52 protein-coding genes and 1 pseudogene (2 of these 53 cut by a window edge) are annotated in these 55,223 nt (G+C 61.3%); 30 read left to right on the forward strand and 23 right to left on the reverse strand.

The window, feature by feature from the left end:
- The 3 genes from ACIOMR_RS12860 to ACIOMR_RS12870 form a co-directional block, all read right to left on the reverse strand.
- Window positions 1–398 carry the start of a class I adenylate cyclase gene (locus ACIOMR_RS12860; RefSeq protein ID WP_008439344.1) on the reverse strand. 2,440 nt of this gene lie to the left of the window's left edge, so 398 of the gene's 2,838 nt are visible here — the first part of the coding sequence; its start codon is at window positions 396–398; its stop codon lies beyond the left edge, outside the window.
- 168 nt (window positions 399–566) lie between these two features.
- On the reverse strand, window positions 567–815 hold the full coding sequence (locus ACIOMR_RS12865) for a TIGR02647 family protein (protein ID WP_003208812.1): 249 nt from the start codon (window positions 813–815) through the stop codon (window positions 567–569).
- 148 nt (window positions 816–963) lie between these two features.
- On the reverse strand, window positions 964–1,248 hold the full coding sequence (locus ACIOMR_RS12870) for a hypothetical protein (protein ID WP_003208814.1): 285 nt from the start codon (window positions 1,246–1,248) through the stop codon (window positions 964–966).
- A gap of 125 nt (window positions 1,249–1,373) precedes the next feature.
- Here ACIOMR_RS12870 and ACIOMR_RS12875 point away from each other — a divergent pair, with 125 nt between their 5' ends.
- Window positions 1,374–2,033 (forward strand): glutathione S-transferase family protein, encoded by a 660-nt coding sequence (locus tag ACIOMR_RS12875; protein WP_003208816.1) that lies wholly within the window; start codon window positions 1,374–1,376, stop codon window positions 2,031–2,033.
- A gap of 110 nt (window positions 2,034–2,143) precedes the next feature.
- Here ACIOMR_RS12875 and argH read toward each other — a convergent pair whose 3' ends face one another.
- Window positions 2,144–3,538 (reverse strand): argininosuccinate lyase, encoded by a 1,395-nt coding sequence (argH, locus tag ACIOMR_RS12880; RefSeq protein ID WP_177123155.1) that lies wholly within the window; start codon window positions 3,536–3,538, stop codon window positions 2,144–2,146.
- A 562-nt stretch (window positions 3,539–4,100) separates the two neighbouring features.
- Here argH and ACIOMR_RS12885 point away from each other — a divergent pair.
- The 7 genes from ACIOMR_RS12885 (at window position 4,101) to ACIOMR_RS12915 (ending at window position 10,499) form a co-directional block, all read left to right on the forward strand.
- Entirely contained in the window at window positions 4,101–4,847 is a 747-nt protein-coding gene (locus ACIOMR_RS12885) for a LytTR family DNA-binding domain-containing protein (RefSeq protein ID WP_003208820.1), read from the forward strand.
- 138 nt (window positions 4,848–4,985) lie between these two features.
- Window positions 4,986–5,927, forward strand: a complete 942-nt coding sequence (gene hemC, locus ACIOMR_RS12890; RefSeq protein ID WP_008439333.1) for a hydroxymethylbilane synthase — start codon at window positions 4,986–4,988, stop codon at window positions 5,925–5,927.
- On the forward strand, window positions 5,924–6,691 hold the full coding sequence (locus tag ACIOMR_RS12895; protein WP_177031314.1) for a uroporphyrinogen-III synthase: 768 nt from the start codon (window positions 5,924–5,926) through the stop codon (window positions 6,689–6,691). Before hemC ends, ACIOMR_RS12895 begins: the two co-directional genes overlap by 4 nt.
- A gap of 18 nt (window positions 6,692–6,709) precedes the next feature.
- A complete protein-coding gene (locus ACIOMR_RS12900; RefSeq protein ID WP_003208826.1) occupies window positions 6,710–7,828 on the forward strand; it encodes a uroporphyrinogen-III C-methyltransferase in 1,119 nt (372 codons plus the stop codon).
- A 5-nt stretch (window positions 7,829–7,833) separates the two neighbouring features.
- Complete coding sequence (locus ACIOMR_RS12905; protein ID WP_401194466.1) at window positions 7,834–9,075, forward strand: heme biosynthesis protein HemY; 1,242 nt, start codon at window positions 7,834–7,836, stop codon at window positions 9,073–9,075.
- Between the two features lie 237 nt (window positions 9,076–9,312).
- Complete coding sequence (locus ACIOMR_RS12910) at window positions 9,313–9,834, forward strand: disulfide bond formation protein B (protein WP_003208831.1); 522 nt, start codon at window positions 9,313–9,315, stop codon at window positions 9,832–9,834.
- A 206-nt stretch (window positions 9,835–10,040) separates the two neighbouring features.
- Window positions 10,041–10,499 carry an Rsd/AlgQ family anti-sigma factor gene (locus tag ACIOMR_RS12915; RefSeq protein WP_003208832.1) on the forward strand — a complete coding sequence of 153 codons (459 nt, stop codon included), beginning with the start codon at window positions 10,041–10,043 and terminating at the stop codon, window positions 10,497–10,499.
- Between the two features lie 53 nt (window positions 10,500–10,552).
- On the opposite strand, the gene ACIOMR_RS12920 is transcribed toward ACIOMR_RS12915, so the two are convergent.
- Window positions 10,553–11,218 (reverse strand): FKBP-type peptidyl-prolyl cis-trans isomerase, encoded by a 666-nt coding sequence (locus ACIOMR_RS12920; protein ID WP_008439319.1) that lies wholly within the window; start codon window positions 11,216–11,218, stop codon window positions 10,553–10,555.
- A gap of 192 nt (window positions 11,219–11,410) precedes the next feature.
- On the opposite strand from ACIOMR_RS12920, the gene ACIOMR_RS12925 reads away from it, so the two are divergent.
- Window positions 11,411–12,664: an AlgP family protein gene (locus ACIOMR_RS12925; RefSeq protein ID WP_401194471.1), complete on the forward strand. Its 1,254-nt coding sequence runs from the start codon at window positions 11,411–11,413 to the stop codon at window positions 12,662–12,664.
- On the opposite strand, the gene ACIOMR_RS12930 is transcribed toward ACIOMR_RS12925, so the two are convergent.
- The gene (locus ACIOMR_RS12930; protein WP_177035331.1) at window positions 12,661–13,122 is read right to left on the reverse strand and encodes a TIGR02444 family protein; all 462 of its coding nucleotides are present in this window, start codon (window positions 13,120–13,122) and stop codon (window positions 12,661–12,663) included. The genes ACIOMR_RS12925 and ACIOMR_RS12930 overlap by 4 nt on opposite strands.
- A gap of 50 nt (window positions 13,123–13,172) precedes the next feature.
- Between ACIOMR_RS12930 and ACIOMR_RS12935 the strand changes: the two genes are divergently transcribed.
- The 3 genes from ACIOMR_RS12935 to ACIOMR_RS12945 all read left to right on the forward strand — a co-directional run bounded on the left by ACIOMR_RS12935 (window position 13,173) and on the right by ACIOMR_RS12945 (window position 16,482).
- On the forward strand, window positions 13,173–15,083 hold the full coding sequence (locus ACIOMR_RS12935) for an ATP-binding cassette domain-containing protein (RefSeq protein ID WP_003208841.1): 1,911 nt from the start codon (window positions 13,173–13,175) through the stop codon (window positions 15,081–15,083).
- Window positions 15,083–15,646: a mechanosensitive ion channel family protein gene (locus tag ACIOMR_RS12940; RefSeq protein ID WP_008439307.1), complete on the forward strand. Its 564-nt coding sequence runs from the start codon at window positions 15,083–15,085 to the stop codon at window positions 15,644–15,646. The genes ACIOMR_RS12935 and ACIOMR_RS12940 overlap by 1 nt, the downstream gene beginning before the upstream one ends.
- A gap of 203 nt (window positions 15,647–15,849) precedes the next feature.
- The gene (locus ACIOMR_RS12945) at window positions 15,850–16,482 is read left to right on the forward strand and encodes a LysE family transporter (RefSeq protein WP_003208844.1); all 633 of its coding nucleotides are present in this window, start codon (window positions 15,850–15,852) and stop codon (window positions 16,480–16,482) included.
- A 142-nt stretch (window positions 16,483–16,624) separates the two neighbouring features.
- Here ACIOMR_RS12945 and ACIOMR_RS12950 read toward each other — a convergent pair whose 3' ends face one another.
- From ACIOMR_RS12950 to ACIOMR_RS12965, 4 genes are read right to left on the reverse strand one after another with little or no spacing between them, the layout of a single operon-like run.
- Window positions 16,625–17,368 carry a penicillin-binding protein activator LpoB gene (locus ACIOMR_RS12950; RefSeq protein ID WP_401194477.1) on the reverse strand — a complete coding sequence of 248 codons (744 nt, stop codon included), beginning with the start codon at window positions 17,366–17,368 and terminating at the stop codon, window positions 16,625–16,627.
- Window positions 17,369–17,371: 3 nt separating this feature from the next.
- On the reverse strand, window positions 17,372–17,959 hold the full coding sequence (lpoB, locus tag ACIOMR_RS12955) for a penicillin-binding protein activator LpoB (protein WP_003214026.1): 588 nt from the start codon (window positions 17,957–17,959) through the stop codon (window positions 17,372–17,374).
- A gap of 35 nt (window positions 17,960–17,994) precedes the next feature.
- Window positions 17,995–18,366, reverse strand: a complete 372-nt coding sequence (locus tag ACIOMR_RS12960; RefSeq protein ID WP_008439304.1) for a YcfL family protein — start codon at window positions 18,364–18,366, stop codon at window positions 17,995–17,997.
- Window positions 18,367–18,376: 10 nt separating this feature from the next.
- Window positions 18,377–19,774, reverse strand: a complete 1,398-nt coding sequence (locus ACIOMR_RS12965) for a COG3014 family protein (RefSeq protein ID WP_401194481.1) — start codon at window positions 19,772–19,774, stop codon at window positions 18,377–18,379.
- A gap of 307 nt (window positions 19,775–20,081) precedes the next feature.
- On the opposite strand from ACIOMR_RS12965, the gene ACIOMR_RS12970 reads away from it, so the two are divergent.
- Together ACIOMR_RS12970 and ACIOMR_RS12975 are read left to right on the forward strand one after the other, a co-directional pair.
- The gene (locus ACIOMR_RS12970) at window positions 20,082–21,977 is read left to right on the forward strand and encodes an FTR1 family protein (protein WP_401194484.1); all 1,896 of its coding nucleotides are present in this window, start codon (window positions 20,082–20,084) and stop codon (window positions 21,975–21,977) included.
- A 2-nt stretch (window positions 21,978–21,979) separates the two neighbouring features.
- Window positions 21,980–22,432, forward strand: coding sequence for a YaiI/YqxD family protein (locus ACIOMR_RS12975; RefSeq protein WP_003214020.1), 453 nt, complete (start codon window positions 21,980–21,982; stop codon window positions 22,430–22,432).
- On the opposite strand, the gene elbB is transcribed toward ACIOMR_RS12975, so the two are convergent.
- Complete coding sequence (gene elbB / locus ACIOMR_RS12980; protein WP_003214018.1) at window positions 22,429–23,094, reverse strand: isoprenoid biosynthesis glyoxalase ElbB; 666 nt, start codon at window positions 23,092–23,094, stop codon at window positions 22,429–22,431. The genes ACIOMR_RS12975 and elbB overlap by 4 nt on opposite strands.
- 115 nt (window positions 23,095–23,209) lie before the next feature.
- Here elbB and ACIOMR_RS12985 point away from each other — a divergent pair, with 115 nt between their 5' ends.
- A complete protein-coding gene (locus ACIOMR_RS12985; RefSeq protein ID WP_003214017.1) occupies window positions 23,210–24,445 on the forward strand; it encodes a sterol desaturase family protein in 1,236 nt (411 codons plus the stop codon).
- Here the strand turns inward: ACIOMR_RS12985 and ACIOMR_RS12990 are convergent.
- Complete coding sequence (locus ACIOMR_RS12990) at window positions 24,426–25,064, reverse strand: DedA family protein (RefSeq protein WP_003214015.1); 639 nt, start codon at window positions 25,062–25,064, stop codon at window positions 24,426–24,428. The genes ACIOMR_RS12985 and ACIOMR_RS12990 overlap by 20 nt on opposite strands.
- 229 nt (window positions 25,065–25,293) lie before the next feature.
- On the opposite strand from ACIOMR_RS12990, the gene hemB reads away from it, so the two are divergent.
- On the forward strand, window positions 25,294–26,307 hold the full coding sequence (gene hemB / locus ACIOMR_RS12995; RefSeq protein ID WP_003214011.1) for a porphobilinogen synthase: 1,014 nt from the start codon (window positions 25,294–25,296) through the stop codon (window positions 26,305–26,307).
- A gap of 18 nt (window positions 26,308–26,325) precedes the next feature.
- Window positions 26,326–28,554 (forward strand): polyphosphate kinase 1, encoded by a 2,229-nt coding sequence (ppk1, locus tag ACIOMR_RS13000; RefSeq protein ID WP_003214009.1) that lies wholly within the window; start codon window positions 26,326–26,328, stop codon window positions 28,552–28,554.
- A gap of 186 nt (window positions 28,555–28,740) precedes the next feature.
- Here the strand turns inward: ppk1 and ppx are convergent, their stop codons facing one another.
- Window positions 28,741–30,243, reverse strand: coding sequence for an exopolyphosphatase (ppx, locus tag ACIOMR_RS13005; protein WP_003214007.1), 1,503 nt, complete (start codon window positions 30,241–30,243; stop codon window positions 28,741–28,743).
- A gap of 472 nt (window positions 30,244–30,715) precedes the next feature.
- Here ppx and ACIOMR_RS13010 point away from each other — a divergent pair, with 472 nt between their 5' ends.
- The 4 genes from ACIOMR_RS13010 (at window position 30,716) to ACIOMR_RS13025 (ending at window position 35,281) form a co-directional block, all read left to right on the forward strand.
- Window positions 30,716–31,375 (forward strand): DUF1120 domain-containing protein, encoded by a 660-nt coding sequence (locus ACIOMR_RS13010; protein ID WP_008438866.1) that lies wholly within the window; start codon window positions 30,716–30,718, stop codon window positions 31,373–31,375.
- A gap of 121 nt (window positions 31,376–31,496) precedes the next feature.
- Window positions 31,497–32,213, forward strand: coding sequence for a fimbria/pilus chaperone family protein (locus tag ACIOMR_RS13015; protein ID WP_401194492.1), 717 nt, complete (start codon window positions 31,497–31,499; stop codon window positions 32,211–32,213).
- A gap of 7 nt (window positions 32,214–32,220) precedes the next feature.
- Window positions 32,221–34,725 (forward strand): fimbria/pilus outer membrane usher protein, encoded by a 2,505-nt coding sequence (locus tag ACIOMR_RS13020; protein WP_401194495.1) that lies wholly within the window; start codon window positions 32,221–32,223, stop codon window positions 34,723–34,725.
- On the forward strand, window positions 34,691–35,281 hold the full coding sequence (locus tag ACIOMR_RS13025; protein ID WP_401194498.1) for a hypothetical protein: 591 nt from the start codon (window positions 34,691–34,693) through the stop codon (window positions 35,279–35,281). Before ACIOMR_RS13020 ends, ACIOMR_RS13025 begins: the two co-directional genes overlap by 35 nt.
- A 4-nt stretch (window positions 35,282–35,285) precedes the next feature.
- Here the strand turns inward: ACIOMR_RS13025 and ACIOMR_RS13030 are convergent, their stop codons facing one another.
- Genes ACIOMR_RS13030 through ACIOMR_RS13045 form a run of 4 tightly spaced genes read right to left on the reverse strand, consistent with a single transcriptional unit; the run spans window position 35,286 to window position 38,133 of the window.
- Window positions 35,286–36,023: an amino acid ABC transporter ATP-binding protein gene (locus ACIOMR_RS13030; protein ID WP_003213999.1), complete on the reverse strand. Its 738-nt coding sequence runs from the start codon at window positions 36,021–36,023 to the stop codon at window positions 35,286–35,288.
- The gene (locus ACIOMR_RS13035) at window positions 36,010–36,660 is read right to left on the reverse strand and encodes an amino acid ABC transporter permease (RefSeq protein ID WP_003213996.1); all 651 of its coding nucleotides are present in this window, start codon (window positions 36,658–36,660) and stop codon (window positions 36,010–36,012) included. Before ACIOMR_RS13035 ends, ACIOMR_RS13030 begins: the two co-directional genes overlap by 14 nt.
- The gene (locus tag ACIOMR_RS13040; RefSeq protein ID WP_003213995.1) at window positions 36,657–37,325 is read right to left on the reverse strand and encodes an amino acid ABC transporter permease; all 669 of its coding nucleotides are present in this window, start codon (window positions 37,323–37,325) and stop codon (window positions 36,657–36,659) included. The genes ACIOMR_RS13035 and ACIOMR_RS13040 overlap by 4 nt, the downstream gene beginning before the upstream one ends.
- 22 nt (window positions 37,326–37,347) lie before the next feature.
- On the reverse strand, window positions 37,348–38,133 hold the full coding sequence (locus tag ACIOMR_RS13045) for a transporter substrate-binding domain-containing protein (protein ID WP_003213993.1): 786 nt from the start codon (window positions 38,131–38,133) through the stop codon (window positions 37,348–37,350).
- Window positions 38,134–38,388: 255 nt separating this feature from the next.
- Between ACIOMR_RS13045 and ACIOMR_RS13050 the strand changes: the two genes are divergently transcribed.
- The 6 genes and pseudogenes from ACIOMR_RS13050 to ACIOMR_RS13075 all read left to right on the forward strand — a co-directional run bounded on the left by ACIOMR_RS13050 (window position 38,389) and on the right by ACIOMR_RS13075 (window position 45,694).
- Window positions 38,389–39,084, forward strand: coding sequence for a FadR/GntR family transcriptional regulator (locus tag ACIOMR_RS13050; protein ID WP_003213991.1), 696 nt, complete (start codon window positions 38,389–38,391; stop codon window positions 39,082–39,084).
- A gap of 121 nt (window positions 39,085–39,205) precedes the next feature.
- Window positions 39,206–39,535 carry a thioredoxin TrxA gene (trxA, locus tag ACIOMR_RS13055; protein ID WP_003213989.1) on the forward strand — a complete coding sequence of 110 codons (330 nt, stop codon included), beginning with the start codon at window positions 39,206–39,208 and terminating at the stop codon, window positions 39,533–39,535.
- A gap of 234 nt (window positions 39,536–39,769) precedes the next feature.
- A pseudogene (gene rho / locus ACIOMR_RS13060) lies at window positions 39,770–41,028 on the forward strand (transcription termination factor Rho).
- Window positions 41,029–41,184: 156 nt separating this feature from the next.
- A complete protein-coding gene (locus ACIOMR_RS13065; RefSeq protein ID WP_401194505.1) occupies window positions 41,185–43,170 on the forward strand; it encodes an acyltransferase family protein in 1,986 nt (661 codons plus the stop codon).
- Window positions 43,171–43,259: 89 nt separating this feature from the next.
- Window positions 43,260–44,726 carry a 4-hydroxy-3-polyprenylbenzoate decarboxylase gene (gene ubiD, locus ACIOMR_RS13070; RefSeq protein WP_003213983.1) on the forward strand — a complete coding sequence of 489 codons (1,467 nt, stop codon included), beginning with the start codon at window positions 43,260–43,262 and terminating at the stop codon, window positions 44,724–44,726.
- Complete coding sequence (locus ACIOMR_RS13075) at window positions 44,726–45,694, forward strand: CDP-6-deoxy-delta-3,4-glucoseen reductase (RefSeq protein WP_003213981.1); 969 nt, start codon at window positions 44,726–44,728, stop codon at window positions 45,692–45,694. The genes ubiD and ACIOMR_RS13075 overlap by 1 nt, the downstream gene beginning before the upstream one ends.
- Before the next feature lie 151 nt (window positions 45,695–45,845).
- Here the strand turns inward: ACIOMR_RS13075 and ACIOMR_RS13080 are convergent, their stop codons facing one another.
- On the reverse strand, window positions 45,846–46,322 hold the full coding sequence (locus ACIOMR_RS13080; RefSeq protein WP_177009072.1) for a sn-glycerol-3-phosphate transporter: 477 nt from the start codon (window positions 46,320–46,322) through the stop codon (window positions 45,846–45,848).
- Window positions 46,323–46,651: 329 nt separating this feature from the next.
- On the opposite strand from ACIOMR_RS13080, the gene ACIOMR_RS13085 reads away from it, so the two are divergent.
- Window positions 46,652–49,045 (forward strand): TonB-dependent receptor plug domain-containing protein, encoded by a 2,394-nt coding sequence (locus tag ACIOMR_RS13085; RefSeq protein ID WP_401194508.1) that lies wholly within the window; start codon window positions 46,652–46,654, stop codon window positions 49,043–49,045.
- Window positions 49,046–49,085: 40 nt separating this feature from the next.
- Window positions 49,086–49,739, forward strand: coding sequence for a gamma-glutamylcyclotransferase (locus ACIOMR_RS13090; protein ID WP_003213974.1), 654 nt, complete (start codon window positions 49,086–49,088; stop codon window positions 49,737–49,739).
- Here the strand turns inward: ACIOMR_RS13090 and glpT are convergent.
- The 3 genes from glpT to ACIOMR_RS13105 all read right to left on the reverse strand — a co-directional run bounded on the left by glpT (window position 49,736) and on the right by ACIOMR_RS13105 (window position 52,965).
- Window positions 49,736–51,073: a glycerol-3-phosphate transporter gene (glpT, locus tag ACIOMR_RS13095; RefSeq protein ID WP_093203852.1), complete on the reverse strand. Its 1,338-nt coding sequence runs from the start codon at window positions 51,071–51,073 to the stop codon at window positions 49,736–49,738. The two genes, ACIOMR_RS13090 and glpT, sit on opposite strands and share 4 nt — an antisense overlap.
- Before the next feature lie 220 nt (window positions 51,074–51,293).
- Window positions 51,294–51,911 carry a flagellar basal body-associated protein FliL gene (locus ACIOMR_RS13100; protein ID WP_401194512.1) on the reverse strand — a complete coding sequence of 206 codons (618 nt, stop codon included), beginning with the start codon at window positions 51,909–51,911 and terminating at the stop codon, window positions 51,294–51,296.
- Between the two features lie 76 nt (window positions 51,912–51,987).
- Entirely contained in the window at window positions 51,988–52,965 is a 978-nt protein-coding gene (locus tag ACIOMR_RS13105) for an NADPH:quinone oxidoreductase family protein (protein ID WP_177054897.1), read from the reverse strand.
- Between the two features lie 149 nt (window positions 52,966–53,114).
- On the opposite strand from ACIOMR_RS13105, the gene ACIOMR_RS13110 reads away from it, so the two are divergent.
- Window positions 53,115–53,522, forward strand: coding sequence for a flagellar basal body-associated protein FliL (locus ACIOMR_RS13110; protein WP_003213967.1), 408 nt, complete (start codon window positions 53,115–53,117; stop codon window positions 53,520–53,522).
- Between the two features lie 118 nt (window positions 53,523–53,640).
- Here the strand turns inward: ACIOMR_RS13110 and ACIOMR_RS13115 are convergent, their stop codons facing one another.
- Window positions 53,641–54,759, reverse strand: a complete 1,119-nt coding sequence (locus ACIOMR_RS13115; RefSeq protein WP_401194516.1) for an ABC transporter permease — start codon at window positions 54,757–54,759, stop codon at window positions 53,641–53,643.
- A gap of 1 nt (window position 54,760) precedes the next feature.
- A protein-coding gene (rbbA, locus tag ACIOMR_RS13120; protein WP_401194519.1) for a ribosome-associated ATPase/putative transporter RbbA crosses the window boundary here: on the reverse strand, window positions 54,761–55,223 show its end. Its footprint extends 2,258 nt past the window's final position; 463 of the gene's 2,721 nt are visible here — the last part of the coding sequence; its start codon lies beyond the right edge, outside the window; it ends in the stop codon at window positions 54,761–54,763.

The following is a 55,223-nucleotide window of genomic DNA, read 5'->3' on the forward strand; positions in this document are numbered from 1 at the left end:
ACCCACACGTCCATATCACTTTGATCGGCCTGGGCCAGGGTGCCCAGGCTGCCCATCAGGAACAGGCCATGAATCGGCCGCGGTGGGTTGCCGTGGCGGGGCTTGTAGGAAAACGTGCGGGTCAGGCGCTGGGCCTCGGCCAAGGCTTGCGCGTCGGGTTCAAAATTCGACAGGCCGGCCGGCGTGCTGCCCGACACATAGCCCGGCAACAGCGGGTGATTTACGTGGAAAAACAGCGGCAGCAGGGTCAATACGCTTTGCTGGCGTGGTGTCAGTCCTTCGACGGCCCGGGCCATGCGGCCTTCGTTCAGGGCCAGAAACCGCGCGCGTAACTGGGCCAGCACCTTGCGGTCGATGCCTTCGTCCAGGTCGGGGCGGATTTCGTGGGTGCGGGTCATGTCGAACTCGGTGGCTCGCAGGGCCCGACGTGGGCGGCCGTGTGGGAGTTTACAGCCAGTAGCGTAGGAGGTTTAGAGGGAATTTGTTTTTGACGCCGGAATTTTATCCCGGGCGCGGGAATGCCCGCGGAATCCGTGAAGAGAGGATCCCGTGGGCGATACGAGGTGTCAGGCGGCTTCTTTGGCGGTCGTCAGAATAGTCAGCAGGCTTTGTGCGTGTTCGGCAGCGTCCCGGCCGAGGCTGGTGAGGTAACCACCGTCTGGCTGGTCGATCAGGTCTTTATCAAACAGGCGCCGGGCGGCGGCAATGGCAGTGGGAGCGGCAGTCTGATGAACTTTCAGACCTTCCTGGGAGCTGCCCAGGTTGAAGAGTGCAAGGATTTCCAGTTCGGCAACCAACTCAGGGGTATACGACATAAGGACTCCAGACTTTCTAGGAATTTTTAGACGTTAGCAGCCATAAGGTGAACGCACTTGGGCGAGCTGTCCAGTCGGAACTCATGCGGTGTTGATGTGGGGCAGGATTGTGGCCAGCAAGAGTTTGCTGGCCAGCGCGGTGTGAGGCTTATTGCTTCTCGGGCGGCAGCTCCGGCAGCGCACGCAACGCAGTTTCATACCATTCGGTATTGAAGGCGCGATCTTCTTCGAGCAGCGCGTCAATTTCGATGGCGAGGACGTGGGCCATCATTTGCAGGATGTCTTCGCGCTCGTAGCCCACCAGGGTCAGCTTGTTGAACGTGGCCTTGGCGGCGGGCGGGTTGTCGCTTTCGATCTGGTTTTCGATCGCTTCAATCAAGGTGGTCTCGGCGAACTCTTCTTCGTCGTTGTCGATATCGGTTGGCTCGCTCATGGCAGGCTCCTGGAGGAAAGGGCGCCAGTCTACCCCCATTCACTCGGCTGATGCTGCTGGCCAGGCGCGGCCTCCCGATCTATAACCACTGCTGCCAACCCCGTACACGGCCTGGAGGCTTTGTGATGCTCAAGCTTTATGGATTTTCGGTCAGCAACTACTACAACATGGTCAAACTGGCGCTGCTGGAGAAAGGGCTGCCCTTCGAAGAGGTGCCGTTCTACGCAGGCCAGACCCCTGAAGCCTTAGCCGTGAGCCCCCGGGGCAAGGTGCCGGTGCTGGGTGTCGAGCAAGGGTTTATCAACGAAACCAGCGTGATCCTCGAATACCTCGAACAGACCCAGGGCGGACGATCGCTGCTGCCGAGCGAGCCGTTCCAGCGCGCCCAGGTGCTGGCGTTGTGCAGGGAAATCGAGCTGTACATCGAGTTGCCGGCCCGGGCGTGTTTTGCCGAGGCGTTTTTCGGAATGCCGGTGCCGGAGGCGATCAAGGAAAAGTCCAGGGCGGAGTTATTGCTGGGGATCGCATCGCTGGGGCGGCACGGGAAGTTTGCGCCGTATGTGGCAGGAGACAGCTTCACGATTGCGGATTTGTATTTTGTGTACAGCGTGGACCTGGCCTGTGCCGTGGCCGGGAAGCTGTTCGGGCTGGATCTGTTGGCTGAGTTGCCGAAGGCCAAGGCGTTGCTGGAGCGCTTGCAGGCGCTGCCGAATGCCCAGCGGGTGGCGGCGGACAAGGAAGCGGCGATGCCGGCGTTTATGGCGATGATTGCTGCCAAGAAATAGATCTTGGGTGTTTGTGATGAGGCTTTCGCGAGCAAGCCCGCTCCCACATTTGACCGAGTTCCACCTTTGGAATGCAGTCGAATGTGGGAGCGGGCTTGCTCGCGAAGCTTTTAGCGGCTGGCGAGCAATGCCTGGCCGCGAACCACGGCAGCCTTCACCTGCGCCGGCGCAGTCCCGCCGATATGGTTACGGGCATTCACCGAGCCTTCCAGGGTCAGCACCGCAAACACGTCCTGCTCGATCTGGTCGCTGAACTGGCGCAGTTCTTCCAGGCTCATTTCCGCCAGGTCCTTGCCGGTGTCCACGCCGTACTTCACGGCATGCCCGACGATCTCGTGGCAGTCGCGGAACGGCAGGCCACGGCGTACCAGGTAGTCCGCCAGGTCGGTGGCGGTGGAGAAACCGCGCAGGGCCGCTTCACGCATGATGGCGTGCTTGGGCTTGATCGCCGGGATCATGTCGGCAAAGGCACGCAACGAGTCGCGCAGGGTATCGGCGGCGTCGAACAGCGGTTCCTTGTCTTCCTGGTTGTCCTTGTTGTAGGCCAGCGGCTGGCCTTTCATCAGGGTCAACAGGCCCATCAGCGCACCGAATACACGGCCGCTCTTGCCGCGTACCAGCTCGGGCACGTCGGGGTTTTTCTTTTGCGGCATGATCGAGCTGCCGGTGCAGAAGCGGTCCGGCAGGTCAATGAACTGGAATTGCGCGCTGGTCCACAGCACCAGCTCTTCGGAGAAGCGCGACAAGTGCATCATCGCAATGCTGGCCGCGGCGCAGAATTCGATGGCGAAGTCACGGTCCGACACGCCGTCCAGGGAGTTGCCGCCCACGGCGTCGAAACCCAGCAGATGCGCGGTGTATTCGCGGTCGATCGGGTAGGTGGTGCCAGCCAGTGCAGCGCTGCCCAGAGGCATGCGGTTGGCGCGCTTGCGGCAGTCCACCAGGCGCTCGTAGTCGCGGCTGAGCATTTCGAACCAGGCCAGCAGGTGGTGGCCGAACGTCACAGGCTGTGCGGTCTGCAGGTGGGTGAAGCCGGGCATGATGGTGCCGGACTCACGCTCTGCCTGCTCCAGCAGGCCTTTTTGCAGGCGGGTGATTTCTGCCAGGATCAGGTCGATCTCGTCCCGCAGCCACAGGCGGATATCGGTAGCCACCTGGTCGTTACGGCTGCGACCGGTGTGCAGTTTCTTGCCGGTCACACCGATGCGGTCGGTGAGGCGGGCCTCGATGTTCATGTGCACGTCTTCCAGGTCGACGCGCCAGTCGAAGGTACCGGCTTCGATCTCGCCACGGATGGTGGTCAGGCCGTCGATGATGCTGTCGCGCTCGGCGTCGGTCAGCACGCCGACCTTGGCCAGCATCGTGGCGTGGGCGATCGAGCCCATGATGTCGTGGCGGTAGAGGCGCTGGTCGAAAGTGACGGAGGCGGTGAAGCGCGCGACGAAGGCGTCGACGGGTTCACTGAAGCGGCCGCCCCAGGACTGGTTGGTCTTGTCGGTGCTCATGGATTCGCTCGTGATCTGCTGGAAAGAGGGCATGAAAGTGTGGCGCCGATAATAACAGGGTTGCCCCCGGAGGCGACGATGCCGGGGCGGGGCATTTTTATTTGTTTCCAAGATGGCTAAGTGCCTTGCCCCCGGACTCGCGCAGGACGAGACTGGAGCCAGGACCGATCGGGGGGGAAACTTGCGGTCCTTGGTCAAACAAAGCGTGTTTATTGAAACGATATTTGACGATTGAGCAATATCGTCTTCGCCAGCGTCTACAGTTGCACTGATAGAGCTTCGCGCTGACGGAAGGTGCACTGCACCAATGCCGGGCGATGAGGTCGAACTCCAGGCTATCCATTAGAGAGGGGGTGTTCGTATTGTGTATCAGCAAACCCTACGACGATGCCCGAAGGCAGCAGGCTTTGGGCGCGATTGAACAGGTCCGGGTAAATATTGGTGCCACTCTCGGGGCACTTTTTGCCGCTCGCGCTAGTCTTAGCGTGGATCGCCGTGACGGAAGTCACCGCACCTGTCTACGCTATCCTTGTGCGAGACTCACGCAGGAATCCAGCGCAATATGAATGTCCTGATCGTTGATGACGAACCCCAAGCCCGCGAGCGACTGAGCCGTTTGGTCAGTGAACTTGAGGGTTACAATGTCCTTGAGCCGAGCGCCACCAGTGGCGAGGAAGCCTTGGCCCTTATTGACAGCCTCAAGCCGGACGTCGTGTTGCTCGACATCCGCATGCCGGGCCTTGATGGCTTGCAGGTGGCTGCCCGCCTGAGCGAGCGAGAATCGCCGCCTTCGGTGGTGCTGTGCGCCTCCCAGGATGAGTTCTCTTCCGAGGCCCTGGATGCCAGCGGCGCCAGTTTCCTGGTCAAGCCGATCAATGCCGATGCGTTGCTTCGCGCCTTGAAAAAGGCCGAGCGGCCCAATCGTGTCCAACTGGCAGCCTTGACCCAGCCCGCAGCCCAGGGCGGCAATGGGCCACGCAGCCATATCAGCGCCCGTACCCGCAAGGGCATCGAGTTGATTCCCCTGGACCAGGTGGTCTACTTCATCGCCGATCACAAGTACGTGACCTTGCGTCACGAGGCTGGTGAAGTGCTGCTCGATGAGCCACTCAAGGCGCTGGAAGACGAATTTGGCGACCGTTTTGTGCGCATCCACCGCAACGCGCTGGTGGCACGGGAGCGCATCGAGCGTCTGCAGCGCACGCCGCTTGGGCATTTTCAGCTGTTCCTGAAGGGCCTCAACGGTGACGCGTTGATCGTCAGCCGGCGCCATGTCGCCGGCGTGCGCAAGATGATGCAGCAGCTTTAGCCCGAGGGCTGACGCGAGCTTCACCGCCCATATCCCGGTGCGACGCGGCCAGGGAGGCCCCGCACTTGCTGATTCAAATCAAAGCGCATTTGCCTGAGCTGTTATTATCTGCCGTATCTATTCAGTACGGATTGATCCATGTCCTCTCGCGAAATCCGCATCGCCACCCGTAAAAGCGCCCTGGCCTTATGGCAGGCCGAATACGTCAAAGCACGCCTTGAGCAGGCCCATCCCGGCCTCAAGGTGTCCCTGGTGCCCATGGTCAGTCGCGGCGACAAGCTGCTTGATTCTCCACTGTCGAAAATCGGCGGCAAGGGCCTGTTCGTCAAGGAGCTGGAAACTGCGCTGCTGGAGAACGAAGCCGACATCGCCGTGCATTCTATGAAAGATGTGCCCATGGACTTCCCCGAAGGCCTGGGCCTTTTTTGCATCTGCGAGCGCGAAGACCCCCGCGATGCCTTCGTTTCCAATACCTACGCCTCCCTGGATGAGCTGCCGCTGGGCAGCGTCGTCGGCACCTCCAGCCTGCGTCGCCAGGCGCAGTTGCTGACCCGCCGCCCGGACCTGCAAATCCGCTTCCTGCGGGGCAACGTCAATACTCGCCTGGCCAAGCTCGACGCCGGTGAATATGACGCGATCATTCTCGCGGCAGCCGGCTTGATCCGCTTGGGCTTTGAAGACCGCATCACCTCGGCCATCAGCGTCGAAGACAGCTTGCCGGCCGGCGGGCAGGGCGCTGTGGGCATTGAATGCCGCACCGCCGACAGCGAAATTCATGCGCTGCTCAAGCCGCTGGATCACCAGGACACCGAAATTCGCGTCACCGCCGAACGTGCCCTGAACAAGCACCTCAATGGTGGCTGCCAGGTACCGATCGCCTGTTACGCCGTGCTTGAGGGCGAGAACCTCTGGCTGCGTGGCCTGGTGGGCGACCCGAGTGGTGGGTTGTTGCTCACCGCAGAGATTCGCGGGCCGCAAAGCGAGGCCACCAGCCTGGGTATCAAGGTCGCCGAGGAACTGCTGGAAAAAGGCGCCGGTGCCATTCTGCAAGCGGTGTACGGCGAGGCCGGGCCGCAGTGATGCAATGGCGTGTGCTGCTGACGCGGCCTGCCGAGGAGTCGGCGGCCCTGGCGGCGACGTTATCCGAAGAAGGTGTTTTCAGCAGCAGCCTGCCGTTGCTGGAGGTTGAAGCGCTGCCTGTCACGCCTGAACAACAGACTGTTTTTCGCGAGCTGGACCGCTATTGCGCGGTGATCGTGGTGAGCAAGCCGGCCGCGCGCCTGGGCTTGCAGTTGTTGGCTCAACACTGGCCGCAACCGCCGGCGTTACCGTGGTTCAGTGTCGGCGCTGCTACGGCGCAGGTGTTGGCCGAGCATGGCCTTGATGTCAGTTATCCCCACGACGGCGACGACAGTGAAGCCTTGCTTGAACTGGTCGCCTTGCGCGAGGCTATCTCGAAGCCCTGCGCCCGGGTGCTGATCCTGCGGGGCGAGGGCGGGCGAGAGCTGCTGGCTGAGCGTTTACGCGAGCAAGGTGCTAGTGTCGACTATCTGGAGTTGTATCGCCGTTTCCTGCCGGACTACGACCGTGCGACGCTGACCCAGCGCATAAACGTGGAACGCTTGAACGGCGTGGTGGTCAGCAGTGGGCAGGGTTTTTTACACCTGCAAGCGCTGGCCGGTACAGATTGGCCCCAGGTGGCACAGCTGCCGTTGTTCGTGCCCAGCCCGCGAGTCGCCGAGATGGCGCGTGCCGCTGGCGCGAAAGAAGTTGTGGATTGTCGTGGCGCCAGTGCCGCGGCTTTGTTAGTGGCGTTACGGAGTGTTTCCGTTCCCACTCTCTAATACGCAAAGGATGGATACGTGAGCGAAACAGCCTTGCCTAAAGATGAAGCTCAGCCCGCGCTTGATGCGCCTGTTGAGACACCGGTCACCACCGCCCCGCGCCGTGGCAACGGCCTGGCCATCGTGGCCTTGTTGCTCGGCGCCGCCGGCGTTGCCGCCGGTGGCTGGGGGATCTGGCAGGTCCGCGCACTGCAGGCGAGCAGCCAGCAACAGCTGGGCCAAGTGCAAACCCTGGACGACCAATCCCAGAGCCTCAAGCAGAGCCAGCAGCAGCTGTCGGCCCGTCTGGGGCAACTGCCCGGCGCCGATGAGCTGGAAGAGCGTCGCCGGCTGGTGGCGCAATTGCAGGGTGATCAACAACGCCTGAGCCAGCGCCTGGAAACCGTGCTGGGGGCCAGCCGCCAGGACTGGCGCCTGGCCGAGGCCGAGCACTTGATCCGCCTGGCCAGCCTGCGTCTTTCCGCCTTGCAGGACATCAACAGTGCCCAGGCACTGGTCCAGGGCGCTGACGAAATCCTCCGCGAACAAAGTGACCCTGGCTCCTACGCCGCCCGTGAGCAGTTGGCCAAGAGCCTCGCCGCGTTGCGCAATATCGAACAGCCCGACCGTACCGGGCTGTACCTGCAACTGGCGGCATTGCGCGATCAGGTCGTGCAGTTGGCGGCCATCGCGCCGGAATACCAACTCCCTGAAGCGGCCAATGATGGGCGTCCGACCACCGACACGGACAGCCGTTGGAGTCAGTGGTGGGCGCAGATCTCGCGGTATTTCCGCATCGACTTCAATCCTGATGACAACATTCGCCCGCTCCTGGCAGGGCAAGGCCTGAACCAGGTGCGCCTGGCCCTGAGCCTTGCACTTGAGCAGGCGCAATGGGCGGCGCTCAACGGCGAGCCGGCGGTGTACAGCCGATCCCTGGGCGAGGCTCGCAGCGTGTTGCAGGACAACTTCAATCAAGACAACCCGCAAAGCAAAGCCATGCTGGCCCGTATTGCCGAGCTTGAGCCCAAGGCCGTCTCGGTGGTCACGCCGGACCTGGCCGCGAGCCTGGCTGCCGTGCAGGCTTACCTTGACCGTCGCCACCTGTCTGCCGAGGAAGCCAAGGCTTCCGCTGGCAAGCCGGCGACCCAGGAGTAAAGCCGATGAAGCGCTTCTATGTGATCCTGGTGCTGGCGATTGCGATCGCCCTGGCACTGGCCGTGGGCATTTCGAAACATACTGGCTACGTGCTGATTACCTATCCCCATGTGCTGCATTACGAGTCCGGGCTGTGGTCGACGCTGGTGGCGTTGTTTGCCATCGGCCTGGTGATCTATTTGGCCAGGGTGCTGCTGGGCCTGGTGCTGACCTCGGGTGGCGTGGTCAATCCGTGGTCGCGGCGCAACCGCAGCCGTCGGGTCCAGGTTGCCATCGAGCAGGGCCAGATGGACCTCGCCGAAGGGCGCTGGGCCAGTGCCGAGCGCCACTTGCACCGTGCGGCCGAAGCCGAACGCCAGCCATTGCTCTACTACCTCGGCGCGGCCCGTGCGGCCAACGAACAGGGCCGTTATGAGGTAGCGGATGGCCTGCTGGAACGCGCGCTTGAGCGCCAGCCCCAGGCCGAACTGGCGGTAGCCTTGAGTCATGCGCAGTTGCAGATGGACCGCGGTGACACCGATGGCGCCCTGGTCACCCTGCAGGCCATGCATGAGCGTCATCCGCATAACGTCCAGGTATTGCGCCAACTGCAGCGGCTGTATCAACAGCGTGGCGATTGGTCTTCGGTAATCCGGCTGTTGCCGGAGTTGCGCAAGGACAAGGTGTTGCCGCCTGCCGAGTTGGCCGACCTGGAGCGACGCGCCTGGGGCGAGAACCTGACCCTGGCTGCCCAGCGCGAAGAGCAGGGCGAGGCCGGGCAGCAATCCCTGGAGCTGGCCTGGCAACAACTGACTTCGGCCCAGCGCCAGGAGCCGCAACTGGTGCTGGCGTACGCCGAACAACTGCGCCAGTTGGGCGCGGACGCCAAGGCCGAAGAAGTGCTGCGCGGTGCCCTCAAGCGCGAGTACGACAGTCATCTGATCCGGCTCTACGGGCTGCTGCGTGGCAGCGATCCGGCGAAGCAGTTGAAGTTCGCCGAAGGCTGGCTCAAGGACCATCCAGGCGATGCCAGCCTGCTGCTGACCCTGGGGCGCCTGTGCCTGCAAAACAGCTTGTGGGGCAAGGCGCGGGACTACCTTGAAAGCAGCCTGCAGGTGCAGCGCAACCCTGAGGCCTGCGCCGAGCTGGCACGCCTGCTGGCGCAGTTGGGCGACACCGAGCGCAGCAACCAGTTGTTCCAGGAAGGCCTGGGCTTGCTGGACAAGCGTTTGCTGGCGTCACCGCTGCCGGTGCCGGCACGGGTTTGAAGTAGGAAACAGAGTAAGGGTTGCCTCAGAATTGTCTGGTGGCCAACCCTTCAATAACGCCCAATAGCTGTAGTCAATACGGCTTGTAGTAAACTCCTACGTAGACGCGCGTTTAATCGCTCGCCTTCTGACGGGATATCCCTACGCTCTCGCGGAATCGTCTGCTCTGGCGCGTATTGAAAGGGGTAAGGTCTTTCCTCTACCGTAACTACCTATCTCTTGCGTTGCGGATAAACAATGTCTTTGGCCCCCTCACGCTCCCTGTTCCTCCTGGCGTTCCTGGCTGGTGCGCTGACGCTGGGCGCGTCCTTTTACCTGGAATACGCCGCGCTTTTGCGGCCTTGTTTCCTGTGCCAGGTGCAACGAATTCTTGTGGCTGCCTTCACGCTGATCAATCTCGTGGCAGCGATTCATGGGCCGAAGCGGTCCGGGATCTACCTGTATTGGGCGGCGAGCATGGGGTGTGCAGTGCTGGGCGCCATTACTGCCGTACGCCAGGTGCTGCTGCAAAATACGCCGCCGGAACAGTTGCCTGCCTGTTGGCCCGGCCTTCAATCCATGATCGAGAACCTGTCGCTGAGAGAGACGTTGGCCTTGATCTTCAAGGGCACCGTTGACTGCGTGGAAATCAACTGGACGCTGTTCGACTTGAGTATTCCCGAGTGGAGCCTGCTGTTCTTCGTGGCGATGCTGATCCTTGGCATCGCGCAGTTCTCGCGGTTGCTGCTGAGCCAGCGTTTTGGCCTTGCACGGCACTGACAGGTAACCGCAGGTTGTAGGAAGGGATTAAACACTTGTATGAACTTTCTCTCCTGCGTACCTTGATGACATAGTCGTGCGGGCATAATCTGGCCCGCACGCGTTATTGAAACAGACTGTTCGATGCACCTTTGCCCGGTTGCCGCTTTAACCTTGAAGTGTTGCGCGGGCAGCGTGCGGCGCCCCTATAGGGAAGAGAGATCATCATGCTGGAACGTTGTCAGAATGCTCAGGAACGCTGGGGTGGGGTGCACAAACTGATCGATGGTTGGTTGAAAGCGCGTCACGAACTGGTTCGGGCCTTTGATGCTCTCGGTGCCAAGCCCGAAGCGCTCAGCGAGAACCGCAAGCCGTTGCAGGAATTCTGCGGCGTATTGGTGGACTACGTATCGGCGGGGCACTTCGGTATCTACGAGCAGTTGACCAGAGAGGCCGAGGCTTTCGACGATCAACGTGGCCTCGATTTGGCGGAGACGATTTACCCGCGCATCGATGTCATCACCGAGAAGCTGCTGGCGTTCAACGACCTGTGTGATGCCGGCCAGTGCGTTGCAGAAAAATTCAAAGAGCTGGGTGGTTTGCTTCACGAGCGTTTCGAGCTGGAAGATTGCCTGATCGAAGTGCTGCACAACGCTCACAAGGAAGAGTTGACGGCTAAGGCCTGACTCCCCCCGACACAAGAAAACGGTGCGCATTGCGCACCGTTTTTCGTTTGGGCTCAGGCGCCCGCCTTGAGCAATTCGATCTCGAATACCAGCGGCGTATAAGGCGGGATCAGTTCGCCTGCGCCATCAGCGCCATAGGCTTGGTCGGATGGAATCACCAGGCGCCACTTCGCGCCCACCGGCATCTGTTGCAACGCACTGCGCCAGCCACTGATCACACTGTCCAGGCGAAACCACTGAGGTTGTGTGCTCTTGTCGAAGACGGTCCCGTCGGGTAACCGCCCAACATAATTCACTTGCACGCGATCATCGGCCGCCGGTTTCTTCCCGCTGCCAGGGGTCAGTTCGGTCAGCAGGATGCCGTCTGCCAATTCACGCACACCACTTTTGGATTTCTCACTGGCTAAAAATTGTTGCTCGGCAGCGAGTGCCTTTTCACTTTGTGGTGCTCGATTGTCCGGCGCGTTTTGTGCTTCGTGCTGGGCAAGGATCTGTTCGATGCGTGTGTCGTCCAGGGCCAGTGGCTTACCTTGATAGGCCTGTTTGAGTCCGTCGATCAGCGCCTCTACCTGCAACCCAGGCATCTCCTGGCGCAGGCGCTCACCCAGGCTCGCGCCCAGGCTGTAGGCCAGGTCGTGGTCATCTTTGGAGGGGGATTTCTCGCTTGCGTTGGCCACGCAAAGCACCACGCTCAACACTAAAAAAAGGTAACGCGACATGGGCGTTCTCCAGCCGAAAGTGCGATGGATTATGCCAGTGTGAATGCTTAAAAAGTGGCGTGGATTTTCGTTATATCAATAAGAATTTTCGTGCGGTGCAACGCAAGCCAATCGATACTGTCAACATGCCCTAGCGGCGGTAAGAGCAGAGGGCTAGTATGAGCCGCACCCACGTCAGCCAGGAGGTAAACCATGTCGGCCAAACAGAAGCCTGTAAATACCCCGTTGCATTTGCTCCAACAACTTTCGGGCAGCCTGCTCGAACATTTGGAAAGCGCCTGTTCACAAGCCTTGGCTGATGCTGAGAAGTTGCTCGCCAAGCTTGAAAAACAACGCGGCAAAGCTCAGGAAAAACTGCACAAATCCCGCACCAAACTGCAAGGCGCAGCGACCGCTGGCAAAGCCAAGGCACAAGCCAAGGCCAAGGACGCCGTCAAAGAACTTGAGGACTTGCTCGACGCCCTCAAGGATCGTCAATCCGAAACCCGCACCTACATTTCCCAACTCAAGCGTGATGCTTCCGAGAGCCTGAAATTGGCCCAGGGTGTTGGTCGTGTGAAGGAAGCTGTAGGCAAAGTGCTGAGCACCCGTGCTCCGGCTAAAGCTGTTGCAGCCAGCGCGGCGAAAAAACCAGCCAGCAAGGCCGTCGCTGCCAAGGCACCTGCAAAAGCTGCGGCCAAGCCTGCGGCAAAAGCACCGGCTAAATCGGCTGCCAAACCAGCGGCTAAAACTGCTGCTGCAAAACCAGCTGCCAAGCCAGCTGCTAAAACCGCTGCTGCAAAACCAGCTGCCAAACCAGCCGCTAAAACCGCTGCTGCAAAACCAGCTGCCAAGCCAGCCGCTAAAACCGCTGCTGCAAAACCAGCTGCCAAGCCAGCCGCTAAAACCGCTGCTGCAAAACCAGCCGCCAAGCCAGCTGCTAAAACCGCTGCTGCAAAACCAGCTGCCAAGCCAGCGGCTAAAACCGCTGCTGCGAAACCAGCCGCGAAGCCAGCTGCTAAAACCGCTGCTGCGAAACCAGCTGCGAAGCCAGCCGCTAAACCCGCTGCTGCAAAACCAGCCGCGAAGCCAGCTGCTAAAACTGCTGCTGCAAAACCAGCTGCGAAGCCAGCCGCTAAACCTGCTGCTGCAAAACCAGCTGCCAAGCCAGCCGCTAAAACTGCTGCTGCAAAACCAGCTGCGAAGCCAGCCGCTAAACCTGCTGCTGCAAAACCAGCCGCGAAGCCGGCCGCTAAACCTGCTGCTGCGAAACCAGCTGCCAAGCCGGCCGCCAAACCTGCTGCTGCCAAACCAGCCGCCAAGCCAGCACCAGCCAAACCAGCTACTCCAGCTGCGAAGCCTGCGACCCCGGCTGCACCTGCTGCCAGCACCACAGCGCCAACCGCTCCGGCCAGCAGCACGCCTGCACCGGCAGCGCCAAGCGTCACCCCAACCAGCGCTTCCTAAGTGCCGGTAACCGCGGCGCGCAGCTGATGCAGCGCGTCGTGGTCAAGGTTGGCGGCTTCGGCCGCCAGTCCTTCAACCCATGCTTGATGATTCACCTCGGCCATCGGCCAACGCTGCGCCACACCTTCCAGGCGTGATAGCAGCAGCCTTTCTGCATCCAATTCCAAAGCCTTGACCCGCTCCCGTAACGCTCCCAGCTCAGCATCCTGCTGCGCCATGGCCCGCCATCGCGTGCGTACTTGCCGCAGCGGTTCAACCACCTCCGCCTGCCACGGCCCGGCGATCTGCCGCAGTGCCTGCAAGCGCGACGTTTCCGGCGCCACACCCCGCTGCTCCAGCCACAACCCGCACAACACCAGGCACACATCAGCCCCTTGCGCCTGCAAGCGCAGGCACGCGTCCTCGACGCCCGAGCGGGCGTAGGTCGAGAGGGCAAAGCTCCACAGGTCAGCGCACATATTCACACCCAAGCCAGCGGCCAACGAAGCTGGTAGACTCCGCCGCCATTATGATCCGACTTCAAAGCCTAACATTACAGCGTGGCCCGCAACGTCTTCTCGAAGACGCCGAGCTGACCCTGCACGCCGGTCACAAAGCCGGCCTGATCGGTGCCAACGGCGCCGGCAAATCCACGTTGTTCGCCTTGCTGCTGGGTGAGCTGACTCCCGACTCCGGGGATTGTCTGCTGCCGGCCGACTGGCGCATCGCCCATATGCGCCAGGAGATCGACACCCTCGACCGCATTGCGATCGACTACGTGCTCGATGGCGACCTGCGCCTGCGCCAGGTGCAACACGACCTCGCCGAGGCCGAGAAAGCCCAGGACGGCGCCGCACAGGCCCGCCTGCACTCGGAACTGGATAGCGCCGACGGCTACACCGCCGACGCGCGTGCGCGCAAGATGCTTGCCGGCCTTGGCTTTACCAACGAACAGATGGACCGCCCGGTCGCCGACTTCTCCGGTGGCTGGCGCATGCGCCTGAACCTGGCCCAGGCGCTGATGTGCCCCTCGGACCTGTTGCTGCTCGATGAACCGACCAACCACCTGGACCTCGATGCGATCCTGTGGCTGGAAGACTTCCTGAAAAGCTACCCGGGCACCTTGCTGCTGATTTCCCACGACCGGGATTTCCTCGACGCCGTGGTGGACAACATTGCCCACGTCGACCAGAAGAAAATCACCCTGTACCGCGGCGGCTACAGCGCCTTCGAACGCGCCCGTGCCGAACGCCTGGCCCAGCAACAGCAGGCCTACGAGAAGCAGCAGGCGCAGCGCGCGCACATGGAAAGCTACATCGCCCGGTTCAAGGCCCAGGCCACCAAGGCCCGTCAGGCCCAGAGCCGGATCAAGGCCCTGGAGCGCATGGAAGAACTGTCGGCGGCCCACGTCGATTCACCGTTCGACTTTGTGTTCCGCGAATCGGTGAAAATCTCCAGCCCGCTGCTGGACCTTTCCGATGCCCGCCTGGGCTATGGCGACAAGACCATCCTCGAGAAGGTCAAGTTGCAGCTCACCCCTGGCGCGCGGATCGGCCTGCTCGGCCCCAACGGCGCGGGCAAGTCGACCTTGATCAAAAACCTCTCGGGCGAATTGCAGCCCCTGGCCGGTCGCCTGGTGCGCGGTGAGAACCTGGTGGTGGGCTACTTCGCCCAGCACCAGCTGGATTCCCTCGACGCCAAGGCCAGCCCGCTGCTGCACCTGCAGCGCCTGGCGCCGACCGAACGCGAACAGACCCTGCGGGACTTCCTCGGTGGTTTCGACTTCCGTGGTGCGCGCATTGACGAGCCGGTGCTGAATTTCTCCGGTGGCGAAAAGGCCCGCCTGGCCCTGGCCCTGATCGCCTGGGACCGGCCAAACCTGTTGCTGCTCGACGAACCGACCAACCACCTCGACCTGGAAATGCGCCTGGCGTTGACCATGGCCCTGCAGGAATTCAGCGGCGCGGTACTGGTGGTGTCTCACGATCGCCACCTGCTCAAGAGCACCACGGATAACTTCCTGCTGGTGGCTGATGGCAAGGTCGAGGAATTCGACGGCGACCTGGAAGACTATGCCCGTTGGCTGTCGGACTACCGCCTGCGCAACGCGCCGGTCAGCAACACGCCGGTCAACCCGGACAAGACCGACAAGAAGGCCCAGCGCCAGGCCGCGGCTGCATTGCGTCAGCAACTGGCCCCGCACAAGCGTGAAGCGGACAAGCTGGAAGCCGAATTGGGCAAGATCCACGAGAAGCTGGCGAAGATCGAAACCAGCCTGGGTGACAGCGCCGTCTACGAGCCGGCCCGCAAGGATGAATTGCGCGACCTGCTGGCCGAACAGGCCAAGCTCAAGGTACGTGAAGCGCAGTTGGAGGAGACCTGGATGGAAGCCCTCGAACTGCTGGAATCCTTGCAAGCGGAGCTGGAGGCGCTGTCCTGATGGAAGCGCTGCAACTGCCGCTGCCGGCCCAATGGATCGCGCCGATCTGGGTGGCCGTACAGATTCTGCTGATCCTGCTGGCCGGCTATCTCGCCCAGCGTTTCGTCGCCAAATGCCTGAACCGCCTGGGGGAACGTTATCCGTTCCCGCCGCAGTTGCTGATGCCGCTGCGCGGCGGCCTGCGCTGGCTGATCATGGGCAGCGCGCTGATCTTCGTGCTGGAGCGCCTGGGCGTCTCTGCCACGGTGTTGTGGACGGCGTTGTCGGGTTTTGTGGCGGTGGCCGCGGTGGCGTTCTTCGCCATGTGGTCGGTGTTGTCCAACCTGCTGTGCGCCATCCTGATCTTCACCGTCGGGCCGTTCCGCCTGGGCGATGTGGTCGAGTTGGTGGACACCGTCGACAAGCCCGGCGTCAAAGGCCGGGTGGTGGCGATCAACCTGCTCTACACCACGCTGATCGAAGTGGAAGAGGCCGGAACCGGCAGTGTCATGGTGCAAGTGCCCAACAGCCTGTTCTTCCAGCGCTCGGTGCGCCGTTGGCGCGGCAGCGACGTGCTGCCTTAACCTGTGGCGAGGGAGCTTGCTCCCGCTGGGCTGCGTAGCAGCCCCAAAAAAAGCCGGGAGCGCTACGCACTCCAGCGGGAGCAAGCTCCCTCGCCACAGCAAGCCCCCTCGCCACAAAGGCGCACCCCAAAATTTTTCTAGCCATTTCTCAGCCGGCAGCGTTAGTTTAGAAACATTCAGCAAACTAAGCTCTGAGGTGTGTAATGGCGCTCGACACATGGCTGGCCTTTTTCCTGGCCAGTTGGATCATCAGTCTTTCCCCTGGCGCCGGTGCCATTGCGTCGATGTCCAGCGGCCTGCAATACGGTTTCCTGCGCGGTTACTGGAACGCCCTGGGCCTGCAATTGGGCCTGGCGATGCAGATTGCCGTGGTCGCCGGTGGCCTGGGGGCGATTCTTGCCGCATCCTCCACCGCGTTTTATGCGATCAAATGGTTTGGCGTAGCGTACCTGGTGTACCTGGCCATCAAGCAATGGCGCGCGCTGCCAACCGACCTGAGCGATGACGCGGCGATTCGCCCGATCGGCAAGCCGATGGCGATGATGTTCCGCGGGTTCCTGGTCAACGCCAGCAACCCCAAGGCCCTGGTGTTCATGCTGGCGGTGCTGCCGCAGTTCGTGAACCCGCAGGCGCCGCTGCTGAACCAATACCTGATCCTGGGCGCGACCATGATCTGCGTGGACATGATCGTGATGGCCGGCTACACCGGGCTCGCCTCGAAAGTGTTGCGCCTGTTGCGCACACCGAAGCAGCAGAAGCGCATGAACCGTACGTTTGCCGGGTTGTTTGTTGGTGCGGCGGGCTTTCTCGCAAGTCTGCATCGCGCAACGGCGTAACTGACGAAACCGGATCAAAAAATGTGGGAGCGGGCTTGCTCGCGAATGCGCAGTGTCAGTCACCAGATGTATTGACTGACCCACCGCATTCGCGAGCAAGCCCGCTCCCACATTGGTTTTATGTCGGTAGCGGGATTTTCGTTCAGCGCAGGATCTTCGGCGCTTCATCCCGTGGCAGGTTATTGCGCAATGCAGGCTGTCCAGGTGCTTCCTGATAACCACCGCCGAGTTGTTCGGCCAACTGCCGCGCCACATCCTCGCCCAACGCCTTCGACACTTCCCGCACCACGCGAGGCCGGTTCAGGCTCACGCGCACGTCACGGTTGTTCACCAGCTTGGTGTCCTGGCCTTCGCCCATGGCGGTAAACGCCGAGGTGATCTCAAAGGTGCGGGTGTTGATCAGGCTGAAATCCGCCACCAGCGTCAGGCCCAGCACCGCCGAGTAGCTGTTGGTGTGGTCCAGCGCGTTGATGTCCTGGGTGAAGTCGATGTCCGACAAGGTGCCGAACAGCACGTAGTCCGCACCCTTGAAGTTACCGGCCTTGATCCGCTTGATCACGTCATACACATCGCCCTTGGCGTCCGCGGTGTAAGGCGTGCCCTGCACCAGCTGGAACTGCCGCGACTTGAGGATTTCCCCCTTGATGTCGCCGCTGAACTTGCGCAGCTCGGTCTGCTCGATGTAGCTGGCACGACTTTCGTATTCGCTGTAGCTCGAGGCGCCGCTGGCGTTGTAGGCGCTGGCCTGGAAATTATTGCTGGCCGCGACCTGGTGGATGTACTCCTCCACGCGAGCCTCGTAGGCCAGGTCGGTTACCGCGATCTTCGGTGCGGCCGAGGCGCCAAAGGCGCACAGCAGGCCGATCATGCCGATCCATGCACGCATTGCTTAGCGCTCCGTGGTCTTGCGGATTTCTTTTTCGTCCATCCATTCGGCCAGGCCGCTTTCGACGTCGACCAGTTGCAGGCTGAACTTGTAGAACACGTCCTTGTAGTCCGAGCTGCGCTTGACGATGGAGCTGATGGAGCCTTCCAGGCGGTACTTGGCGGCGACCATGTTGCCGGTCTTGCTGACGGTCGACTTCTTATACAGGCCGCTCTGGTTCTGCAGCTTCAGCTGGTCGACCTGGCTTTGCATGTCAGTGTTGTCGCTGGCGAAGCGGGCGGTGCCGGTCTTCATCAGCTGGGTCTTGATCGACGTGGTGATCTCGCGGGTATCGATGTACTCGCTGGTCTTGTTCTTCACGTCATACACCTGCACCACCGGGCGGCCTTGCAGGATGCCGGACTGGGCCAGGGAGCGGGTCATGCTTTCGGCGATCATCTGCAGGTCGGTGGAGCCGAACTCGTTGGTCACCAGTTCCACGGCCTTGCTGTCGCCGTAGCTGATGTTTTTACCGCCCAGGACTGGCGAGGTGTTGGCGCAGCCGCTGGCCAGGACGGCCACCACGGCGAGGAACGAGAAGCGTGCAAACATGGGGATGTCTCTCTGAAACTGAATGAGTGGGTGGATCAAGGCGTCTTCACTTCAAGGCGGAAGTCGGCAGCCTGGGGCAGGTTGGCGATGGCCGGAAGGAAGGTCGCCTGGTTTGCGTAGAGGTTCAGCACCTTCCAGGTCTCTTCATCACCCACCGGGAAACCGTCGGCACCCAGCCAGGCGAAGCGGTAATACATCATCTGGTTGCTGCTGGTGATGTTGCTCAACTGCACCTTGGCGGTCAGGAAACCGTTTTCCCGGGCGACACGGATGGCGCCGACGGCGATGCCCTTGAACTTGCCCATCACCACGATCTTGCTCGCGGCGCTTCCGGGTTCCGGCGGTGGCGGGGTGGCGCAACCGGCCAGCAGGACCAGCGCCAGGGCGCCGAGGATGAAATGACGCATAGCGTGCTCCTTAAGGTTGTTTGAGAGTGGCGACGGCCTGGGGCGGATTGTTCTGCACCACTTGGGCTGCAAGACCGCCGGCGAAGACCTGGTTGCCGACCACGCGCAGGGTGATCACCTGGTAGCGTTGATCGGCCTTGACCGTCACCAGCGTGCCGCCCAGGGCGTTGGGCAGGCTGACCTGATGCTCGCCGTGCTTGAGGCGCAGGCGTGTCACCTGGGTCATGTCCGGCAGGGTGCGCCAGGTGCGGGTGTCGGCGCCTTCGGTGACGGCCGAGGCAATACCGAGTACCAGGCCCGCCATCGGGTTGGTCTTGTTCAGGTTGTTCTGGGTGATGCCGCGAGTGACGGCGCGCACGGTGGTGCGCAGGATGATCCCCGGCATGTCATCCCGCAGGGCGCGGCGGGACATGGCGGTGGTGCTGTTGAGGGCAGTGAGGTTCTGTTGCCGGCCGTCGACACCGATCTGGGCGAAGGGCGCGGTCGAGGTGTCGGGCTTGATCACCGGGAACGACAGTGGCGTGATCACCAGGTGGCCGTCGATGGGGATCGGCAACGGCAGGCGAATCGAGTCGCGGGCCGGCGCCAGGCCGCTTTGCACCACGATCAGCACGTCAGTCTCGTCCGCACCGACCTTGGATTTGTCCAGGTCGAGCAGGGCCTGTTCCAGCAGTGGTGTGTTGGGGCGCAGTTCGGCGGCCTTGCGATAACCCGGTGCGGCCAGGTCTTTTTCGCCCAGGGCTTCGTAGACGAAGCCGGCCAGATAGTGGCTGAACGCGCTCTGGTAGCTGTTCTTCAGGCCTACCACTTCAGGGGCGTTGAGGCTTTCCACCGGGTAGCCGCGCAGGTCCTTGAACTGGGTTGCGATGCCCTGGCGCTCGGCCTCGTTTTCGCTCTTGAGGTATTCCTTGTCCCGCAGGGCCGCAATCACCGCTTCGCGTTCGTGGGTCTTCTTGATCTCGGTGCGGGCACCGTCGAAGTCATTCAGCGCCAGCAGGTTGAGGGCCATCTGGGTGGTCAGCATGACCTTTTCGTAGTCGTAGCCTTCGTAACGGCGGACCTTGTCATTGACCAGGAAGGAGCCGAACTGCGCGAGGTACTTGTCGGTGTCGAACTTGACCGACTCTTCCCACTTGTAGACTTGCAGGTCGGCGCTGCGCCAGGCGACCTGGCTGCCGGTCAGGTCGCCCTTGGCGCGCAGCAACTCACCCTTTTCGAAGTAGTAGAGAAGGTCCTTGTCGTCGCCGGTGTTGTTCTTCTCAAGCAGCGTCAGCGCGGCGTCGACGTTGCCGGTGGCCAACTGCTGATTGGTGGCTTGCAGCTCGGTGTCGTAGCTGCGAAACATCGAACAACCGGACAGCAAGGTCACTGCCGCGAGCGCGAGCGAGGTAAAGGCGCGAGATGCCATCGAAGAGCTTCTTCCCTGAACGTAATCGGCCGAATGTGCTGGTCGGGCCGAATCACCAATGGCAGGAAGGCGTTGCGATCCGGCCAATTCCTCATAAAAAGAGGAGCTGAAATGCCATTTCGAAATAACGAAGGCGCGGCATTATAAGCTGCATTACTGGCAAAACAATGGCCTTTTGGATCCGATTTTTAGCTCGGATGCCACTACCTAAGTGTCGTTATCCCCATCCCCGAATCACTAACGCCTTGAGTCAAACCCCTTAAGGTTTGACAATGTGTTACTTCGTATTTCCCTTTGAGATCCATTCATGATTGCCCCCTTCCGTTTTCTTGCCTGGCTGGTGCTGCCGGCGTTGATGTCGTGCAGTTTCAACCTGCTGGCTGCAACTGCCGAGGGCGCGCCCCAAGCCCTGCATTTACTGGACTACATCGGTGCGGACTACCCCCCGACAGTGGAGGCGGGCAAGGTTATCGATGATTCCGAATACCGTGAACAGGTAGAGTTTCTCGGGGTGTTGCAGGGGCTGGTGGCCGATCTACCGGAAAAGCCCGAGCGCGCCGAACTGATCAAAGGCGTGGATGAACTGCTGGCCGCCGTAACGGCCCATCAGGACGGCGCGGTGGTTGCGCACCAGGCCCGGCAATTGGGCGCCAAGTTGGCAGTGGCCTATGAAGTCAGCCAGGCCCCGGCCATTACCCCCGATCCGACGCGCGGTGCGCCGCTGTACGCGCAGAACTGCTCGGTGTGCCACGGCGCCACAGGCGCCGGCGATGGCCCCGCAAGCGTGGGCATGACGCCGCCGCCCGCCAACCTGCGGGACGCTGCACGCCTCGATCGCTTGAGCCTCTACGCGATCTACAACACCCTGGGTCTGGGCGTGGAAGGCACCGACATGCCGTCGTTTGCCGATCAACTGGACGACCGCCAGCGCTGGGACCTGGCGACCTATATCGCCGGCTTCACCGCCGACCCGGCTGCCGCGAACAGTGAAAAGTCCTTCAACCTCGCCGACCTCGCGCGCCAGACCCCCAGCGAAGTGCTGGCTGCCGAAGGCCCAGGCGCAGTTGCCACCTTCCGCGCCCAGCGCGCCCAACCGCCGCAGGTCAAGCGTGGCCCGGCGCAGTTGCTTGATTACACCGCGGCCACCCTCGACAAAAGCCTCGCCGCGTTCCGCAATGGCGAGCACGAGCAAGCCTACGACCTGTCGGTAGCGGCTTACCTGGAAGGTTTCGAGCTGGTTGAAAGCTCCCTCGATAACGTTGATGCCAACGTGCGCAAGGACACCGAAAAGGCCCTGATGGCCTACCGGCAATCATTGCAGGACGGCTTGCCGATCGAGCAAGTGCAGCAGCGCCTGGATGTGGCCAAGGGCAAGCTCACCGAGTCCGCTGGCCTGCTGGGCAGCGATGGCTTGAGCTGGTCCCTGAGCTACATCTCCGGTTTGCTGATCCTGCTGCGCGAAGGCCTGGAAGCGATCCTGGTGCTGGCGGCGATTCTCGCGTTCCTGCGTAACACCGGCCAGCAATCGGCGGTGCGCAGCGTCAACGTCGGCTGGGGCCTGGCGCTGTTGGCCGGCTTGGCGACGTGGGCGTTGGCGGCTTATGTGATCGACGTCAGCGGCGCCCAGCGCGAGTTGCTGGAAGGCTGCACGGCGCTGTTTGCCAGCGTGATGGTGCTGTGGCTCGGGGTGTGGATGCACGACCGCCGTCACGCGGCCGCCTGGCAGGACTACATCAAGAGCAGCCTGGTAGGCGGTGGCGGGCGCTTCGGTTTTGCGATGCTGGCGTTCTTCTCGGTGTACCGCGAGCTGTTCGAAGTGATCCTGTTCTACGAAACCCTGTGGTTGCAGGCCGGCCCTGCCGGGCACAACGCGGTATTGGCCGGTGGCGCCACGGCGCTGGTGCTGTTGGTGGGCCTGGCCTGGGTGATTCTGCGGGGCTCGGCGAAACTGCCGCTGGCGCTGTTCTTCGGCATAAACGCGGCGTTGCTGTGCGCGCTGTCGGTGGTATTCGCCGGGCATGGCGTCAAGGCGTTGCAGGAAGCCGGGATCTTCGGCACCCGGCCGGTCGCGTTCTTTGACTTCGACTGGCTGGGCATTCACGCCGATGCCTATTCCCTGAGCGCCCAGGCTGTGGCGATCCTGGCGATTGTGGTGCTGTACGGTCGCAGCCGGCTCGCTGAAAAGCGCCGGGTGGTGGCTTAACCATGCGCGTGTGGATCGATGCAGACGCCTGCCCCCGGGCGGCCAAGGATCAGGTGGTGAAGTTCGCCCTCAAGCGCCAGTTCGAAGTGGTGCTGGTGGCCGGGCAGAGCCAGATCAAGCCGAGCTTCTCGTGCGTGAAGTTGATCGTGGTGCCCAGCGGCCCGGACGCGGCCGATGACTACCTGGTGGAGCACGCCGTGCCCGGTGACCTGGTGATCTGCAGCGATGTGCCGTTGGCCGACCGCTTGGTGAAGAATGGCGTGGCTGCGCTCGACCCACGAGGCAAGGAGTTCAGCCCGCAGAACATGAGCGAGCGGCTGGCGGTGCGTAACCTGTTCACCGATCTGCGGGAGCAGGGGCAGATGGGCGGTGGCCCGCCGCCCCATGGGGACAAGGACAAGCAGGCGTTTGCCAATTCGCTGGATCGGATTCTGACCCGGCTGATGAAGGCCTAATCGTTCTCGTGGGTGAGTTCCAGCACCCGGTCCACCAGCTTGTTGATGCCTGACGCCACTTCGCTGATGCGTTTGCCCAGCATGTAGGCCGGGGTACTCACCAGCTTGCGCGCCTTGTCTTCGACGATGTCGTCGACCGCGCATTCCTGGTGGGTGGCGCCCATCTTGTCCATGGCGGCTGCGGTGTCGGCGTCATTGCCGATGGTGCAGGTCACGCCTGGGCCATAGATCTTCGCTGCCAGCGCCGGCGAGATGCAGATCAGCCCGACGGGCTTGCCCGCTTCGGCAAACGCCTCGGCCAGTTCCAGCACCTGCGGGTTGACGCTGCACCCGGCGCCTTCCACGGCAAAGTTCGACAGGTTCTTCGCCGCGCCAAACCCCCCGGGCACGATCAGTGCGTCGAAATCCTCGGCGTTGGCCTCACGAATGTCCTTCACCTCGCCACGGGCAATACGCGCGGACTCCACCAGCACATTGCGCGACTCGGGCATCTCCTCGCCCGTCAGGTGGTTGATCACATGCAACTGGGCAATGTTCGGCGCAAAACACTGCACCTCGGCGCCGCGCTGGTCCAGGCGCAGCAGGGTGATCACGCTTTCATGAACCTCAGCCCCGTCGTACACGCCACAGCCGGAAAGGATCACTGCAATCTTTTTGCTCATGGGCATTTCTCCTGATTCATGGCGTTAAATGTCTACTCATTTGTCACTCATTGCCAATGGGATATCCAGCCGCTACACCTACTCTAGATGTAACAATAATTGACCGGACTTGCCCATGGACTTCGTCCCTTACGCGGTACCGTTTTTCATTGCCTTGATCGTGGTCGAGCTGCTGGCCGACTACCGGCGCGGCCAACGCAACTACCGGGTGGCGGACGCCATCAACAGCCTCAGCACCGGCGTGCTGTCCACCACCACGGGGCTGCTGACCAAAGGGGTGGGCATCCTCACCTATGCCTTCGCCCTCAAGCACCTGGCGATCATTGAGCTGTCGGCCCAAAGCGTCTGGACCTGGGTGTTCGCCTTTGTGTTCTATGACTTCTGCTACTACTGGCTGCATCGCATGGGCCATGAGCGCAACATCCTCTGGGCCGCGCATTCCGTGCATCACCAGAGCGAGGACTACAATCTCAGCACCGCCTTGCGCCAGACCAGCACCGGCTTCCTGCTGAGCTGGATCTTCTACTTGCCGCTGGCCGTGTTGGGCGTGCCGCTGGTGGTGTTTATCAGCGTGGCGTCCCTCAACCTGCTGTATCAATTCTGGGTGCATACGCGGCATGTGCCGAAGCTCGGCTGGTACGAGTGGTTCTTCGTCACGCCATCCAATCATCGGGCCCACCATGCACAGAACGCTCTCTACATGGATCGCAACTACGGCGGGGTGTTCATTATTTGGGACCGCCTGTTTGGCTCCTTCCAGGAAGAAGACGATAACGAGCCGGTAATCTTTGGCGTGACCACGCCCTTGGCCAGCTGGAACCCGCTGTGGGCCAACCTGCAGTTTTATGCGCAGCTGTGGAGTGATGCACGGCGCACCGAAAGTGGGTGGGACAAGCTGCGGATCTGGTTCATGCGCACCGGTTGGCGCCCGGCGGATGTGGCGGCAAAGTACCCGATGGCCAAGCCGGACTTGAGCCAGTTCCGCAAGTTCGAGGTGCCGCTGGATGGGCGCCAACAGATTTACATCGCGCTGCAGTTTGCCGCGTACGTGGGTTTTGGCAGCTACCTGATGAATTTCGGCGAGGGCTTGCCGACCGCTGCCCTGGTGTTGGGCTGGAGCGCGATGGCATTGGGGTTGTTCACCCTGGGGGTGGCGCTGGAGAATCGCCCGTGGGCGTTGAAGGCTGAGCTGGTGCGCCTGGCACTGAATGTGCCGCTGGTTTGGCTGGCGCCGCTGGTGGGGCTGTGGCCGGCCAGCGCGTTGGGCTGGCTGGGCCTGGTCAGTTACAGCTTGCTCAGCGGCATCGGCCTCTACTGTTGCAGAGACCGGCTTACTCGACTGGCGTCGTAGGCTTTTCGGCTTTTTCAGGTTCGCCGGCCGCCAGGCGAACCTTCTCGGCGGCACAGGCTTCGCGGGTCAGGCGGGCGTTCTTGACGCGCCGGCGAATCCACAAGCCCAGGCCCAGCACCAGCAGTGCGCCCAGCACCCACAGCTCGTATTTCTTGACGCTGCCCAGCATGCCTTCCAGTACCGCGCCGAAATGGTAAGCCGCAGCCCCCAGCGCTGCGGCCCACACGGCGGCGCCAATCCCGTTGAGCAACAGGTAGCGGCCCGGCGGATAGCCCGACAAACCAATGGCCACAGGCATCACCGTGCGCAAACCGTAGACAAACCGGAAGCTCAGCACCCAGATGTCCGGGTGCTTGCGAATATGCTCCAGGGCCTTGTCGCCCAGCAGTTGCCAGCGCGGCTTGCGCGCCAACAGTTTGCGGCCGTGCTTGCGTCCCAGGAAGTACCACAACTGGTCGCCGGCGTAGCTGCCGAAAAAGGCAACGACCACCACCAGGTTGATATCCATGTATCCACGGAACGCCAGGAAGCCTGCGAGAACCAGGATGGTTTCGCCTTCGAAGAAGGTGCCTAGGAACAGCGCAAAGTAGCCGAAGTCATGCAGAAATTGTTGAAGCATGGTCTGGGTGCTGGCGAAATGAACGCGCAGCCTACGCCTTCGTGAACATTCATGAAAGTATCGAGATGTGTCACGAAGTGAACAATTCCTACATAAACGACGAATGCGACTACAGGTCGCACGCCGGTTGCCTTACGGCGCATGAGCTAACCACAACTGTAATTCCTTCGTCATAATGGCCGCTTATAACTGTCACGCTCGCCCGTCAAGCCGGGCTCAGGAGTCTGCCGTGAGCTTTACCCCCGCCAACCGCCTGTTTCCCGCCACTCGTCTGCGTCGCAACCGTCGTGATGATTTTTCCCGGCGCCTGGTGCGTGAAAACGTGCTGACGGTGAATGATCTGATCCTGCCGGTGTTTGTGCTGGACGGTGAAAATCGTCGGGAAGCGGTGGCGTCGATGCCGGGCGTGGAGCGCTTGACCATTGATTTGCTGCTCGAAGAGGCCGCGAGCTGGGTTGAACTGGGGATTCCGGCGCTGGCGCTGTTCCCGGTCACGCCGTCCGGGCTCAAGTCCCTGGACGCCGCCGAAGCCTGGAACCCCGACGGCATCGCCCAGCGCGCCACCCGCGCCTTGCGTGAACGCTTTCCGGAACTGGGGGTGATTACCGATGTGGCGCTGGACCCGTTCACCACCCACGGGCAGGATGGCATTCTCGACGAAGAAGGCTATGTTCAGAACGACATCACCGTTGATGCGCTGGTAAAACAGGCCTTGTCCCACGCCGCAGCGGGCGCCCAGGTGGTGGCCCCCTCGGACATGATGGACGGTCGCATCCAGGCGATTCGCGAAGCCCTGGAACTGGCCGGACACGTCAACGTGCGCATCATGGCCTACTCGGCCAAGTACGCCAGCGCCTATTACGGCCCGTTCCGCGATGCGGTGGGTTCGGCGCTGAACCTGGGCAAGGCCAACAAGGCCTCGTACCAGATGGACCCGGCCAACAGCCACGAAGCCCTGCACGAAGTGGCCGCGGACCTGGCCGAAGGCGCCGACATGGTGATGGTCAAGCCCGGGATGCCGTACCTCGACATCCTTTATCGGGTCAAAGAGGAATTCAAGGTGCCGACCTTTGTCTATCAGGTCAGCGGTGAATACGCCATGCACATGGCCGCGATCCAGAATGGTTGGTTGAGTGAAGGGGTGATCCTTGAATCCCTGACTGCCTTTAAACGCGCGGGTGCCGATGGCATCCTGACTTACTTCGCCGCCCGCGCTGCCCAATTGCTTAGAGAGCAACACTAGCCCTCACAGGAACACTCGATGAATACCGAAGGACTCACAGAAGTTGCCGTAAAAGACGCTCACCCGGTGGTCGAACAAGCTACCGAGACCCCGCCGGAGCTGGAGCCGGCCCCGCCTGCCGTGGTGGCCGAAGCGCCCGCTGCCGCGCCGGTACCGGTGGTTGCGGTTACCAACCTGGATGACAGCAGCCTGTACATCCATCGCGAGCTGTCACAACTGCAATTCAACATCCGCGTGCTGGAACAGGCACTGGATGAGTCCTATCCGTTGCTGGAGCGGCTGAAATTCCTGCTGATCTTCTCCAGCAACCTGGACGAGTTCTTCGAGATCCGTGTCGCCGGCCTGAAGAAGCAGATCACGTTCGCCCGTGAACAAGCCGGTGCCGACGGCCTGCAACCGCATCAGGCCCTGGCCCGCATCAGCGAGCTGGTACACGGCCACGTGGACCGCCAATACGCGATCCTCAATGACATCCTCCTGCCGGAACTGGAAAAGCATCACGTGCGCTTCATCCGGCGCCGTCACTGGACCACCAAGATCAAGACCTGGGTGCGCCGCTACTTCCGCGACGAAATCTCGCCGATCATCACCCCCATCGGCCTCGACCCGACGCACCCGTTCCCGCTGCTGGTGAACAAGAGCCTGAACTTCATCGTCGAGCTGGAAGGTATCGATGCCTTCGGTCGCGACTCGGGCCTTGCGATCATTCCGGCACCGCGCCTGTTGCCACGGATCATCAAGGTACCGGAAGAGGTGGGGGGCGCTGGCGATAACTATGTATTCCTTTCGTCGATGATCCACGCCCACGCCGATGACCTGTTCCAGGGCATGAAGGTCAAGGGCTGCTACCAGTTCCGCCTGACCCGTAACGCCGACCTGGCGCTGGACTCCGAAGACGTCGAAGACTTGGCCCGCGCCCTGCGCGGCGAGCTGTTCTCCCGTCGCTACGGTGATGCGGTGCGCCTGGAAGTGGCGGACACCTGCCCGAAACACCTGTCCGACTACCTGCTCAAGCAGTTCAACCTGAGTGAGACCGAGCTGTACCAGGTCAATGGCCCGGTGAACCTGACGCGTCTGTTCAGCATTACTGGCCTGGACAGCCACCCGGAGCTGCAATACACGCCGTTCACCCCGCAGATCCCGAAACTGCTGCAAAACAGCGAGAACATCTTCAGTGTGGTGAGCAAGCAGGACATTCTGCTGCTGCACCCGTTCGAGTCCTTCACCCCGGTGGTCGACCTGCTGCGCCAGGCCGCCAAGGACCCGCACGTGCTGGCTGTGCGCCAAACCCTGTACCGCTCCGGCGCCAACTCCGAAATCGTCGATGCGCTGGTAGACGCCGCGCGTAACGGCAAGGAAGTGACGGCGGTGATTGAACTGCGGGCTCGGTTCGACGAAGAGTCCAACCTGCAACTGGCCAGCCGCCTGCAGGCGGCCGGTGCGGTGGTGATCTACGGCGTGGTCGGCTTCAAGACCCACGCCAAGATGATGCTGATCCTGCGCCGCGAAGCCGGTGAGATCGTGCGCTACGCCCACTTGGGCACCGGCAACTACCACGCCGGCAACGCCAAGCTCTACACCGACTACAGCCTCCTGACCTCCGACGATGCCTTGTGTGAAGACGTCGGCAAGCTGTTCAGCCAGTTGATCGGCATGGGCAAGACCCTGCGCATGAAGAAACTGCTGCACGCGCCGTTCACCCTGAAGAAGGGCATGCTCGACATGATTGCCCGCGAGACCCAGTTCGCCCTCGAAGGCAAGCCGGCGCACATCATCGCCAAGTTCAACTCGCTGACCGATCCGAAGATCATCCGCGCGCTGTACAAGGCCAGCCAGTCGGGTGTGCGTATCGATTTGGTGGTGCGTGGCATGTGCTGCCTGCGGCCGGGCATCGCCGGGGTCTCCCATAACATCCACGTGCGTTCGATCATCGGGCGCTTCCTGGAGCACACTCGGGTGTTCTACTTCCTCAATGGCGGCGAGGAGCAGATGTTCCTCTCCAGTGCCGACTGGATGGAGCGCAACCTCGACAAACGCGTGGAGACCTGCTTCCCGGTGGAAGGCAAGAAACTGATCATGCGGGTCAAGAAGGAGCTGGAAAGTTATCTCACCGATAACACCCACAGCTGGAGCCTGCAGTCGGACGGGCGCTACGTGCGCAACACCCCGACCGGCAACCAGAACCCGCGCAGCGCCCAGGCGACGTTGCTGGAGAAGCTGGGCAGCCCGATTCTGACGGTGAACTAAAAACCGACGCGGTCAAAAATGTGGGAGCGGGCTTGCTCGCGAAAGCGGTGGATCAGTCGATGAATCTGTTGACTGACACTCCGCCTTCGCGAGCAAGCCCGCTCCCACATTTGTTTTGTGGCGTTGGATTGTTCCCACGCTCTGCGTGGGAATACATCCTGTGACGCTCCGCGTCACTCACTCATATCAGCGCACGTTCAGCGTGAACCCAACCCGCGTCAGCCACTCGGCTTCCTGGGCGAAATCCGCCTGGGTCAGCTGGTTTTCATCCAGCCAGTTCTTCGGGAATACCACGTCCAGGCTGTCGGCATTGGCCCGCAGGACCACTTGCGGCATTTCCTGGGTACCACGGATGTGGTGGAACAGGATCGCAAACCGCAGCAGCGCGCACAGGCGAATCAGCTTGATGCCCTCGGCACCGAACTCGGCAAACTTGTCCCGGGGGATGTTGCGGCGGTGGCCGCGTACCAGCAGCGCGAGCATCTGCTGGTCTTCACGGGAGAAACCCGCCAGGTCCGAGTGCTCGATCAGGTAGGCGCCGTGCTTGTGGTAATGGTAGTGGGCGATGTCCAGCCCCACTTCATGGACCTTGGCCGCCCAGCCCAGCAGTTCACGCCACACGCCGTCTTCCAGGTCCCAGTCCGCTGCGACCTGGTCGAAAGCATGCAGCGCCTTGCGTTCAACCCGCGCCGCCTGTTCCAGGTCGACGTGGTAACGCTCCATCAACGAGCTGAGGGTGCGCTCACGGACGTCTTCATGATGATGACGGCCCAGCAGGTCGTAGAGCACCCCTTCACGCAGGGCGCCATCGCAGTGGTCCATGCGTTGCAGTTCGAGGGCGTCGAAAATCGCTTCGAGAATCGCCAGGCCCGCCGGGAAAATGGTGCGGCGATCAGGCTTGATGCCTTCGAAGTCGATCTTCTCGGCATCCCCCAGCTTGAACAGCTTGCGCTTGAGCCAGGCCAGGCCTTCGGCGTTGACCTCGCCAGTGCCATGGCCGCCGGCCTTGAGGGCCAGGCCGATGGCGCGGATGGTGCCGGACGAACCGATGGCCTCATCCCAGGTCAGGCGGTGCAGGGCGTGCTCGATGCTCATGATCTCCAGCCGCGCCGCCGTATAAGCCTGGGCGTAGCGGGCCGGGGTGATCTTGCCGTCCTTGAAATAGCGCTGGGTGTAGCTGACGCAGCCCATTTGCAGGCTTTCGCGCAGCAGCGGCTCGAAGCGCTGGCCAATAATGAATTCGGTACTGCCACCGCCGATGTCGGCCACCAGGCGCTTGCCCGGAGTGTCGGCCAGGGTGTGGGACACGCCGAGGTAGATCAGGCGCGCTTCCTCGCGGCCGGAGATGACCTCTACCGGGTGCCCGAGGATCTCCTCGGCGCGGCGGATGAACTCGCCCCGGTTGCGGGCTTCGCGCAGGGCGTTGGTGCCGACGATCCGCACGGCGCCCGGGGGCATGCCGTTGATCAGTTGGGCAAAGCGCTTCAGGCAATCGAGCCCGCGCTGCATGGATTCTTCATTGAGCTGACGCTCGTCGTCGATCCCGGCAGCCAGCTGCACTTTCTCGCCGAGCCGCTCAAGGATGCGGATTTCGCCGTTCTGGGCCTTGGCCACGACCATGTGAAAGCTGTTGGAGCCCAGGTCGATGGCGGCGATCAGGGACAGATTCTTGGCTTGGGATTGCGGCATGGTTAAGGGGTCTCGGTCGATAACCTCGCCATCGTGCCACGATCAACCGCTGACGCCAACGCGTAGTGCTTCCGGAATTCGCTCATCGGTGTCTTGGAGGAAAATCTGCAGGATATGTAGGGCGATTCTTGATGCGCCTGGCGATTGTTCCGTAGGGCAAGTGGAGTAACGGAAATCTCCAGCTTTAATAGGCTTCCTGAATATGCCTACATGGCTGGGTTATTTGTTCCAGTCGATAATTAAGTCAGGACTACTGCAAGGATGATCTAAGGGGACATTGTTTTTTTACCGCTCTGACACTAGTTCAGGCGTCGTCTCATTCTTTCTTCGGGTGTTTACGAGAGAGACTGTCACTCGGCAATTAGGCCGTGGTGTTAACTATTTGTAGTTTGCCTATCAAGGTTGATAGCAGTTGGGCATGGAATAGCCCGGCGAACCACATGCACCTGAGAACTTCAGTGACAGGATGAACATGAACAGAACATTTGGTTTGGCAATAGTTGTCGTTGGCCTGGCGGTAAGCATGGGTACTCAAGCAAATACAAGTGGTGCCGGGAACCTGAGAGTCACCGGAACCATTAAACCAGCTGCATGCACGGTAAACCTCGGCGCCACAGGCGGCACCGTTGATTACGGTACGATCAATGCGTCGAGCATTCCGCTGACCTCTTTCTATCCTCTGCCGGAAAAGTCGCTGCCGTTAAACGTCAACTGTGGTGCGGCGGCTGCCCAGATGGCACTGTCCGTTACTGACTCACAAACAAACAGTGTCGTAAGGGGGATCCTGGGAACCGGCTTCACCGACAACCACAACTTTGGTCTTGGCGCGGTCGGAACCAGGAATACCGGTGGCTATTCGATCAGGCTCGCCACCTTGACCACTGTCGGCGCTACGCTGTACCCGCTTAGAAGGACAAGCTCCGGCGGTGCCTGGAGCACCAGTGACGGCAAGGTCGAAAAATCTCCTTACCAGCACTCCTGGAGCCGTAATAACAACACAACTCCAGCCGCGGTCTCTTCCGTTACCGGCACTCTCGTAGTCAAGGCTGTGATCAATCGCGGCGATGCACTGGATCTCAGCAGGGATATTCAATTGAATGGAGCTGCTACTTTGGTAGTAACTCGAATCTAACTCTATAAACATGGCCAGCATTTAGCAGGCGGTCGCGCCGTGGCTTCGTGCTGGCTCTTTATATGCGTATATGTATTTCGTGATTGTCAACGGTGCGTTATCTGGTTGCGGGTAGAGTTCGATGAGTCGTCTTTTAAATGCAGTTAATGCTCTGTTCTGGTGTGCGAATCTTTATTTTTTAGTTTCTGGCAGTGTAAGAGCGGATGGGATGGAGCCGGAAACATCCGTTGTTATTCTTTATGAAGAGAACGGTGAAGCGACGATCAACGTAAAAAATACGGACGCTGGCCCTGCTTTACTTCACTCAGTCATTCAAAACGTCCCGGAAGATCCGGAGACACTCTTGATCGTTACGCCTCCTATCGCCCGTGTCGAACCGGGCGAAACACAACTTGTGCGGTTTATCAGTACCTTGAAGCAGCCGCTCAAGACTCAGCGATTGAAGCGCGTCACCTTTGAAGGTATTCCGCAGGCGCGCGCCGAAGGGCGCTCGACCATTGGAGTGACCATTCGACAGGACTTACCGCTGATTCTGCATCCCCAGGGCTTGCCGCGGCATCAGGAGCCATGGAAGTTGCTGAAGTGGAAGCTGCGGGGAAATCGGCTGACGGTTCATAACGACAGTGCCTACGTGGTCCGAATGGGGCTGGAGGTACACCTGCTGCCGTCGAGGCACCCGGCGATATTGCCGCGCACCTATATCCTGCCTGGCGAAGTGTTATCGACCCGCATCGAAGAGGCGATGGCCCAGGTGAGCGGTGTCGAGATTCAACCGGCGACGGTCTACGGGTATTCGGCAACCGCCTACGAAGCCTCCATTGTTGTCGAGGCGGGTTGAGCGGTCTATGAGAAATGCTACCCATGCAAACGATTGGAGCCTCTCTGTAAGACCCATTCGAACCTCGGTTTCCCGGACTTGTATCGGTCTGGCAACGCTGTGGAGCCTTCCCGCCTACGCGCTGGAGCTTGGATCGGGTTTTGATCTGGCGGTCTTGTCGGCGAACGGGATCGACCCGAAGGTTGCCCATTATTTTCGCAGTGCTGCGCGATTCCGCGAGGGCGTGCACGTGGTGGGGCTGCAGGTCAACGGCACCTCATTGGGCCTGGTGGAGGCACGCTTCGACTACCAGGGGCAGTTGTGTTTTACCCCGGTCCTGCTGGACAAGGCCGGGTTGCGGTTGCCAGCCGCGATTATTCGGCCGGGTATCGCGCCCGACCAGGCGTGTCATGACTTTCTCGGTGCTTACCCCGCGACCATCGTCAAGTTGCGCCCCGGCAGCGATGAGGTATCGCTGGTGGTGCCTACTCAGTCAATGCGCGAGGCCGAATGGGATGTCGGCAGTTTCTCCCAGGGCGGCACGGCAGCCTTGTTCAATTACGATGTGCAGGGATTCGAAGAGCGCTTCAACAGCGGCTCTTCCCGCTCGGTTTCGGCCTACACCGAGGCGGGATTCAATATCGGCAACTGGATCGTCCGAAGCCGCCAATTCTTTGTCTCCGATAACGGCAAGCGCAGCAGCGAGCATGTGAATGCCTACGCCCAACGCGATTTCGCGCCCCTGAAGTCGACCTTCCAGGTCGGGCAGATTTCCAGCAACAACCCGGTGTTCGGTGGGTTACAGCTGTCGGGTTTCCAGCTCTCGCCGGATGGCCAATCGCGCAGTCCGGGTGGCAGCAGCGTGGTGGTCGAAGGTTTGGCCCAGAGCCCATCCCGGGTCGAGGTGCGCCAGGCCGGGGTGTTGATCCATACCACACTGGTACCGGAAGGCCCGTTCACGTTGACCGGATTACCCATACTCAATGGCACCAGCGATCTTGAGGTCAGTGTCATTGGCTCTCGCGGTGGCAGGCATGGGTTCACCGTCCCTGCCGCGTCCTTTGCGGGGGCGGTACCGATAGAGCCCGGTTATTACTTCTCCCTGGGCAAGGTGCGCGGGGCAAATCCGGGTGCCGGGGAGCCTCCGGTCGTGGCGATGGGCAGTGGGACCTGGGGATTGGGGCGCAACTCGTCACTGGGATTCGGCCTGTTGAGTACCGACGAATACCAGGCGGCGGGTGGCGTGTGGAGCAGTGTTTTTTTCCAGCACCTTTCGGTTGGCGTGCGCCAGAACCTGTCTCGCGATGGCCGGGACGAAGTTACCGGGGCTCGCAGCTCCGTCACCGTGGGAAGTCCGCTGTTCGCCGGCATTGAAATGACGTCGAGTGCCACTACCCAGACGCGGGATTATCGCGAAGTACTGGAAGTGGGGCAGTCGACGCGGCGTGACCAGCGGGATGCCCGCTTCAAGGACCAATACACGGTAGGTTTGAGTTGGGTCGACCCGTCCCTGGGAGGCTTTTCCGTCAGTTATTCCCGCAGCTCGCAATTTGATGATCGCTCCGCCGAACACGTCTTTGCCTCATGGAACCAGCAGTTCAATGGCACCCAGGTGGCTTTGATTGCGGATTCCCGGGTGGGCGGCTCTCGACCGCGCAAGGTCAAGAACACCGTTCGAGACGAGCGCAGCGATGTGTCGGATAAGGGGCTTTCGCTTCGGTTGCAGGTCACCGTGCCGTTCGGTGGGGATCGCCGCGTCACCTCGTATGCCAGTCGGCGGGGCGACAGGTTCGATCTTGGGACCGCCTTCAGCGATCGGGTCAACGACTATGTGAACTATGAAGTGGGGGTTGCGCGTGAGCAGGCGAGCCGTACACAGGCTGTTCACGCCCGCGTGAATGCCATGCCGCGTTACACCCAGATAGGGTTGGGTGTGCGACATGATTCATTGAGCACCGGGTATACCGGCCAATTGCAGGGCGGCGTGGTGGTCCACGACAGAGGCATGACGTTCTCGCCCTATGCCGTCCAGGACACCTTTGGAATTGTCTCGGTGGGTAATGTCGGGGCAGCCAAGGTTTCGACGCCGCAGGGGCCGGTCTGGACTGACTACCGCGGGCAGGCGGTGATCGCCAGCCTGCCTGCCTACCGCAGCAGCAATGTCGAGGTGCAAACCCAATCCCTGCCCAAGCGCATCGATCTGAAAAACGGCACCAAGGTCCTTGCGGCCGGACGCGGTTCTTTCAACACGATCGATTTCGAAGTAGTGAAAGTGCGCCGTGTATTGCTTGAGGTCCGTGACGCGCAGGGCCAACCCTTGCCCCAGGGAGCCTCGGTTTTCGACAGCAACAATGCTTTCCTGACCAGCGTCGTGGGCGAGGGCATGGTCTTCCTTAACAGCCTGGATGAGTCGCGAGCGCTGAACATCTCCTTGCCAGATTCAAGCACCTGCTTGTTGCAACTGAACCTTGAGCCAGAATCCAATGACGACAAATTCTATGAAACAGGTTCGGCGGTCTGCCGTACCCTCTGAGCCGGTGGGGCCTTTTGACGGTGGACGCCTGCGTCATGGGCTTATCCTTTACCTGCTGCTGTTTGTCGTGGTGTTGGCCAATGAGGCGCGGGCAGATAACTGCCAGGTGTCCTTGAGCCAGCCCCGGGTTGATTACGGTCTGGTTCGCCAGGCCGAGCGGGGCGACCCACAGATCGCGCTGGGCAAGCGCACGCTTCGCCTGAACATGGCCTGTGAGGTGCCGGTATCCATGGCGCTGCGCTTTACGGGCGTACCCGCAGGCCTGGAGGGCTTTCGGTTTGGGCGCCAGGGGCATTTCACCCTGAGCCTGCAGTCCGCTCAAGTCGATGGAAAATCCGTTGAGCTGGTAATGCCGCACCTGTCTGAAGAGCCGGCGACCGGACGATTGCTGCCGGGCCATAGGCTTGTTGCACACGTAGCGGGTATGCCGGTGCATGGGCGCCGCTTCACCGCCCTGGTCAACGTCGAGACCTTCCTGCCTGCTGCTTTGCTGGCCGTCAGGGATGAAACGACATTTGAGGGGCAGGGCGGTTTTGAGTGGGCGCCTGGGGCTTGATGCCTCAGTCCGTGCGCTCCACCGAACCAATGAAGTTGGCCAGCTCGGCGGTCTGCGGATTGGCAAACAGGATTTTCGGGTCGCCCACTTCATGCACCTTGCCCTGGTGCATGAACACCAGCTTGTCACCCACTTCCCGGGCAAAACGCATCTCATGGGTGACCATGATCAGTGTCATGCCATCCTTGGCCAGTTGGCGCACTACGCTGAGCACTTCGTTGACCAGCTCCGGGTCCAGGGCCGAGGTGATTTCATCGCACAGCAGCACTTTGGGCGACATCGCCAGAGCCCGGGCGATTGCTACCCGCTGCTGCTGGCCGCCGGACAAACGATCAGGGAACGCGTCGAACTTCTCCCCCAGCCCAACGCGCTCGAGCATTTGTCGCGCCAATTGTGCGGCCTTGGCTTTCGGCACTTTCTGCACCACTTGCGGCGCAAGCATGACGTTTTCGCCCACCGTCAGGTGTGGGAACAGGTTGAACTGCTGGAACACCATGCCGACTTTCTGCCGCAGGGTGCGCAGGTCGGCGCGGGCGGCGTCGAGGTATTCGCCGTCGACCTCGATCACGCCGTCGTTGATCGACTCCAGGCCATTGAGGGTGCGCAGCAGGGTGGATTTGCCCGAGCCGCTGCGACCGATGATCGCCACCACCTGGCCCTCTTCGACACTCAGGTCAATGCCCTTGAGGACGTGGTGATCGCCGTAATACTTATGCAGGGCGGAAATTCTAAGCAGAGGCATGCAGTCTCCTTTCCAGGTAGCGCGCACTGAGGGACAAGGGATAGCAGAGCAGGAAGTAACCCAGCGCCACCAGGCCATAGACCATGAAGGGTTCGAAGGTAGCGTTGGCGAGCATGCCGCCGGTCTTGGTCAGCTCGGTGAAGCCGATGATCGAGGTCACGGCGGTGCCCTTGACCACTTGCACCGAGAAACCCACGGTTGGCGCCACGGCAATGCGCAGGGCCTGGGGCAGGATCACGTAGCGCAATTGCTCCAGCGGGTTCAGGGCCAGGCTCGCGGACGCCTCCCATTGGCCGTGGGCGATGGAGTCGACGCAGCCACGCCAGATTTCGGCCAGGTAGGCGCTGGTGAACAGGGTCAAGGCAATCGCCGCCGCCAGCCAGGGCGAAATGTCCACGCCGAGCAAGGCGATGCCGAAGAACACCAGGAACAGTTGCATCAACAGCGGCGTGCCCTGGAACAGTTCGATATAGGTGCGGGCGACATTGCGCGGGAACGCCTTGGTGCTGATGCGCATAGTCATCACCAGCAAACCGATCACGCCGCCGCCGATGAACGCCACCAGCGACAGCAGCAAGGTCCACTGCAAACCGGTGAGCAGGTTGCGCACGATGTCCCAGAACGAAAAATCACTCATCGGGCGTTCCTCATGACATAGCGCCGGCCGATCCAGTTCAGCAATTGGCGGATCATCAGCGCCATGCACAGGTAGACCAGGGTCGTCAGCGCATAGGTTTCAAAGGCGCGGAAGTTGCGCGACTGGATAAAGTTGGCGGCAAAGCTCAGTTCCTCGGTGGCGATCTGCGAGCAGACCGCCGAGCCGAGCATCACGATGATGATCTGGCTGCTCAGGGCCGGCCAGACCTTGCCCAGCGCGGGCAGCAACACCACATGGCGGAACGCCTCGAAACGTGTCATCGCCAGCGCGGCCGCCGCTTCCAGTTGCCCGCGGGGGATCGCCTGGATCCCGGCGCGGATGATCTCGGTGGAGTACGCCCCCAGGTTGATCACCATCGCCAGCACTGCCGCCTGCCATTCGGTGATTTTCAGGCCGAGGGACGGCAGGCCGAAGAAGATGAAAAACAACTGCACCAGAAACGGCGTGTTGCGGATCAACTCGACGTACACCCCGAAGATCCAACTGAACGGCTGGATCTTCCACGCCCGCACCACGGCGCCGACGATTCCCAGCGCCACGCCCAGTACTGCACCGATGGCGGTCAGTTCAAGTGTGAACAGCGCGCCGCGCAGCAACAGATCGGTATTGGCCAGGACCGGCACAAAGTCGAATTGATAGGCCATAGGCTAATCCTCGTTACCGCGCTCAGAGATCAGCCGGCAGCGGCTCTTTGAGCCACTGCAATGCATTCTTTTCCAGGCTGCCGTCGGCCTTGGCCGCGACCAGGATCTGGTTCACCTTGTCCAGCAGCGCCGGCTCGTTCTTGTTCACGCCCACGTACACCGGCGAGTCCTTGAGCTTCACCTTCAGTGCCGGCACGCGCTTGGGGTTGCGTTCGCTGATGGCCACCATCACCACGTTGCCGCTGGCGATCAGGTCCACCTGGCCGGCGAGGTAGGCGGCGATGGTCGAGTTGTTGTCTTCAAAGCGCTTGATCGTCGCCTCTTTAGGCGCCACGGCGGTCAGCTCGATGTCTTCGATGGCGCCACGGGTCACGCTGATGGTTTTGCCCTTGAGGTCGTCAACGGTGCTGATCGGCGCATCGGGAGGGCCGAATACGGCGAGGTAGAAGGGCGCGTAGGCCTTGGAGAAGTCGATGACCTTCTCGCGCTCGGCGTTCTTGCCCAGGCTGGAAATCACCAGGTCGACCTTGCCGGTGGTGAGGAACGGGATGCGGTTGGTGCTGTTGACCGGGGTCAGTTCAAGCTTGACCTTGAGCTGGTCGGCCAAAAGCTTTGCGGTGTCGATGTCCAGGCCGCGGGGCTTCATGTCCGGGCCGACCGAGCCGAACGGCGGGAAATCCTGGGGCACGGCCACCTTGAGGGTGCCACGGGCGACGATATCGTCCAGACCGTTGGCCTGGGCGGGCGCCTGGCTCAGCATCAGGCTGGCAAACAGGGCAGTGAGCAGGGCGCTGCAACGCTTGGTCATGGCGACTCTCCGAAAAGGACGAAAGGATTTTCCGGTTTTTGCCAGTGCACAGCCCATGCCAGCACCGCCGTATTTCGCGCCAGAGCCGGTGGCTGTTGAGTCTTGGCGGTCTTACTGGTCTGAACAGTTACTGGGTTTTCTGCACCCTTTTCGAGCGCCGTCAAAACCGCGCGAGCCCCTTTGGGGCGTGGCTTGCCGGGCGCTGCGAATAGCTTTACAACTAGCCGCTCAGTTGACTGGAAACCTGAGTTTCTTATGAATTCCATCGCCCAAGCCGTACCGGAAGTGGCGCTACAGGCCATCCGCAAATTGATCGCTGACGAGGGCTTCGGGCCGGGTGATGCGTTGCCCTCCCAGCGCGACCTGGCGCTGCAATTGGGCGTGAGCCGGGCCTCTTTGCGTGAAGCCTTGTCGTCCCTCAGTGCCTTGGGCGTGGTAAGTGTGCAGCCGGGCAAGGGCGTGTTCGTGCAAGCGGCCGAAGAGCTGCCGGGGTTGGCCTGGCCGTTTACGGCACAGGCGACGCCGCTGGATATCTTTCAACTGCGCTACGCCCTGGAAGGTTTTGCGGCGGGGCTGGCGGCGGTGACGCTGACCACCGGGGAGTTGGACATCCTGGAAGATAACGTCGAGGCGATGCGCAAGGAGCTGAAGGCCGGTGATTTCGAGGCAGCCGCCCGGCTGGACTTCGAATTCCACCGGCGCATCCTGCTGGCCAGCGGCAATCAGGCGATGGTGAGCATCCTCAGCGCCAGTGCCGAGGTGTTCCTGGAGAGCCAGAAACTACCGTTCATCCGGCCGGAGCGGGCCATGGAGACCTGGCAGGAGCACCGCAAGGTCCTCCGTGCCCTGGCCCGACGCGCCAGCGGGGCGGCGCAGAAAAGCATGCAGGAACATGTGCGTAACGCGGCGTTGCGTACAGGGATTGCCTTCATCACTCCCGTAACCCCATGAGTTGGGCTATACCCAAACTCATGCGCCATCATAGGAAGAGTCAATCAGCTGCAGCTTCCTGAACGCGGGAAGGGCGGCTATGATGGGCAACGTTTTTTTTGCTTACAACCCGGAGACATCCATGAGCAACGATCTTATCAAGCACGTCACCGACGCGACCTTCGAGGCCGAAGTACTGAAGGCCCAGGGCCCGGTGCTGGTTGACTACTGGGCTGAGTGGTGCGGTCCTTGCAAAATGATCGCTCCGGTCCTGGACGACATTGCCACCACTTACGAAGGCAAGTTGACCATTGCCAAGCTGAACATCGATGACAACCAGGAAACTCCGGCCAAGCACGGCGTGCGTGGTATCCCGACCCTGATGCTGTTCAAGAACGGCAACGTCGAGGCCACCAAGGTCGGCGCGCTGTCGAAGTCCCAGCTGCAAGCTTTCCTCGACGCCAATATCTAAGCGTCCTCAAAAAGCCCCGCAATTTGCGGGGCTTTTTCGTGAAACAGGGCTAGACGCTCTGAAACTCAGGTGGTACATTCGGCCCCGCACTGGTTTCTCCACTGCCCCCTGCAAGCCGTCGCCGACGCTCTCCTTTTCGATTAGTACGCGATCCTGTCGCCTTCTCTGCGGCGCGGCCTCATTAAGCCAAAAGCTTAATTTCCCCCCCTCCATAAATGATTACGTCATTCCTATATGAATCTGACTGAACTCAAGCAAAAGCCGATTACCGAACTGCTCGAATTGGCCGAACAGATGGGCATAGAAAATATGGCCCGTTCGCGCAAGCAGGACGTGATTTTCTCCCTGCTGAAAAAGCACGCGAAAAGCGGCGAGGAAATCTCCGGTGATGGCGTGCTGGAGATTCTCCAGGACGGCTTCGGCTTCCTCCGCTCTGCAGACGCTTCCTATCTCGCCGGCCCAGACGATATCTACGTCTCGCCGAGCCAGATCCGTCGCTTCAACTTGCGCACCGGTGACACCATCGTTGGCAAGATCCGCCTCCAAAGGAAGGCGAGCGTTATTTCGCCCTGCTCAAGGTCGACACGATCAACTACGATCGTCCCGAGAACGCGAAAAACAAGATTCTCTTCGAGAACCTGACGCCGCTGTTCCCGACCGTGCGCATGAAGATGGAAGCCGGCAACGGTTCCACCGAAGACTTGACCGGTCGTGTCATCGACCTGTGTGCCCCGATCGGCAAAGGCCAGCGCGGCCTGATCGTGGCCCCGCCGAAAGCCGGCAAGACCATCATGCTGCAGAACATCGCAGCGAACATCGCCCGTAATAACCCTGAAGTTCACCTGATCGTGTTGCTGATCGATGAGCGTCCGGAAGAAGTAACCGAAATGCAGCGCACCGTGCGCGGCGAAGTGGTTGCCTCGACGTTCGATGAGCCGCCAACCCGCCACGTGCAGGTTGCCGAAATGGTGATCGAGAAGGCCAAGCGCCTGGTCGAACACAAGAAAGACGTGGTGATCCTGCTCGACTCCATCACCCGTCTGGCCCGTGCCTACAACACCGTGATCCCAAGCTCCGGCAAGGTGCTCACCGGTGGTGTCGATGCCCACGCCCTGGAGAAACCGAAACGTTTCTTCGGCGCTGCGCGGAACATCGAAGAAGGCGGCTCGCTGACCATCATCGCCACCGCACTGGTTGAAACCGGTTCGAAGATGGATGAAGTGATCTACGAAGAGTTTAAAGGTACCGGCAACATGGAACTGCCTTTGGACCGTCGTATCGCCGAGAAGCGGGTGTTCCCGGCCATCAACATCAACCGTTCCGGCACGCGCCGCGAAGAGTTGCTGACCGCCGATGACGAACTGCAGCGCATGTGGATCCTGCGCAAGCTGCTGCACCCGATGGACGAAGTTGCGGCCATCGAGTTCCTGATCGACAAGCTGAAAACCACCAAGACCAACGACGAGTTCTTCCTGTCGATGAAGCGCAAGTAACACGACGCTTCGGTCAAAAAGGATGGCGCCCCATGGGGCGCCATTTTTTTTGTTTCTGGAAAAGGAGTTTTGGCTTTAGTGTGTGTCTGTTTAGAAACAAATTCGCGTGTGTGACTACACTCGCTGTCCATCCGATCAGGCAAATTACAAGATTTTATGACCATTCTCGCTTATCGCAGGGACATTGACGGCCTGCGTGCCATAGCTGTGCTCGCTGTTGTGCTGTTTCATTTTGGTGTACCGGGCTTTACCGGCGGCTTTGTCGGCGTCGACGTGTTTTTCGTGATCTCCGGCTACTTGATCACCTCGATCATCTGGCGCGAGCGTGAGGCCGGCCGTTTCAGTTTTGTCAGCTTCTGGGCCAGGCGAGCGCGGCGTATCCTGCCGGCACTGTTCGTGATGATGCTCGGCGCGCTGGTGGTGGGCTGGTTCCTGCTGGCGCCAAAGGATTACAGCGAGTTGGGGCGCTCGATACATAACCAGGTGGTGTTTATCTCCAACCTGTTTTTCATGCGTCAGGACGGTTACTTTGATGTGGCCTCCGATATCAAACCATTGCTGCATACCTGGTCATTGTCGGTTGAAGAACAGTTCTACATCCTCTTCCCACTCCTGCTGACACTGCTGTCGAGCCGGCTCAAATATTGGCGCACGGCGCTGTTCGTGTTGTTGCTGGTGTCATTCGGCATGAGTACATGGGCGGTGGCCCACGCTCCGGAACGAGCCTTTTTCCTGCTGCAGATGCGTGCCTGGGAGCTGTTGGCGGGTGCAATGCTGGCGGTAATGCCGGTACGCGAGTACCGCGCCAGCCCGGCGTTGGCGCAGGCCGTCAGCCTTGCCGGCCTCGGCCTGATCCTGCTGGCGGTCTTCGCGTATGACCCGAGCACGCCGTTTCCCGGCGCCGCAGCGCTGTTGCCGGTGGTGGGCGTGGTCTGCCTGATTTGGGCCAACGGCCAGCAAACTACCCTGATGAGCAAGCTGCTGGGTAGCCGCTTGCTGGTGGGGATTGGCCTGATCTCCTACTCCTGGTACCTGTGGCACTGGCCGGTGTACGTGTTTGGCAAGTACGCCAGTGTCGACGGGCTGGGCCCGTGGGAGCTTGGTGCACTGTTTGTGTTGAGCCTGGTGCTGGGTTATGCGTCCTGGCGGTTTGTCGAGGCGCCGTTCCGTGAACGTCGGCTGTTGGCAGGGCGCAAGCAAATCCTGGTGGCGGCGGGTATCGCGCTGCTTGGGGTGGGACTGCTCGGCAAAGGCCTGGTCTTGACGAAGGGCTTGCCTTGGCGCCTGTCGCCCGAGGCGCTGCAATTTGCCCAGGCGCGCGAGTGGAGCCCGGACCTTATGGCCTGCCTGGTGGATGGTGGGAAAAATCGCCACCATGGATTTTGTCATTTCGGGCCTCAGTCCGCGCCGACGCGCGCGCTGGTCTGGGGCGATAGCCATGCCACGGCGCTGGTTCCGGCGTTGCGAGACGGCGCCAGCAAGTACGGTGTCAGCGTCACGCAGGCAGGTTATGCCGGTTGCCTGCCGTTTAATCGCAAGGAAAGCGTTCCGGGCTGCCTGGCCTTTAACCAGCAGGTCACGCAGTTGCTCGGCAAGGAAACCTTTAGCGACGTGGTGCTGGTGGCGCGCTGGAGCCTGTATGTCTATGGGCAGCGCGATGGTGACACCGAGGCTTCGTTGCTGGACCCGGCGACCGGAACCTATGACCGCGCCTTCGCCGAGCGGCGCTTCGCTGAAAGTCTGGGCGCCCTTGTGCAGCAATTGCGCGCCAGCGGCCATCGGGTGTGGCTGGTCAAGGAAGTCCCCCTGCAGGAATTCAGTCCGCCTTACCGCCTGAGTCGCCTGGCGATGCTCGGCCGGCCCACCGACAAAGAAGGCATGCCCCTGGATGAGCACCTCCAGCGCCAGGCCTATATCAGCAGCGTATTCGAGCGCATGGCGGCGGCTGATCCCGGGGTAACGGTAATGGATCCGGCGCCCAAGTTATGCAGTGCGAATGACTGGTGCCGGGTGGAACTGGACGGTCAGTCGCTGTACACCGACGACAATCACCTCTCGGCGGTTGGTTCGCGGTATGTCGAGGCGTTTCTTGAACCCTTGTTCAAAGCCTTGCGCGATGAAACCCAGGCATCGGCTCTTTGAGTCTGTGTCGTCGGCAATGCTGCTCAATAAGCTGCCAGCGACCGTAAGAGCAGGTAGGATGTACGCCTATTTTACGGGTGGCATGGTTAATGAAATTCAAGGATCTTCGGGATTTCGTGCAGCAACTTGAGCAGCGCGGAGAGTTGAAACGTATCCAGGTGCCGATTTCCCCGGTCCTGGAGATGACTGAGATTTGCGACCGCACCTTGCGCAACAAGGGCCCGGCGCTGCTGTTCGAAAACCCGGTGGGCTTTGATATCCCGGTGCTCGGCAACCTGTTCGGCACTCCCGACCGCGTGGCGTTTGGCATGGGCGCCGAGTCGGTCAGCGAACTGCGCGAGATCGGCAAGCTGCTGGCCTTCCTCAAGGAACCGGAGCCGCCCAAGGGTCTGAAGGACGCCTGGTCGAAGCTGCCCATCTTCCGCAAGATCATTGCCATGGCCCCCAAGGTCGTGAAAGACGCGGTCTGCCAGGAAGTGGTGATCGAAGGCGATGACGTCGACCTCGGCATGCTCCCCGTGCAGACCTGCTGGCCTGGCGACGTCGGCCCGCTGATCACCTGGGGCCTGACCGTCACCAAGGGCCCGAACAAGGACCGCCAGAACCTCGGCATCTACCGTCAGCAAGTGATCGGCCGCAACAAGGTCATCATGCGCTGGCTGAGCCACCGTGGCGGCGCCCTGGATTTCCGTGAGTGGTGCGAAAAGCATCCCGGCCAGCCATTCCCTGTTTCCGTGGCCCTGGGCGCCGACCCGGCGACCATCCTCGGCGCCGTCACGCCGGTGCCCGACAGCCTGTCCGAGTACGCTTTCGCCGGCCTGTTGCGCGGCAATCGCACTGAGCTGGTGAAATGCCGCGGTAACGACCTGCAAGTGCCGGCCACCGCCGAAATCATCCTCGAAGGCGTGATTCACCCGGGCGAGATGGCCGATGAAGGCCCCTACGGCGACCACACCGGCTACTACAACGAAGTCGACAGCTTCCCGGTGTTCACCGTCGAGCGCATCACCCACCGGATCAAGCCGATCTACCACAGCACCTACACCGGCCGCCCGCCGGATGAGCCGGCGATCCTCGGCGTGGCGTTGAACGAAGTGTTTGTGCCGATCCTGCAAAAGCAGTTTCCGGAAATCACTGATTTCTACCTGCCGCCCGAAGGCTGCTCGTATCGCATGGCCATCGTGACGATGAAGAAGTCGTACCCCGGCCACGCCAAGCGGGTAATGCTGGGTGTGTGGTCGTTTTTGCGACAGTTCATGTACACCAAGTTCGTTATTGTCACCGACGACGACATCAACGCCCGGGACTGGAACGACGTGATCTGGGCCATCACCACGCGCATGGACCCCAAGCGCGACACGGTGATGATCGACAACACGCCGATCGACTACCTCGACTTTGCTTCCCCGGTATCGGGCCTCGGCTCGAAAATGGGCCTGGACGCCACCCATAAATGGCCGGGTGAAACCACCCGCGAATGGGGCCGCGTGATCGTCAAGGACGAAGCGGTCACAGCCCGTGTCGATGCGCTCTGGAAAGAATTAGGAATAGATTGATGCGTGTAACCCTGCAGCCTTCCGGTGCGGTACTTGAACTGACGCCCGGCGAGCGGATCCTCGAGGGCGCGCGCCGCCTGGGCTACGATTGCCCCCAGGCCTGCCGCAATGGCGTGTGCCACGTGTGCGCGGCGCTGCTGGTGGAAGGCCGGGTGCAGCAAGCCGGTGAGGTGCGTGACCATGGCGAGTTCTATACCTGCATTGCCGAACCGCTGGAAGATTGCATTGTGTTGTGGGATGGCGTGCTGGCGCCGGGAGAATTGCCGGTGCGCAAACTGTCTTGCCAACTGAGTGAATGCGTCGAGGTGGGCGGTGACGTCTGGCGCGTGCGCCTGCGGGCTCCGGCCGGCAAGGCGGTGCGCTACCACGCCGGGCAGTACCTGATGATCGAGCGGGAAAACGGCGAGAAGTCGGCGTTCTCCCTGGCCTCGGCGCCTCACGCCGGGCGCGAGCTGGAATTGCACGTACTGGCCCGGGAAGACAGCGCCCGCAGCCTGCTGGAGCAGTTGCAGCGCAACCAGATGGCACGCATCGAAATGCCGTTTGGCGACACCCACCTGGCGGAACTGCCCGACGGGCCGCTGGTGCTGATCGCCGCCGGCACCGGCATGGCCCAGATGCATAGCCTGATCGAGCACTGTCGCGCCAGTGGCTTCAAGCACCCGGTGCATCTGTATTGGGGGGTACGTCGACCGGAAGACTTCTACGACATCGAGCACTGGGACCAGTGGCTGCAACTGCCCAACCTGTTCCTGCACAAAGTGGTCAGCGACCTGTGTGGCTGGGAAGGGCGCTGCGGGCTGTTGCATGAAGCGGTGTGCGAAGACATCAGCGACCTCAAGGCCGTGCATGTCTACGCCAGCGGTTCACCGGCGATGATCTACGGCACCCTGGATGCGCTGGTCGAGGCCGGCATGGATGCACACCAGATGCGTGCTGACGTATTTGCCTACGCACCCCGTCCGTAACGTGTGGCGAGGGAGCTTGCTCCCGCTGGGCTGCGCAGCAGCCCCGAAACAGTCGCTGGGATCTATCTGAAAGACCGCATGAACTTCAGGGGCCGCTTCGCGACCCAGCGGGAGCAAGCTCCCTCGCCACAGAAGCCCTTCAGCGGCTCGATCAGAAACGAACGCCCGTGGTCACCATCGCCGCATTGAACCCGAGCAACACCAGCTCGGCGGCGACCGGCCCGTAGTGGGTGCCCACCGAGGGGATGATCACCGGCGCTACCCCCAGTCCATTCAGCGGAATCTTGTCGCGGTACTTGCCGCGATAGCCCTGGATCAAACCCCCTGTCAGCTTCAAGTACACCGGGTAATCGGGCATGTCGTAGCGTTTGCCGGCATAGGCGTAGTACGAACGCTGGCTGAACGAGTTGCGAAACGTCGCCCCGCCATACACCAGGCCTGACGCTTCATTGCGCTCCAGGCCGATCAGGTCCTGGTTGTTGTTGTGGTCCTTGTCCGGCGCAAAATGCCGGGTGTAGACGCTCGTCTGGGCATACCAGAAGCCTTTTTCGTCCTGGGTCGGCACTTCCGCCGCCAGGGCGGTGGTGGCCTGTGCCAGGAACAACAGGCTGGGCAGTCGGTATTTCATGGAGTGACCTCGGTAGTCGATTCGGTTGGCGGCCAGGTGGGTCGTGACAGGCGCCTATTTTGAAGGCTCAGCGTGCCCCCAGGCTGAACCTGCGCTGAAACTACAGGGATTGAGGCAGCCAATCCTGATGAGCGGAGCGGCCTGGGCTTATGCATTCGCTTATTCTTTAAAGGTATTTAATTTGTTACATAAATATCATTAAGCTATATGCCAACGGACTACCGACTTTCTGCCAATAACCAATAAATGACCGCCACCGTCCGCCACACGGATCGATCGTACGAGCTCAGAGCATTGACGTTCTGGCTTTTGATTCCAAGGGGAGCGGTATGGGGAGCAACAAGCAGCACCTGCTGTACACGGCGATTTTGTCGGCTAATTTGCTGACCGCTGTGGGATTCAGTCCAGTGGCATCCGCCGAAACGGCCACTGCCGATGTACCCAAACTCGATACAGTCATTGTCACCGGCACCCGCGCCCAAGAGCGCACCGCCAGTGCCTCGTTGTCACCTATCGATGTGATTTCCGGCGACACCTTGCGCAGCACCGGCTCTGATGAGTTGGGCGCGGTGTTGGCCCGATTGATTCCTTCCATCAACTTTCCACGCCCGAGCCTGGTAGACGGTGCCGAACTGGTGCGCCCGGCGCAGCTGCGTGGCCTGTCACCGGACCAGGTGTTGGTGCTGGTCAACGGCAAGCGTCGCCACACCAGTGCCTTCGTCAATCTCGGCGGTGCGGTTGGGCGTGGCTCGGCGCCGGCGGATTTGAATGCGATCCCGTTGTCGGCGGTCGACCATATCGAGGTGCTGCGTGACGGCGCATCGGCCCGCTACGGCTCCGATGCGATTGCCGGGGTGATCAACGTGATCCTCAAGCATGACGACCACGGCGGCTCGATCACCAGCAAGTTTGGTGAGTACAAGAAGGGCGACGGTATCCAGCGCAACCTCAGCGGCAACACCGGTGTGGCGCTGGGCGATAACGGGTTTATCAACATCTCTGCCGAAGGCGCCGACAACGATTACACCAACCGCGCCGGCAAGGACCTGCGTCCGGGCAGCGTTGGTTCGACGACCTACGGCCGGCGGGTGTTCCGCCAGGGCGAGCCGGCCACCGACCAGGGCAAGCTGTTTCTCAACTCGGAATATTCCTTCAGTGATGCGGCCGAGTTCTATGCGTTTGGCGGCTACAGCAAGACCCGCGGCGAGACGGCGGCGTTCTACCGGGCCAGCAACGCGAGCAACAACATTCCTGCGCTCAACCCCAACGGTTACCTGCCGCTGATTCGCGGTGACGTGGAAGACACGTCCCTGGCGGTCGGCCTGCGCGGGTTGTTGGCCTATGACTGGCACTACGATGTGTCGGTCAACTACGGCAAGAACCAGTACCAGATCGGTACCGAAACCATCAACACCTCGCTGGGCCTGGCCACGCCGCGCAAGTTCGACAACGGCACGTTGGTCAATGACCAGAAGCAACTCAGCCTGGACCTGTCGCGGGAATTCAGCCTGGGCTGGTTGCCGTATCCAGTGTCGGTGGCGTTTGGCGGCGAATACCTGGACCAGGGTTACCAGATCAAGGCGGGCGACCCGGCGTCCTACTACCAGACCGGCAGCTCGGGCCTGGGCGGCTTCCGTGATTCCGACGCCGGCACCAGCACGCGCCACAACTGGGCGCAGTACCTGGACCTGGAAACCAACTTCACCGAAAAACTCAGTGCCTCCGCCGCCGTGCGCCACGAGGACTACAGTGATTTTGGCTCCAACGTCAGCGGCTCGCTCTCCGCCCGTTACGACTTCACCCCGCAAGTGGCCTTGCGCGGCAGTGTTTCCAACGGTTTCCGTGCGCCGTCCCTGGCCCAGCAAAACTTCGCCTACACCTCGTCGCAACTGATCGGCAACACCATCCAGGAAGCCGGCACCTTCCCGGCCAACAGCCAGGTGGCGCGCCTGCTCGGCGCTGAAGACCTGAAAGCCGAGAAGTCCCGCAACTACAGTCTCGGCCTGGTGCTGGAGCCGACCGACAACCTGACCGTGACCGCCGATGTCTACCGTATCGACATCAGCGACCGCATCAGCCTGTCCTCCAACCTGGACCTGAGCAAGAACCCGGCTGCGCTCGCGTATCTGCAGGCCAATGGCGTCGGCAACATCAACTACACCACCGTGCGCTACTTCACCAACGCCACCGACACCACCACCAATGGCGTCGACCTGGTGGCCAACTATCGCTACCAACTGGACAACGGTGTGCGCTGGAACAGCACCGTGGGCTACAACTACAACCACACCAAGGTCACCGACGTAAAAGCCAACCCGTCCGTGCTGGATAGCCTGGGCGCGAGCCTGGTTCGGGTGGACCGTCGCGAGCGCATCGGCCTGCTGGGCGATACCACGCCACAGCACAAGCTGAGCCTGGGCAACGACCTGAGTTTCGGCAACTGGGCGCTGCACAGTAATTTGGTGCGCTATGGTTCATTCACCAGCTACCAGGCCGACCCGACCAACGACCAGAGCTTCAAGGCCGCCTGGCTGTTGGACCTGTCAGCCGACTACAAGCTGAAAAACTGGACCTTCACCGTTGGCGGCGACAACGTCACCGACAAATACCCGGAAAAACTCAATGCCTACGCCAGCAGTGGTGGCAATTTGGCCTATAGCACTTTTTCGCCGTACGGTTACAGCGGCGCGTTCTATTACGGTAAAGTTGCTTACAACTGGTAACAGCTTCTCGTAACAACAAAGGAGACCTAAGCGATCTGCCATGACCGCCATTGAATCTGATCTTTTGCAATTGGCTTACCCTCCGCGGCTCGATCTGGGGCCGCAACTCACTCACGAACAGTTGATGAGCTCGATGCAAGCCACCATGGCGCTGCACAAGGGTGGGCCGGTCTGGCTATTCGCTTACGGTTCGCTGATCTGGCGGCCTGAATGTTCGTCGACACAGCGGATGCGGGCGCGGGTCCACGGTTATCACCGGGGCTTGTACCTGTGGTCCCATGAGCACCGGGGCACGCCGGAAATACCGGGGTTGGTGTTTGGCCTGGATCGCGGCGGCTCGTGCAGCGGGTTTGCCTACCGCTTGCCGGAAGATCAACTGGAGGCCTCGCTGTATGCCCTGTGGCAGCGCGAGATGCCGTATCCCTCGTACCGGCCGCACTGGCTCAGCTGTCGTCTGGAAGATGGCAGCCAGGTGCAGGCATTGGGATTTGTCCTGGAACGGCACCTGCCCAGTTATGCCGGCAATTTGCCCGACATCGTGCTGAATCACGTGTTGCAGAGCGCTTGCGGGCGTTACGGCACTACGCGCGATTATGTCGAGCAGACCGTCAACGCCCTGCGTAGCCACGCCATGCCAGACAAGAATCTGGAGGCGCGGCTCAAGCGGTGTTCCAAAGGCTGTTCCGACGATTAACGTGCGGTACTGACGCTATTGGTGTGCCACAAGGTGGGGATCAGGAACGCGATGGCCAGCAGGCACGCGCCGATCAGCAATACGAAACCACCGTCCCAGCCGAAATGGTCAACGGTGTAGCCCATGGCCGCACTCGCTGCCACTGAACCACCCAGGTAACCGAACAAGCCCGTAAAGCCCGCTGCGGTACCGGCGGCTTTTTTCGGTGCCAGTTCCAGCGCCTGCAGGCCGATCAGCATCACCGGACCGTAGATCAGGAAGCCGATGGAGAACAGCGCGATCATGTCGACCATCGGGTTGCCCGGCGGGTTGAGCCAGTAAACCAGGGTCGCCACGGTGACCAGGCCCATGAACACAATGCCGGTCAGGCCACGGTTGCCACGGAAGATCTTGTCCGACATCCAGCCGCACAGCAGCGTGCCCGGAATGCCCGCCCACTCGTAGAAGAAGTACGCCCACGAGGTTTTATCCACGTCGAAGTGCTTGGCTTCCTTGAGGTACGTCGGTGCCCAGTCCAGCACGCCGTAGCGCAGCAGGTAGACGAAGACGTTGGCGAAGGCGATGTACCAGAGCATTTTGTTGCGCAGCACGTACTTGACGAAGATTTCCTTGGCGCTGAATTCGTCCTCGTGGCTGGCGTCGTAGCCTTCCGGGTAGTCGTTCTTGTATTGCTCGATAGGCGGCAGGCCCACCGATTGCGGGGTGTCGCGCATGGTGATGAAGGCAAACGCCGCCACCAGCAGGGCCACGGTGGCCGGGACGTAGAACGCCGCGTGCCAGTCGTTGAACCAGGCCATGCCCAGCAGGAACAGCGGGCCGATCAAGCCGCCGCCGACGTTATGCGCCACGTTCCATACGGAAACCACACCGCCGCGTTCCTTCTGCGACCACCAGTGCACCATGGTTCGCCCACTTGGCGGCCAGCCCATGCCCTGGGCCCAACCGTTGATGAACAGCAGAATGAACATCATGGTCACGCTGGAGGTAGCCCAAGGTGCGAAACCGAAAATGAACATCACCCCGGCGGACACCAACAGGCCGAAGGGCAGGAAGTAGCGCGGGTTGGAGCGGTCGGACACCAGGCCCATGAGGAACTTGGACAGGCCGTAGGCAATTGCGATCGCCGACATTGCCAGGCCCAGCTGGCCACGGGTGTAACCCTCGTCGATCAGGTACGGCATGGCCAGGGAGAAGTTCTTGCGCAGCAGGTAGTACCCGGCGTAACCGAAGAAAATACCGGCGAAGATCTGCCAGCGCAGGCGTCGGTACGTGCTGTCTATTTTTTCTTCAGGCAGGGGCGCCTGATGTGCGGCAGGACGGAAGAAAGCAAACATTCAAGAGCTCCAGATTTCTTGTTTTGACTGCGGATGCGAATGTTACAGTTTCGTTACCGAAAATAGCACCGCCTCTTATCTGCGGGCATAGGAATTGAGTGCAATTGCATGTTCTTTTACGAACATGTCGCTTAGAGACAAGTGAGGGGCGTTTTCAGGCGGGAATGCCAAGAAGCTGTGGTGAGGGAGCAAACTCCCTTACCACAGGCAGTGATTCGGTTCAGTTGCCGTTGGCGGCTGCGATATCACCTGGAAGCAGGTGTTCCTGGATCTTCTGGCTGCGGGATTCCACCAGTTGACCCTGGTCGTCGAAGCGCAACACGATCAGCCAGTCATACACATTTTCCGGCCATTTCTTCATGCCGGTCAGCGCCGCGCCGTCACCGCCGAAGGCCTCGATCAACTTGTCGATATGCCCGTGATGCCAGGCGATCAACACGGTCTGCGCCTGGTTGGACTTGCGCAGGGACTTCACCAGCTTGCCGACTTGATCGTCTGAGTAGGGGGTTTCAAGCGGGAGCTGCAGGCGCTGGGCCAGGGGTGTCAGGGTCAGGCGAGGGCGAGAGCTTTCCTTGCTGTCGCTGGTAGCGATCAGCCGCTGGGGCACCATGGAGATGCCGTTCAACAGCAGCGGGTCGAAATAGCTGGCGTAGGCCGCCGCCCGTTGTTCGCCCTTGGGGCTCAGCAACGGACCTTCATCGGGTTTTTCCGCATGGCGCACGATCAGCACCGTCACGTTGTTCAGCCCGCGTACATCCTTGCACTCTTTATGGGCAAAGGCGTGAGCCGACACCATCATCAACAACCCCAGAAACAGCGCGCGCAGCGGTGTGACCATTATTCATTCCTGCCAGTGAGTGAGTGCCTCGGCCGATCATGGGCCCAGGCACTCCGCGGACAAAATGAAACAATAGTCAGCGTAGCTGCACCACGACCTTGCCCACAGCCTTGCGCTGGCCGAGGTCGTTGATCGCCTGCGCCGCCTGCTCCAGCGGGTACACCTGGGACACCAGCGGCTTCAACTTGCCCTCGGCGAACCAGCCGAACAGTTGCTGGAAGTTGGCGGCATTGTCCTGCGGCTGGCGCTGGGCGAACGAACCCCAGAACACCCCGACCACCGCTGCACCCTTGAGCAGCGCCAGGTTTACTGGCAACTCAGGAATGCGCCCGCTGGCAAAGCCCACCACCAGCAGCCGGCCATTCCAGGCGATGCCGCGAATGGCCTGGTCAAACAGGTCGCCGCCCACCGGGTCGTAGATCACATCCACGCCGTTGCCGCCGGTAAGGCGTTTGATCTCGTCCTTGAGGCTGGCTTCGCTGTAGTTGATCAACTCATCGGCACCGGCAGCCTTGGCCACCGCCAGCTTGTCGGCGCTGCTGGCCGCGGCGATCACCCGGGCGCCCATGGCCTTGCCGATTTCCACCGCAGCCAGGCCGACGCCGCCGGAGGCACCGAGCACCAGCAGGGTTTCCCCGGGTTGCAGGTTGGCCCGTTGCTTCAGGGCGTGCATCGACGTGCCGTAGGTCATGCTGAAGGCGGCGGCGGTGTTGAAGTCCATGCTCGGCGGGATCGGCAGCACGTTGTAGCCCGGCACTGCGACCTGCTCGGCGAAGCTGCCCCAGCCGGTCAGGGCCATCACCCGGTCACCGACCTTCAGGTGGCTGACGTTCTCACCGACTTGGCTGATCACGCCTGCCGCTTCACCGCCCGGCGAAAACGGGAAGGGCGGCTTGAACTGGTACTTGCCCTCGATGATCAGGGTGTCCGGGAAATTGACCCCGGCCGCATGCACGTCCAACAGGATTTCGTTCTTCTTGATCGCCGGGCTTTCGACGTCTTCCAGCACCAGGGTTTCGGCGGGGCCGAAGGCTTTGCACAGCACAGCTTTCATCGGACTATTCCTTTTGGCGTGTTGGCCGATAAGTGTAGGTGGGCAGGGCGACGGGTCAACGAGCATGCCCCGGCCTGATAAGTCGCCATAAGCTTGTGCTCAGGGCTGCTAGCGTTATGCTACTGGGCAACCGAATTGAGGAATGAACTGTGAAAGCGTGGATCCTGTTGATGCTGGCCCTGACACTGCCGACGGCAGCCCTGGCCGAAGAAGCCAAAGAAGGCGAAGCGCCGAAGGTCAGCTATATCAGCCTGAGCCCGCCGTTTGTCGGTAACTACGGCCTGGATGGCACCGCGAAGCTGCGGGTGTTCAAGGCGGATATCGCCCTGCGGGTCACCGGTCCCGAGGCAGCCGCTGCCGTGAAAGCCAACGACGCGCTGATTCGCAACCAGTTGGTGGCGCTGTTTACCCAGCAGACCAACGACACCATGAGCAGCGTTGATGGGAAGGAAAAACTGCGCCAGGAAGCCCTGAAGCAGACCCAGCAAGTGATGAACGACGAAACCGGCAAGCCGCAGGTTGAGGATCTGTTGTTCAACAACCTGATCATCCAGTAAGCCGGTCGCTTCGCGCCCTTCGCGAGCAAGCCCGCTCCCACATTTAACCGCATTCTCATGTTAGAACTCGGTCAAGTGTGGGAGCGGGCTTGCTCGCGAAGAGGCCCTGACAGACACCTCAGGAAGCCAGGCTCTTCCTGAACCGCGCCAACGCCACCGCAAAGAACAGCAACCCAATCCCCGCCAGCGCCAGCAAGTCCGGCCACACCACATTCACACCCGCATCCCGGAACAGAATCGCCGCACTCAGGCTCACAAAGTGCGTCGACGGCGAGCCCTGCATCACCCATTGCAACCACTGCGGCATGCTGTCCAGCGGCGTGCTGCCGCCGGACAACAGCAGCATCGGGATAATCACCGGGATCGCCAGCAGGCCAAACTGCGGCGTCGAGCGGGCGAGGGTGGCGAGGAAGATGCCGAGGGCAGTACTGGCAAACAGGTACAGCGCCGTCACCAGCAAAAACAAAGTCAGCGACCCGGCCAGCGGCACGCCGAGCAAGCCTTTCACCACCACTTCCAGCGACAGCCAGGTGCACAGCACCACCACCAGCATGTTGCTCCAGATTTTCGCCAGCATGATTTCCAGCGCAGTCAGCGGCAGCACCAGCAAATGGTCGAGGGTGCCGTGTTCGCGCTCACGCAGCAGCGCGGTGCCGGTCAGCACGATGGCGAGAATGGTGATGTTGTTGACGATCTGGATCACCGCCAGAAACCAGCCGCCTTCCAGGTTGGTATTGAACAGCGCCCGGGTGGTCAGCAGCGCCGGCGCCTTTTGGGCGGCATCGGCCTGGTTGCCATAGGTCAGCAATTCCCGCTGGAAAATCCGCCCGATATACCCGGCACCCATGAATGCCTGGCTCATGGCCGTGGCATCGACGTTGACCTGCACCCCCGGCTGGCGCCCGGCCAACAGGTCGGCCTGGAAATTCGCCGGCACGTTGATCACGAAGGTGTACTGGCCGCTGTCCATCACCTTGTCCAGTTGGTCGTACGGCAACGGCACCGCCGTCTGGAATTCCGGCGGTTGCAGCGCTTCGGCCAGTTGCCGGGAAAGCGCGCTGTGGTCTTCATCCACAAAGGCCACGCTGGCGTTGCGCACGCCGATCACCGAGCCGGCGGCGGGCATATAGATGGCGACGGTAAAGGCGTAGAACAGGAACAGCAGCAACACGCTGTCGTGGCGCAGGCTGGTCAGTTCCTTGATGCCGAGGCGCAGGATATGGGCGAACTTGTGCATCTCAGGCCTCCTGCTTCTTGAGCATGATCAGGCTCAGCCCGGTGAACCCCAGGAAAAACCCGAACAGCGCCAGGCACTGTGGCCATAGCTGACGCAGGTCCAGGGCCTTGGTAAAGGTGCCCACCGCAATGTCGAGGAAGTAGCCCGCCGGGAACAACATGCCCATCAACGCGGCGGCGCCTTCCAGGGACGAGCGCGGCACGATCAGCCCGGAGAACTGGATGGTCGGCAGGCTGGTGATGATCATGGTGCCGAGGATCGCTGCGATCTGGGTGCGGGTGAACGCGGAAATCAGCAGGCCCATGCTGGTGGTGGCCAGCACATACAGCAGGCCGCCGAAAGCCAGGGTCACGCCGCTGCCCTTGAACGGCACGCCGAACAGCCAGCGGTTCATCGCCACCAGCAGGCCCAGGTTGATCAGGCTCACGGCCAGGTATGGCGCCTGCTTGCCCAACAGGAATTCC

Source organism: Pseudomonas sp. NPDC087814, from assembly GCF_044742865.1.
In the GTDB taxonomy this organism is placed as follows: Bacteria; Pseudomonadota; Gammaproteobacteria; order Pseudomonadales; family Pseudomonadaceae; genus Aquipseudomonas.

What these genes read in the sequence shown, in the direction of transcription:
- ACIOMR_RS12865 (WP_003208812.1), bottom strand. Translation starts at nt 815, where the DNA reads ATGTCGTATACCCCTGAGTTGGTTGCCGAACTGGAAATCCTTGCACTC.
- ACIOMR_RS12870 (WP_003208814.1), bottom strand. Translation starts at nt 1,248, where the DNA reads ATGAGCGAGCCAACCGATATCGACAACGACGAAGAAGAGTTCGCCGAG.
- ACIOMR_RS12875 (WP_003208816.1), top strand. Translation starts at nt 1,374, where the DNA reads ATGCTCAAGCTTTATGGATTTTCGGTCAGCAACTACTACAACATGGTC.
- argH (WP_177123155.1), bottom strand. Translation starts at nt 3,538, where the DNA reads ATGAGCACCGACAAGACCAACCAGTCCTGGGGCGGCCGCTTCAGTGAA.
- ACIOMR_RS12885 (WP_003208820.1), top strand. Translation starts at nt 4,101, where the DNA reads ATGAATGTCCTGATCGTTGATGACGAACCCCAAGCCCGCGAGCGACTG.
- hemC (WP_008439333.1), top strand. Translation starts at nt 4,986, where the DNA reads ATGTCCTCTCGCGAAATCCGCATCGCCACCCGTAAAAGCGCCCTGGCC.
- ACIOMR_RS12905 (WP_401194466.1), top strand. Translation starts at nt 7,834, where the DNA reads ATGAAGCGCTTCTATGTGATCCTGGTGCTGGCGATTGCGATCGCCCTG.
- ACIOMR_RS12910 (WP_003208831.1), top strand. Translation starts at nt 9,313, where the DNA reads ATGTCTTTGGCCCCCTCACGCTCCCTGTTCCTCCTGGCGTTCCTGGCT.
- ACIOMR_RS12915 (WP_003208832.1), top strand. Translation starts at nt 10,041, where the DNA reads ATGCTGGAACGTTGTCAGAATGCTCAGGAACGCTGGGGTGGGGTGCAC.
- ACIOMR_RS12920 (WP_008439319.1), bottom strand. Translation starts at nt 11,218, where the DNA reads ATGTCGCGTTACCTTTTTTTAGTGTTGAGCGTGGTGCTTTGCGTGGCC.
- ACIOMR_RS12925 (WP_401194471.1), top strand. Translation starts at nt 11,411, where the DNA reads ATGTCGGCCAAACAGAAGCCTGTAAATACCCCGTTGCATTTGCTCCAA.
- ACIOMR_RS12930 (WP_177035331.1), bottom strand. Translation starts at nt 13,122, where the DNA reads ATGTGCGCTGACCTGTGGAGCTTTGCCCTCTCGACCTACGCCCGCTCG.
- ACIOMR_RS12935 (WP_003208841.1), top strand. Translation starts at nt 13,173, where the DNA reads ATGATCCGACTTCAAAGCCTAACATTACAGCGTGGCCCGCAACGTCTT.
- ACIOMR_RS12940 (WP_008439307.1), top strand. Translation starts at nt 15,083, where the DNA reads ATGGAAGCGCTGCAACTGCCGCTGCCGGCCCAATGGATCGCGCCGATC.
- ACIOMR_RS12945 (WP_003208844.1), top strand. Translation starts at nt 15,850, where the DNA reads ATGGCGCTCGACACATGGCTGGCCTTTTTCCTGGCCAGTTGGATCATC.
- ACIOMR_RS12950 (WP_401194477.1), bottom strand. Translation starts at nt 17,368, where the DNA reads ATGCGTGCATGGATCGGCATGATCGGCCTGCTGTGCGCCTTTGGCGCC.
- lpoB (WP_003214026.1), bottom strand. Translation starts at nt 17,959, where the DNA reads ATGTTTGCACGCTTCTCGTTCCTCGCCGTGGTGGCCGTCCTGGCCAGC.
- ACIOMR_RS12960 (WP_008439304.1), bottom strand. Translation starts at nt 18,366, where the DNA reads ATGCGTCATTTCATCCTCGGCGCCCTGGCGCTGGTCCTGCTGGCCGGT.
- ACIOMR_RS12965 (WP_401194481.1), bottom strand. Translation starts at nt 19,774, where the DNA reads ATGGCATCTCGCGCCTTTACCTCGCTCGCGCTCGCGGCAGTGACCTTG.
- ACIOMR_RS12970 (WP_401194484.1), top strand. Translation starts at nt 20,082, where the DNA reads ATGATTGCCCCCTTCCGTTTTCTTGCCTGGCTGGTGCTGCCGGCGTTG.
- ACIOMR_RS12975 (WP_003214020.1), top strand. Translation starts at nt 21,980, where the DNA reads ATGCGCGTGTGGATCGATGCAGACGCCTGCCCCCGGGCGGCCAAGGAT.
- elbB (WP_003214018.1), bottom strand. Translation starts at nt 23,094, where the DNA reads ATGAGCAAAAAGATTGCAGTGATCCTTTCCGGCTGTGGCGTGTACGAC.
- ACIOMR_RS12985 (WP_003214017.1), top strand. Translation starts at nt 23,210, where the DNA reads ATGGACTTCGTCCCTTACGCGGTACCGTTTTTCATTGCCTTGATCGTG.
- ACIOMR_RS12990 (WP_003214015.1), bottom strand. Translation starts at nt 25,064, where the DNA reads ATGCTTCAACAATTTCTGCATGACTTCGGCTACTTTGCGCTGTTCCTA.
- ppk1 (WP_003214009.1), top strand. Translation starts at nt 26,326, where the DNA reads ATGAATACCGAAGGACTCACAGAAGTTGCCGTAAAAGACGCTCACCCG.
- ppx (WP_003214007.1), bottom strand. Translation starts at nt 30,243, where the DNA reads ATGCCGCAATCCCAAGCCAAGAATCTGTCCCTGATCGCCGCCATCGAC.
- ACIOMR_RS13010 (WP_008438866.1), top strand. Translation starts at nt 30,716, where the DNA reads ATGAACAGAACATTTGGTTTGGCAATAGTTGTCGTTGGCCTGGCGGTA.
- ACIOMR_RS13015 (WP_401194492.1), top strand. Translation starts at nt 31,497, where the DNA reads ATGAGTCGTCTTTTAAATGCAGTTAATGCTCTGTTCTGGTGTGCGAAT.
- ACIOMR_RS13020 (WP_401194495.1), top strand. Translation starts at nt 32,221, where the DNA reads ATGAGAAATGCTACCCATGCAAACGATTGGAGCCTCTCTGTAAGACCC.
- ACIOMR_RS13025 (WP_401194498.1), top strand. Translation starts at nt 34,691, where the DNA reads ATGAAACAGGTTCGGCGGTCTGCCGTACCCTCTGAGCCGGTGGGGCCT.
- ACIOMR_RS13030 (WP_003213999.1), bottom strand. Translation starts at nt 36,023, where the DNA reads ATGCCTCTGCTTAGAATTTCCGCCCTGCATAAGTATTACGGCGATCAC.
- ACIOMR_RS13035 (WP_003213996.1), bottom strand. Translation starts at nt 36,660, where the DNA reads ATGAGTGATTTTTCGTTCTGGGACATCGTGCGCAACCTGCTCACCGGT.
- ACIOMR_RS13040 (WP_003213995.1), bottom strand. Translation starts at nt 37,325, where the DNA reads ATGGCCTATCAATTCGACTTTGTGCCGGTCCTGGCCAATACCGATCTG.
- ACIOMR_RS13045 (WP_003213993.1), bottom strand. Translation starts at nt 38,133, where the DNA reads ATGACCAAGCGTTGCAGCGCCCTGCTCACTGCCCTGTTTGCCAGCCTG.
- ACIOMR_RS13050 (WP_003213991.1), top strand. Translation starts at nt 38,389, where the DNA reads ATGAATTCCATCGCCCAAGCCGTACCGGAAGTGGCGCTACAGGCCATC.
- trxA (WP_003213989.1), top strand. Translation starts at nt 39,206, where the DNA reads ATGAGCAACGATCTTATCAAGCACGTCACCGACGCGACCTTCGAGGCC.
- ACIOMR_RS13065 (WP_401194505.1), top strand. Translation starts at nt 41,185, where the DNA reads ATGACCATTCTCGCTTATCGCAGGGACATTGACGGCCTGCGTGCCATA.
- ubiD (WP_003213983.1), top strand. Translation starts at nt 43,260, where the DNA reads ATGAAATTCAAGGATCTTCGGGATTTCGTGCAGCAACTTGAGCAGCGC.
- ACIOMR_RS13075 (WP_003213981.1), top strand. Translation starts at nt 44,726, where the DNA reads ATGCGTGTAACCCTGCAGCCTTCCGGTGCGGTACTTGAACTGACGCCC.
- ACIOMR_RS13080 (WP_177009072.1), bottom strand. Translation starts at nt 46,322, where the DNA reads ATGAAATACCGACTGCCCAGCCTGTTGTTCCTGGCACAGGCCACCACC.
- ACIOMR_RS13085 (WP_401194508.1), top strand. Translation starts at nt 46,652, where the DNA reads ATGGGGAGCAACAAGCAGCACCTGCTGTACACGGCGATTTTGTCGGCT.
- ACIOMR_RS13090 (WP_003213974.1), top strand. Translation starts at nt 49,086, where the DNA reads ATGACCGCCATTGAATCTGATCTTTTGCAATTGGCTTACCCTCCGCGG.
- glpT (WP_093203852.1), bottom strand. Translation starts at nt 51,073, where the DNA reads ATGTTTGCTTTCTTCCGTCCTGCCGCACATCAGGCGCCCCTGCCTGAA.
- ACIOMR_RS13100 (WP_401194512.1), bottom strand. Translation starts at nt 51,911, where the DNA reads ATGGTCACACCGCTGCGCGCGCTGTTTCTGGGGTTGTTGATGATGGTG.
- ACIOMR_RS13105 (WP_177054897.1), bottom strand. Translation starts at nt 52,965, where the DNA reads ATGAAAGCTGTGCTGTGCAAAGCCTTCGGCCCCGCCGAAACCCTGGTG.
- ACIOMR_RS13115 (WP_401194516.1), bottom strand. Translation starts at nt 54,759, where the DNA reads ATGCACAAGTTCGCCCATATCCTGCGCCTCGGCATCAAGGAACTGACC.